The following is a 55,913-nucleotide window of genomic DNA, read 5'->3' as shown; positions in this document are numbered from 1 at the left end:
CATGTCCATGCGGTTGTCCATGCACAGGCTGAAGGCGGTCGAGTCGACCACCTTGAGCCCGCGCTGCAGGGCGTCCATGTACGTGATGCGCTGGATCAGGGTCGCGTCCGGGTCCTTGTTCGGGTCCGCGGTGTAAACGCCGTCCACGCCGTTCTTGGCGACCAGCACTTCGGATGCGCCGATCTCGAGGGCGCGCTGGGCGGCGACGGTGTCCGTGGAGAAATACGGGAGTCCGGCGCCGGCGCCGAAGATGACCACGCGGCCCTTCTCCATGTGCCGCTCGGCCCGGCGCGGGATGTACGGCTCGGCGACCTGGGTCATCGAGATCGCGGACTGCACGCGGGTGGCCGCACCGGCCTGCTCGAGGAAGTCCTGCAGCGCGAGCGCGTTCATGACCGTCCCGAGCATGCCCATGTAGTCGGCGCGGCCGCGGTCCATGCCGCGTTGGCTCAGTTCCGCGCCGCGGAAGAAGTTCCCGCCGCCGACGACGACGGCGATCTCCACGCGGTCCACCGCGGCGGCGATCTCGCGGGCCATCTGACTGACGACATCCGGGTTCACGCCCAGCTGTCCGCCTCCGAATGCCTCGCCGGAGAGCTTCAGCAGGACCCGCCGGGTTCCGGTCGCTTCATCGATCACGTGTCATCCTCTCATCGCCTGCAACCATCTGTCGCTGCACGTCTACCGGGCGCCGCGGGCGCTGACGCGCTCACGGCATGAAAAAGACCCGCATCGATGTGATGCGGGCCTCTTCACGGTGCTAAGCCCCGACCTTGAACCGGGCGAAGCCCGTCAGGGTCAGTCCGGCGTCCTTGGCCACCTGCGCGACGGACTGCTTGTTGTCCTTCGCGTAGTCCTGGTCCAGGAGCGAGACCTGCTTGAAGAACGCGTTGACGCGGCCCTCGACGATCTTCGGGAGGGCGGCCTCCGGCTTGCCCTCGTTGCGGGAGATCTCGGTGACGATCTCACGCTCCTTCTCGACGTCGGCCGCGGGGACCTCGTCGCGGGAAAGGTAGGACGGGTTGGCGAAGGAGATGTGCTGCGCGATGCTGCGAGCCGTCTCGGCGTCATCGCCCGTGTACGCCAGCACCACACCGACCTGCGGGGGCAGGTCCTTGCTGGTCTTGTGCAGGTACACCTCGAACTTGTCGCCGGAGAGGGTGCGGACGCGTCGGAGTTCGACCTTCTCGCCGATGATGGCGGCCTCGTCGGCGATGAGCTGCTCGACGGTCTGGTTGCCGGCGGGGGCTGCCAGAGCAGCCTCGACGGAGTCGGCGCCGACAGCGGCCGCGGCATCCGCCACCTTGTCCGCGAGCGAGATGAAGCGCTCGTTCTTGGCGACGAAGTCGGTCTCGCACGCCAGTTCGACGAGGGTGACCTTGCCGTCCTGCTCGCGAGCGACCACGAGGCCTTCGCTGGTGGACCGGTCCGCACGCTTGGCGTTGCCCTTCGCGCCCTTCAGACGCAGGATCTCGACGGCCTTCTCGACGTCGCCGTCGGCCTCTTCGAGCGCCTTCTTGGTGTCGACCATGCCGGTCCCGAGCTGCTCGCGCAGCGCCTTGATGTCGGCGATCGTGAAGTTTGCCATGGGTAGTGGCTCCTTGATTGTGATGAGTTCGTGTGAGTGCGTGGGCGGGCCGTGCGAACGAGGTCCGCCGAGAGTGCTGCAGACCGGGGCGAGCGTGTGCTCACCGCCGGCCTGCAGCGCAGTGCTGACGGGTCAGCGCCTACTTGGCGGCTTCGGCTTCGGCTTCGGCGACCTCGGCGACCGGCTCGCCTGCGGCGATGGCCTCGTCGTGAGCCTCGGCACCGGCGACGTCATCGGCGGACTCGGTGGTCGCCTCGATCACGGCTGCCTGCTCGTCGGCGACCAGCTCGGACGCCTCGGCTTCGGCCAGTGCGACGTCGGCGACCTTCTCGGTCTCGGCGGAGGACTGCTCAGGCGTGCCCTGCTCGAGCAGCTCGCGCTCCCAGTCGGTGAGCGGCTCGGCCGCCTCAGCGGTGTCGGAGGGCTGGTGACGCTGGATGAGACCCTCGGCGGCGGCGTCGGCGATGATGCGCGTGAGCAGGCCCACCGAGCGGATCGCGTCGTCGTTGCCGGGGATCGGGTACTGGAGCTCGTCCGGGTCCGCGTTCGTGTCCAGGATGCCGATGATCGGGATGCCGAGCTTCGTGGCCTCGTTGACTGCGAGGTGCTCGCGCTTGGCGTCGACGACCCAGATGGCCGACGGCGTCTTGGACATGTTCCGGATGCCGCCGAGCGACTTGTGCAGCTTGGTGAGCTCGCGCTTCTTCAGCAGCAGCTCCTTCTTGGTGAAGCCGCTGTCAGCAGGGTTGTCGTAGTCCAGCTCCTCGAGCTCCTTCATGCGCGCGAGACGCTTGGAGACCGTCTGGAAGTTGGTGAGGAGGCCACCGAGCCAGCGCTGGTTCACGTAGGGCTGGCCGACGCGGGTCGCCTGCTCGGCGATGATCTCCTGTGCCTGCTTCTTGGTTCCGACGAACAGGACCGTGCCGCCGTGGGCGACCGTCTCCTTGACGAACTCGTAGGCCTTGTCGATGTAGGTCAGCGACTGCTGCAGATCGATGATGTGGATGCCGCTGCGCTCGGTGAGGATGAAGCGCTTGACTTTCGGGTTCCACCGGCGGGTCTGGTGTCCGAAGTGAACGCCGCTGTCCAGCAGCTGGCGGATTGTTACGACGGCCATAGCCGTTCTCCTGTTCTCGACGCGGGGAAAGCGCCGCTTGCGGTTGTGTGTTCCGCCGGACCGGACTGGTCGGCGCGCCTGGTGCCCGGCACACTCCCGCTCCTGCGCGGACCCTCTGTCGAGAGCCGCGCCATGAGACCGGTGGGAATGGATGCCGCGCTCCCACGAACTGCGTTCGCGGTCGCGCTGTGGGCACGCGTATTCACCCCGACAAACGAGGTGTCCGTCCAGTGTACCAGGCGGGCCTCCTCCCCAGCCGCGTCGGAACGGCCCCTCTCCCCCCTTCCCGCCCACCCCGGCACACGAGCGCGCCCAGGTCGTCACCCTGGATGAATGGCTCCCGCTCGCCCATCCGGTGCTCGCGGCCCCGGTCGAGCGACCGTGGCGTGGGGAATCGGCGCGGCGCTGATCCTGTCGGCGACCGTCGTCGTGAGCACGCCGGCCGCGGACGCGGCGGTGACCCCGGTCGCACCCGCCGCGGATCTGTCCGGGCTGGGCTGGGTGTGGCCGTCAGAGCGGTTCCGGCTGGTGCGGCCGTTCGTCGCTCCCGCGCACGAATACGCTCCCGGTCACCGTGGGATCGATCTGGATCCGGCGAGCGGCGCGGTGGTGCGCGCACCGGCCGACGGCGTGGTCGCGTTCTCCGGCGCGGTCGCCGGGCGCGGCATCCTGACCATCGATCACGGCGCGGGCCTGGTGACGACCCTGGAGCCGGTGGATTCGGCGCTCGCACCCGGTACGGCGGTGCGCGGGGGCGAGGAGGTGGCGATGCTCGCGGCAGGCGGTCACGCGTCGCCGGGGACCCTGCACTTCGGGGTCAGGCTGGATGGCGAGTACATCAATCCGCTGCTGCTGCTGGGCGGGGTGCCGCGTGCGGTACTGCTCCCCTGCTGCGCCTGACGGCGGCGCATCCGCTCGCTGCCCGCCAGGCTCAGGCACGCGGATGCGCGAGGCGATAGGTGGCGGCGAGCCGTTCCGAGGACACGTGCGTGTAGACCTGGGTGGTGCCGAGGCTGGCATGGCCGAGCATCTCCTGCACCGCCCGCAGATCCGCGCCGCCGTCCAGCAGATGAGTGGCAGCGGAGTGCCGCAGCGCGTGGGGGCCGACCGTCGAGGTCCCCAGGACGCAGCCGAGTTCGCGGGCGACGACGTCGTAGACGGCACGGGGCGTGATCCGTCCGCCGCGGACGCCCCGGAACAGCGCCGGCCCCGCCTCCGCTGCACGGCCGGCGTTCACCAGCGCCGGGCGTGCGCGGGCGAGGTAGGCCTCCACGGCCCTGCGCGCAGGCACCCCGAACGGGACCACCCGTTCCTTGGCGCCTTTGCCGAGCACGCGCACGGTCGCCCGCTCCAGGTCGACGTCGTCGACATCGAGTCCGGTCAGCTCCGACACGCGCAGCGCCGATCCGTACAGCACCTCGAGCATCGCGTGATCTCGCAGCTGGGTGGGCATGCCGTGGGCCGCCCGCTCGGCGAGTTCGTCGAGCATGCCCCGCACGCCGTCGGCGGTCGCGACCCGCGGCAGGGTGCGTCCGCGCTTGGGTGCGACCAGTCGCAGGCTCGGGTCGGACGCGATCAGTCCCTCTTCGGTCGCCCATCCGAAGAATCCGCGCGCCGCCGCGGTGCGGCGCGCCAGCGTGGAGCGCGCATCCCCGCGCTGCGTCGCCTTCCACAGCCACTCCCGCAGCGACTCCAGGTCGACGGCGGCGAGGTCGACGCCCGGCACGGTGCCGGACAGATCCCGCAGATCCGCGCGGTACGCCCGAACGGTCGCGGGCGAAAGCCGACGCACGCGGGCAAGGTGATCCGCGTACCCGTCCGCCGCCGTGTCCAACTCCATGCCACCAGCATGCCCTCGCCGGGCGACGGTCGCCCGACGACGCACGGGACTCAGCCGGTCTGCGCAACCGGACGGGTCCGCCGCCACCCGCCGTTGCCGTTGACGACGGCGCCCTCCAGCGACAGCAGCCCGAGGATAGCGGTGACCTCTGTCGGCGCGAGCCCGGAACGACGCGCGATCTCGGTGGTCTCCCGCCACGTCCGGAAGCTCATGGCGTCGGTGATCCGCGTCCGGTCGTCGGTGCGCCCACCACCGCCGGACGGGGACGGGAGATCGAACAGCGTCGGCTCCAGGTCGCCGAGCAGTTCGATGATCTCAGCGGCGTTCGTCACGCATCGTCCGTCGAACTCGCGAAGCACGCGGTGACAGCCCGCCGAGGACGCGCTCGTGACCGGTCCGGGGACGGCGCCGAGCGGACGCCCGAGCGCGGCGGCGTGTGCCGCGGTGTTCAGCGAGCCGCTCCGCCAGCCCGCTTCGACGACGACGGTCGCACCCGCCAGTGCGGCGATCAGGCGGTTCCGCTGCAGAAACCGCCATTTGGTCGGCGGTGACCCGCACGGCACTTCGCTGAGCACGGCACCCGACTGGGCGATCTGCCGGATCAACTCCGAATGCCCGCGGGGGTACGGCTGATCTGCGCCACCGGCCAGCAGTGCGACTGTGCGGCCGCCGGCAGCCAGCGCCGCCCGGTGCGCAGCGCCGTCGATCCCGTACGCCGCGCCGGACACGACCGTCACACCGCGGCCGGCGAGGTCGGCGGACAGCTCCGCCGCCACGTGCTCGCCGTACCCGCTCGCGGCTCGGGCACCCACCAGCGCCACCGACGGAGTCAGGTGGACCAGGGCGCCGGGGTCGCCCCGCACCCACAACAGGAACGGTGCGTGCTGGCCGAGGTCCGTCAGGGCCGCCGGCCAGTGCCGATCTCCGGGGACGAGCATCGCGAGCTCGGAGTGCCGGGCGATCTCCAGCGCGTTTCGCACCTCCCGGGCGACCAGACGCGGCCGCCACCTGTCACGCGCCTGCTGCCATTGGGCCGCGGTGAGGTCGGTGGTCTCGAGGACGGTGTGCGGAAGACTCTCGGACGACAACGCGGCCAGCGCCGCTTCCGGGCCGAGGGCGGCGACCACCCTGCCCGCAACGCCGTCCCCCGGCTCGACGAGGCAGCTCCACGCGTGCAGCGCGAAGAGCCGACGCGCCGCCTCATCGTCCGGTTCGCCCGCCACCAGCCCGGTCAGCAGCGTCCTCGCCACCGCCGGCGAGGGCAGGAAGTCGATCATGTCGTGATGCCTTTCTTCATGAACAGGGCCCGGCCGATGTCCTGGACCGTCGGCCTGGGCCGGCCGGCCAGGTCAGCGAGGGTCCAGGCCACGCGGAGCACGCGGTCATAGCCGCGCAGCGTCAGCGAGCCGCGCGACAGGGCCGCATCGAGCGGGCGCCGGACCACGGGAGCCAGCGCGAGCGGCCCGTCGCGCAGCCACGGACCGGACACGCGCGCGTTCACGCGCCATGAGGTCTCGCGCAGCCGGTGTGCGGCGCGGGCGCGCGCCTCGGCGACACGGGCGGCCGCGGCATCCGTCGTCACGGTGTCGGCTGCGGGGGCGATCGTGTGCGCGACCGAGACGCGCGTCAGCGCGAGCTCGATGTCGACCCGGTCCAGCAGCGGTCCGGAGAGCCTGCCCAGGTAGCGGCGAACGGCCATCGGGGCACATACGCAGTTCGCCCCGCGCACACCGTGGTTCCCGCAGGGACACGGGTTGGTGGCGAGGATCAGCTGGAAGGACGCGGGGAAGGATGCCGCGATCCCGGCGCGATGGATCGTGATGGTCCCGGTCTCCAGTGGCTGGCGCAGCGCGTCGAGTGCGCTGGGGGCGAATTCGCCCGCCTCGTCCAAGAACAGCACCCCATGGGTGGCGCGCGCGATCGCGCCAGGCCGCACCACCCGGGACCCGCCCCCCACCAGCGCGGCGATGCTCGCACTGTGGTGCGGCGCCTCGAAAGGGGGGCGCCGCAGGAGGGTTCCCACGACGTCGCCGGACAGCGACCGGATCGCGGCCGCTTCGAGCGCCGCCGCGTCATCGAGCGGGGGGAGGATGCCGGGGAGCCGGCTGGCGAGCATCGTCTTGCCCGCCCCGGGCGGACCGCTCATCAGCAGGTGATGACCGCCGGCCGCGGCCGCGATCAGCGCTTCGACCGCCTCACGCTGACCGATGACCTCGGCAAGCTCCGCTGCACGGCGCGGCTCGCCTACGGCGGCTGGGGCGGGGACCGGCTCGAGCTGACGGTCTTCGACCTCGGCGCCGTGCCAGCGTGCCACGTCGGCGAGGGAGACGGCGCCGATGACTTCGATGCCGTCCACGAGCGAGGCTTCCGGCGCGTTCGCGTGCGGCACGACCACGCGCCGGATGCCCTCGCGGGCGGCGGTCAGCACGGCGGGCAGCACCCCCGGAACAGGTCGGAGGCGTCCGTCCAGCCCCAGCTCGCCGATGTGCACGGTGCGCGCAACGGAGGCGGCATCCATGCGGTCTTCGGTGGCGAGCGAGGCGATCGCGATCGCCACGTCGAAGGCGGACCCGTGTTTGGGCAGACTCGCCGGCGACAGGTTGACGGTCAGACGTCGGCGCGGCAGGTCGAGTCCGCAGTTCGCGCTGGCGTTGTGCACGCGCCGCACCGCTTCGCCGAGCGCCTTGTCCGGCAGGCCGATGATGCGGAAGTCCGGTGTCTGATTGGACAGGTCCGCCTCCACCTCGACCAGTGCTCCGTCGAGTCCGGTCAAGGCGACCGCCCAGGTGCGGGCAGTCGTCACCGGAGGTCCTGCAGATGCTCGAGCCTGCCGGTCCACGGATCGGATCCGGTGACGGCGATCGCATCCAGGCGCAGCCGCCGCCCCTGCGCGTGATCCGGATGGGCGGCGATCCACGCCACCGCGAGCCGCCAGAGGCGATGCTGCTTGCGGCCGTCGACCGCCTCGAACGGATGCCCGTAGCCGTCGCCGCTGCGGGTCTTCACCTCCACGACGACCAGTTCGCCCGGACGCGCGACGACCAGGTCGATCTCGCCGTCCGCGCTCCGCCAGTTGCGCTCCAGCACGGTGTAGCCGCACGTCTCCAGGTACTGCGCTGCGCGTGCCTCGCCGGCACGCCCCAGAACATCCTTTGCTGCCATGTACCCAGCGTGACGCGGGCGCCGACCGGCCAGACCGCAGTGAGGCTCGGTGCGGGACAACGTCCCGCGGGAGCGGCCTGGGGAGGAGGAGCGGGGCGAATCCGAGAGCCGCCGACCGCCACCTGCGCCCGCATCGAGCCGGCTCGACTCTAGGATGGGAAGCACCATGGATGACGAAGTCTTCGAAGACTATGACCGCGAACTGGAGCTCGCTCTGTATCGCGAGTACCGGGACGTCGTTTCACAGTTCCAGTACGTGATCGAGACCGAGCGCCGGTTCTACCTCGCCAACGAGGTCAATGTGGTGCGCCGCGACACGGAGCACGACTTCTACTTCGAGATCACCATGACCGACGTCTGGGTCTGGGACATCTACCGCGCCGATCGGTTCGTGAAGTCGGTTCGGGTGCTCACGTTCAAGGACGTCAACGTCGAGGAGCTCTCCCGGCGCGACTTCCACCTGCCCGAGGAGCTTTCGCTGGACACGTGAGGCACGCCCTCAGAACAGTGTCGGCTCCTCCAGCAGCGCCCATGAGGCGCGGTGGTGGTGGCTGATGCCGTGCTTCCTGATCGCCGAGCGGTGCTCGGGACTGGCGTACCCCTTGTTGCGCGCCCAGCTGTAGGCCGGCAGCTCGTCGTGCAGCTCCGTCATCAGCGCGTCGCGCGCCACCTTGGCGATGACGGATGCCGCCGCCGCACTCGCGCAGTCGCGATCGGCCTTGATCACCGGGCGGATGTTCAACCCGGTGCCGCCGGCCGGTGTGATGTAGTCGTGGTTGCCGTCCAGGACGACGATCGCCTCTTCCGGCACGACACCGTGGACGCGCAGGTCGGCAAGGGCTCTAATCGTGGCCAGGCCCAGCGCGCGGATGATGCCGATCTCGTCGATCTCGACGGAGCTCGCCCAGCCCACCGCGCTGGCCGCCACCCAGGTCGCCGCGCGCGCGGCCACCTCCGGGCGCCGGTGCTCGGGGACGAGCTTCGAGTCCCGAAGTCCCTGCGGGACCCGCTTCCGGGAGCGGGGCGCGTCGATCACCACCGCTCCGACGGCGACCGGGCCGGCCAGCGCTCCGCGGCCCACCTCGTCGCACGCGATCACGATCGCGTGCTCTCGCAGCAGACGACGCTCGAGGGTCAGACGGGGCTCGACCGGGCTCATGTCACGGCAGCGGGTTCTCGGCAGGAGCTTCGGGCGGGACGCCGGTGGGGGCATCGGTGGGGGCATCGGTGGGGTCTTCGACCGGCTCGTCCGAGGCCTCGGGGACGCCCCCGAACACGTCGCGGTGGAAGTCCAGCATCCCGAACCGGTCGAACGGCCAGGTGGTCAAGAAGGCCCTGCCGACCACGTTCTCGACCGGGACGAAGCCCTCGCCGGGCTGGTCCTGGTTGTATCGCGAGTCCTTGGACGAGTAGCGGTTGTCGCCGAGGACCCAGAGCCGGTTCTCCGGAACGGTCACATCGAACGGCTCGCCGGAGGCGGGACTGTCCGGGGTGGGCCGCTGCACGTAGTCGGTCTCGTCGATGGGGACGCCGTTGACCGTGACCTGTCCGATCGCGTTGCAGCACACGACGTGGTCCCCTGGCATGCCGATGATCCGCTTGACCAGATGGTCGTCGCTGTCCGGAGCGGCGAGGCCGACCAGGGAGAGCGTCCAGTCCACGCCCTCCAGCAGGAACGAACGCTCGGTCTCCGCACGCGGCGGCAGCCAGCCGCCGGGGTCGCGGAACACGACGATGTCGCCGCGTCCGTAGCCGCCGAAACGGGGAGTGATCTCATCGACGAGGATCCGGTCGTTCACCATGAGCGTGGATTCCATGGAGCCGGAGGGGATGTAGAACGAGCGGACCAGGAAGGTCTTGACCAGGAACGAGACGAGCACCGCCACGAGCACGATGATCAGCACGTCCCGCAGGAACGAGAGCCACCCTCGCCGTCGGTCGCGGGGCTGCGGCTGCGCGGCGCGGGAGGTGGGCGTCGGAGTGGCGGCCGCCGTCTGCTCGGTGGTCATAAGGGTCCTTCTTCGGGCGTGCCGCACGTCGGCGAGCCGCTGCATCAAGGGTCGCACACTCCGCGGCACGCGCAGCGACGTGGGGGCGTTTCCAGCGCCGGAAAGAAACGACAACGCCCCGGGCCGCGGCCCAGGGCGTTGTGCGGAACGGCGCGTCAGTTGTCGCGCTTCTCCTTGATCTTGGCCTTCTTGCCGCGCAGGTTGCGCAGGTAGTACAGCTTCGCGCGGCGGACGTCGCCGCGGGTCACGATCTCGATGTGATCGATGACCGGGCTGTGCACGGGGAACGTGCGCTCCACGCCGACCTGGAAGCTGATCTTGCGGACCGTGAAGGTCTCGCGCACGCCGTCGCCCTGTCGGCCGATGACGACGCCCTGGAAGACCTGCACACGAGAGCGGTTGCCCTCGGTGATGTTGACGTGCACCCGGACGGTGTCGCCAGCGCCGAAGGCGGGAATGTCGGATCGCAGCGAGGCTGCATCGACGGAGTCGAGGATCTGCATGACTTTGCTCTCTGCGGCCGCCACAGGTCGACCGCGGGTACTGGTGGGAAGGATGAGGCGTGTCCGAGGCCTCCGAGCTACGCCGGGACGGCCGGTCCCCCTGAGGCAGAACCTGTCAGGACACAACGGTCTATTCTGCCACGGATGCCGCGGCCGGCCAAAACGGCCCTCAGACGGGCGGCGGCTTCTCGGTGATCACGATGACGTCGCGCTCGGACGGCGCGGGCCGCGGCGTCTGTGCCGGGATGAACCCGATGCCCTCGGTCGTGCGCAGCAGGATGTTCGACGGCTTCGCCTCACGCCACAGCTGCGCCAGCTCCAGCCAGAACAGCGCCAGTCCGACGGCGATCGTCAGGACCATCACCGGCGCCCACCATGCCTGGTTGAAAAAGCCCAGAGCGATCGTCAGCCCGTGCCAGAGAGTGAAGCCCAGCACGTCCCACCACGACACCGCGCGTTCGGCGCGCACCGTCCCGCGTGCTCGAACCAGGAGCGTCAACAGCAACTGGCCCACGAACACCGACGGAATCGCCAGGAAGAGCACCCACAAGAACGCCCAGCCCCCGGCGTTGAACACGCCCCAGCCGACCAGCAGCCACAGGGGAAGAAGGAACGCGGCCGGGATCAACCAGCCGTAGAACGCGCGCCGAACCCACATACGCCGATGCTACGCCGGTCATCCGCACGGCGAGAGTGCGAGCGTGCAGAACGAGGCATCCTCACAGCATGTCGGGGCGACCGGGCCGCAGCGCTGACAGAATGGTTCCGACGGAAGGAAGCCGATGATCGAATTGCGCACGCCCGCCGAGATCGAGGCGATGCGGCCGGCCGGCCGGTTCGTGGCCGAGGTGCTCGCGACGCTGCGCGACGAGACGAAGGTGGGCACCAACCTGCTGGCCCTCGACCGCCGCGCACACGATCTGATCCGGCGTGCCGGCGCGGTGTCGTGCTACATCGACTACCACCCCTCGTTCGGCGCGAGCCCGTTCGGCAAGGTCATCTGCACCTCGGTCAACGACGCGGTCCTGCACGGGCTGCCGCACGACTACGCCATTCAGGACGGGGATCTGGTCTCACTGGACTTCGCCGCATCCGTCGACGGCTGGGTCGCCGATTCCGCCGTCTCCTTCGTCGTCGGCACCCCGCGCGACGAGGATCTCGCCATCATCGAGACCACCGAGCGCGCATTGGATGCCGCGATCCGGGCTGCGACGGTGGGACACCGGATCGGCGACATCTCGCACGCGATCGCAGAGGTCGCACACGCAGGCGGGTACTCGATCAACACGGACTTCGGCGGTCACGGGGTGGGGCGCATCATGCACGGGGACCCGCACATCCCCAATGACGGCAAGCCCAAGCGCGGCTATCCGCTGCGGGCCGGTCTGGTCGTCGCCCTGGAGCCGTGGCTGCTGGAGACCACCGACGAACTGGTCACCGATCCGGACGGGTGGACGCTCCGCAGCGCGGACGGCTCCCGCGGCTCGCACTCCGAGCACACGATCGCGATCACCGAGGACGGCCCTCTCGTGCTGACCGACCGGTCCTGGCTCGGGGTCCGCTGAGCGCCGCTTCCGGCGGTCCGGTTCAGATCGCCATCGCCATCGCGCCGTAGCCCAGCGCGATGAGCAGGCTCAGCACGGTGAGCACGATCGTCACCGGCACCATGACGTTGCGCTCGGAGGTGCTGCGCGAGATCGCGTTCATCACGATCCCGAGGCAGAAGTAGCCGAACACGATCCACATGCCCACGTCGCCGATGATCGCGGGAATGGCCGGCACCACGCCCACCTTCGTCCACGCCAGCAGGACGATGACCGCGTACACGATGATCGAGATCGCGCTGCCCACGCGCAGTCGTGTGGGCAGCACGCGATGCTGCCCGCCCCAGGCGAAGCGCCCCCACGGCGCCCCCAGCACCAATGCGGCTTGGAAGCCCGCCAGGGCGACGAGGACGATGGTCAATGCGAGGGCGAAGGGCATCACCGAATCTTAGGGGCCGAGCCGGGGCCACGACCGATGCTCCCCACGGACGCCCCTGCGCCATGCTCCGTTCGGCGACGGTCAGCGCGTTCGGGCGCCGTCGGCGCCCTCACCGCGCTGCCGTGGGTGCCGGTCGGCGGAGCGGAACACCGCGACGCTGTCCGGACGCAGCCGCGCCGCGCACACGAGCGCGATCACACCCAGGCCGAGCGTCCCCAGCAGGAACGCGACCATCCCGAGCATCGAGAGCACTCCGGCGAACAGCTGCACCTCGGCGGGGCCGAGCCCGAGGAAGAGCAGCTGCGCGAGCACGAACGCCGCCACGTGCGCCGCCAACGCCCACATCGGCGCCCACCGCCACGGCGACGGGACGACGCCGGTACGCGCGATCTGCACGGCCGCGATCAGGCCGGCGCCGACCGGAACCACGAGCGCGATGTAGCCGAAGGTCATCGACGCGGGACCGCTCTCCGGCTCCTGGGTGGCCAGCAGCTGCGCGACCAGCCGCGCCGCGAGGGGCCAGAGCGCGACCACGGCCATGGAGCACACCCCCAGCGGCCGCCGTGCCACGACGCTCGCCTCCCGGGCGAGACCCACGGCGAACAGCAGCACCGCGGCCGCGTAGATCAGCTCCCCGGGCGATGCCGAGCGCGGCGCCGACGCGTCAGCGCTGAGCGGTCGACAGGACCATGCCGGCGCGTGGCGGCAGGCCGGCGCCGTTCCGGTCCAGCCCGCAGCCGGCGTCCGTGGTGAGCAGCACCGCCGCGGTCTGCGGAAGCGGCACCGTGACCGGAGTCTGCGAGAAGTTCACCAGGATCAGGGTCTGTCCGCGCTGCAGCCGGAACACGCGTGCGTGCTCGTCCGCGTCGGCGTGCACGGCGCCGAAGGAGGGATCGGTCAGGTCCGGAACGTCGCGGCGCAGCGCGATGAGGTCGCGGTAGAGGGCGAGGATGCGCGCGTGCACGCCCTCGGTGCGCTCCTCCCAGCGCAGCGTGGAGCGACGGAAGGTCTCCGGGTCCTGCGGATCCGGGACGACCGAGGCGTCCCAGCCCATGGCGGCGAACTCGGCGATACGCCCCTCCGCGGTCGCCCGCCCCAGCTCCGGTTCCGGGTGCGAGGTGAAGAACTGCCAGGGGGTGGATGCCGCCCACTCCTCGCCCATGAAGAGCATGGGGGTGAACGGGGACAGCACGCTCAGCACGGCGGCGATCGCCAGGCCGCCCTCGTCGAGGGTCTGGGAGAGCCGGTCGCCGGCCGCGCGGTTGCCGATCTGGTCGTGGTCCTGGGCGAAGGTCACCAGCCGCGACGTCGGGATGCGGGGGTCGATCGCATGTCCGTGCGGGCGGCCGCGGAAGCTGGACCAGCTGCCGTCGTGGAAGAATCCCGCGGTGGCGGCTTTGGCCAGTGCCGCCAGTGGGGCGAAGTCGGCGTAGTACCCGCTGGTCTCGCCCGTCACGGCGACATGGAGGGCGTGGTGGTAGTCGTCGCTCCACTGCGCGGTCAGTCCGTAGCCGCCCGCCTCACGCGCGCTGATGAGGGTCGCGTCGTTCAGGTCGGATTCGGCGATCAGCGTGAGCGGGCGGTTCAGGTGCGCGCTGAGCGCGTCGGTGTGCTCGGCGAGCTCCTGGAGGATGTGCCGTCCCGAGGTGTCCCGCAGTGCGTGCACGGCGTCCAGGCGCAGTCCGTCCACGTGGTAGTCGCGCATCCACATCAGGGCGTTCTGCACGATGAAGTCGCGGACGGCGGGCTGGTCCAGATCCACGGAGGAGCCCCACGTGTTGCGCTCGGCATCGCGCAGGTACGGGCCGTACTCGGGCAGGTAGTTGCCGCTGGGCCCGAGGTGGTTGTAGACGACGTCCTGGATCACGCCGAGGCCGCGCTGGTGGCAGGCGTCCACGAAGCGCTGGTACGCGGCCGGGCCGCCGTACCCCTCGTGCACCGCGTACCAGAGCACCCCGTCGTAGCCCCAGTTGTGGGTTCCGTTGAAGGCGTTGACCGGCAGCAGCTCCACGAAGCCGATGCCCAGGTCGACCAGGTCGTCGAGGCGGCCGATGGCGGCGTCGAGGGTGCCCTCGGCGGTGAAGGTGCCCACGTGGAGCTCGTAGATCACCGAGCCGGCCAGCTGGCGTCCGGTCCACGCGCCGTCCTGCCATCGGTACGCATCGGCGGTGAACCACGCGGACGCCTGGTGCACGCCGCGCGGCTGGCGGCGGGAGCGCGGATCAGGTCGCAGGTCCTCGGCGTCCCCGAGCACGAATCCGTACTCGTCGCCGTCCTCCAGGACGACGGATGCCGCCTTCCACCACCCGTCGGCGCCGGGCACCAGCTCCACATCGGCGGTGCCGGGGCGGCGCAGGCGCACGCGGTCGGCGCGGGGTGCCCACACCTGGATGGTCATGACACTCCCTCCGGGACCAGCAGAGCCACCGGGTAGGTGGCCAGCACATCGGCCATCCGCAGGCGGGAGCCCTCGTGGCGGCGACCGGTGAGCGCGTCGACCGTCGGACCGGGATGCCGCAGCAGGAGAGTCTGCCCCCATCCCCCGCGGCGCTGCAGGCCCACGGGCAGCCGTGTGGCGACCGTCAGCGCACCCCCGCGGTCGAACGCGATGGCGTGGTCGGACGCCTCGCCCACGACGGTCATGGGGGTGTACCGGGTGAACAGCTCCGGTCGGTCCCGCCGCAGGCGCAGGGCGCGTGAGGTCACGAGCAGCTTCGCGAGTCCCGATGCGTCCACCGGCGGCAGATCGCCGCGCGCGAACCCGTCATCCAGCGCCGTCAGCAGCCGAGCCCGCTCGGCGAAGTCGACGGGCCGCCGGTTGTCGGGATCCACGAGCGAGGTCTCCCACAGTTCCGAGCCCTGATAGACGTCGGGCACGCCCGGCGCGGTCAGCTGCAGCAGCTTCGCCGAGAGGCCGTTGCACCACCCGGGTCGGGTGATCTCGGCCACGAAGCCGCCGATGAGGGCGTTCACCGCGGCGTCGTCGAACGCGGCGTCCACGACCGCGTGCATGCGCGCTTCGAACTCGGCGTCCGGATCCCACCAGCCCGTCGATTCGGCCGCTTCCCGTGCCGCCTTCTCGGCGTACGCGTGCAGCCGCTCCCTCGAGCCGGGCCAGGAGCCGATGATCGCCTGGTAGAGCAGGCTGTCGAAGGGCCGGTCACCGGTCGAGGCGCGCGCGCTGAGGTCGACCAGCACGTCCTGCCAGCGCTGCGGCAGCTCGGCGAGCACGTCCAGGCGGGCACGGACGTCTTCGCCGCGCTTGGTGTCGTGTGTGGACAGCGTCGTCATCGCGGCCGGCCAAGACGCCTGCCGTGCCGTCTGCGCACGGTGGAAGTCGGCGACGGTCAGCGAGAAGACCGACGGGTCGGCTCCCACCTCGGTGAGCGAGCCGAGCCGGGTGTACCGGTAGAAGGCGGTGTCCTCCACGCCCTTGGCCATCACCGGCCCGGTGGTCTGCTGGAAGCGGCGGGCGACGTCGGAGGAGGGGTCAGCGAGAACGGGCACCAGTCGGGCGATCGCCTCTGCCAGGTCGGGGCGGCGGGCCCGCGCTTCCGCGGCCGCCTGGTCCAGGTGCTCCCGGCCGGCCGGCAGGTATGAGCGGTACACCGGGAAGCACGCGAGCAGCTCGGCGATCGCGTCTGCGGCCTCGGCCGGATCTGTCGGCCGGTCGCTCGGCGCGTCCGACAGGTCGCGTACGAGCCGCGCGACTTCCGCGCGCTGGATCGTGTCCGCGATCGTCCGCTTCGTCTCGTGGATGAGGTCCGGGTAGCGCTGCGTGTCGCCTCCGCGCAACCGCGCATCAAGGGCGTCGAGGGGTCCTTCCCCGCGAGGGTCGATCAGCACGCGGTCGATCTGCGCGAGTGCGTCGTACCCGGTCGTGCCGTCCGTCTCCCACCAGGCGGGCAGCTCCTCGCCGTGCTCGAGGATCTTCTCCACCAGCACGTAGGCGTGGCCGGTGGCGGCGGCCAGCCGTTCCAGGTACCCGCCCGGATCGAGCAGTCCGTCCGGATGATCCACGCGCAGGCCGTCGGCCAGCCCCTCGCGCACCCACCGCAGGATTTCGGCGTGGCTCTCGTCGAACACCCAGGGGATCTCCACACGCACTCCGGCGAGGGTGGTCACCGCGAAGAAGCGCCGGTAGTTCAGCTCCCCCGCTTCACGCCGCCAGAACATCGCCTCCCAGTGCTGCCCGGCCAGGACCCGGCGGATCACGTCGGGGTCATCCAGCCTGGCGCTGCCGGCTCCGACGACCGGGAACGGAATCGAGTCGGGCGCGAGCGGAAGGACATGCTGACCGTAGAACCGCGCGACGCCGTGCGCGCCGCCCACCGTGTCGCCGGGCTCGATGGCCACCTCCCCCGCGGCGATCACCTCGTCCAGGCTCGCGCCCAGGATCGGCACGCGGATCCGGCCGGCGCCGTACTCCCAGTCGATATCGAACGCCTCGGCGTAGCGGGAGTCGCGGCCCCGGATCAGCACGTCCCACCACCACGGGTTCTGCTCGGGTCGTGAGATGCCCATGTGGTTGGGGACGATGTCGACGAGGATCCCCAGGCCGGCCGCTCGGGCGGCCGCGGCGAACCGCTCCAGTCCGGCCGGGCCGCCTCGGGCAGGGTCGATCGTCGAGGGGTCGACGACGTCGTAGCCGTGGTCGGAGCCCTCCGTCGCCCGCAGCAGCGGCGAGAGGTACGCCCACGACACGCCGAGGTCGTTCAGGTAGGCGGTCACCCCCGCCGCGGCATCCAGGTCGAAGTCCCGGCGGATCTGCAAGCGGTATGTCGAGTTCGGATGCGACGCCACGATCTAGCGCTCCAACTCCGCCTTGGGCGAGTGTCCGGGCATCGTGGCGTTGTCGGTCTGCGCCGCGAGCGATGCCGCAACCGAGTGATCGATCTCGACCTCGGGCAGTTCGTGCTCGCGGAGGACAATCAGCGCCTTGGGCGGCAGCCGCACGGACGATCCGGGGCTCAGCGGCTCGCTGTCCGCCTGCTGCCCTGCGGTGTCGACCAGGATGTCCCACCGGGGACTGAATGCGGTGTCCGGAATGTCGAAGTCCACGCTGTCATCGCCGGCGTTGAACAGGATGATGAAGTGCTTGTCGACGATCGGCTCGCCGCGGCGATCACGCTCGCGGATGCCGCGCCCGTTCAAGAACACACCCACCGCGCGGCCGAAGCCGGAGTCCCAATCCTCCGGCTGCATGACGCTGCCGTCCGGCCGCAGCCATGCGATGTCGGGGACCCCCTGTCCCAGCTCCATTTTGACCGGGCGGCCGTTGAAGAACCGACGGCGACGGAAGGTGGGATGGTCGCGTCGGAGTCGCGCGAGCGCCGCGGTGAACTCCACCAGCGGCTGATCGACGTTGTCCCAGTCGACCCAGGTCAGCTCGTTGTCCTGCGCATAGCCGTTGTTGTTGCCCTGCTGCGTGCGGCCCAGCTCGTCGCCGTGCAGCAGCATGGGCACGCCCTGCGAGAGCAGCAGCGTCGCGATGAAGTTGCGCTGCTGACGTGCGCGCATCGTGTTCACCTCGGGATCGTCGGTGGGACCTTCCACGCCGAAGTTCATCGAGCGGTTGTCGTCGGCGCCGTCTTTGCCGTCTTCGCCGTTGGCGTCGTTGTGCTTGTGCTCGTAGCTGACCAGGTCGCGCAGTGTGAAGCCGTCGTGCGCGGTGACGAAGTTGATCGATGCCACCGGACGGCGGCCGGAATGCTCGTAGAGGTCGGCGGAGCCGGTCAGGCGCGAGGCGAACTCGCCGAGTGCCTGCGGCTCACCGCGCCAGAAGTCGCGCACGGTGTCCCGGTACTGGCCGTTCCACTCGGTCCATTGCGGAGGGAAGTTGCCGACCTGGTAGCCGCCCGGCCCGACATCCCACGGTTCGGCGATCAGCTTGACTTGGGAGACCACAGGATCCTGCTGCACGAGCTCGAAGAAGGTGGCCAGCTTGTCGACGTCGTAAAACTCCCGCGCCAGGGTGGAGGCCAGGTCGAAGCGGAACCCGTCGACGTGCATCTCGAGCACCCAGTAGCGCAGCGAGTCCATGATCAGCTGCAGCGCGTGCGGGTTGCCCACGTTCAGGCTGTTGCCGGTGCCGGTGTAGTCGGTGTAGTACCGCTTGTCGTCGTCTTCGAGGCGGTAGTACGCGGCGTTGTCGATGCCGCGCATCGACAGCATCGGACCCAGATGGTTGCCCTCGGCGGTGTGGTTGTACACCACGTCCAGGATGACCTCGATGCCGGCGGCGTGCAGCGCGCGGACCATGCCCTTGAACTCCTCGACCTGCTGGCCCTGCTCGCCGGTGGCGGCGTAGGTGTTCTGCGGGGCCAGGAACGCGATCGTGTTGTAGCCCCAGTAGTTCGACAGTCCCTTCTCCTGCAGCGTGGAATCGTCCACGAACTGGTGCACGGGCATGAGCTCGATGGCGGTCACCCCGAGCTTTTTGAGATGCTCGATGATCGCCGGATGCGCGATCGCACTGTAGGTGCCGCGGATCTCCTCGGGGATGGCCGGATGCCGCTCGGTGAGGCCCTTCACGTGCGCTTCGTAGATGAAGGTCTCGGCGTACGGTGTCTTCGGCAGTCGGTCTCCCGCCCAGTCGAAGAACGGGTTGACCACCACGGCCTTCATCATGGATGCCGCGGAGTCCTCGTCATTGCGCGAGTCGGGGTCTCCGAAGTCGTAGCCGAAGACCGCCTGGCCCCACTGGACCTGGCCTTCCACCGCCTTCGCGTAAGGGTCCAGAAGCAGCTTGTTCGGGTTGAACCGTGCGCCGGTCGACGGGTCGTAATCCCCATGCACGCGATATCCGTAGCGCTGTCCGGGGCGCACCTGCGGCAGGTACGCGTGCCAGACGTACGCGTCGACATCGACCATCTCGACGCGGGTCTCCTTGCCGCGCTCACCGAACAGGCACAACTCGACCCGTTGGGCGCTCTCGCTGAAAAGCGCGAAGTTGGTGCCGTTGCCGTCGAAAGTCGCGCCGAGCGGATAGCTCGAACCGGGCCAGGTCTGCACATCGTCTCCGTCGTCCTGCGGCACAGGCGGATCCGGCACCGGCGGGGACTCCCACATTAGTGCTCGAGAATTTTCGGCACGGGGGGCTTGCGCGCGGGCCGGCGGAGCGTCACTCCCCGGCGGAGAGGAGGTCCGGTCGGCGTTCCCTCGTGCGGGCCAGCTGCTGCTGGCGGCGCCACTCGGCGATCGCGCCGTGGTTGCCGCTGAGCAGCACCGGCGGCACGTCCAAGCCGCGCCAGGAGGCCGGTTTCGTGTACGACGGGTACTCGAGCAGGCCGTCCTCGTGGGATTCCTCGACCAGGCTCGCGGGATTTCCGACGACCCCCGGGATGAGCCGGCCGACCGCCTCGATCATCGCCATCGCGGCGACCTCTCCGCCGTTCAGGACGTAGTCGCCCAGGCTGAGCAGACGCACCTCGCCGAGGGAGGCCGCGTGTGCGAAGACCCGCTCGTCGATCCCCTCATAGCGGCCGCAGCCGAAGACCAGGTGCGGGCGGCCGGCCAGTTCGCGGGCCGTCGCCTGGGTGAACAGTTCGCCCGCCGGCGAGGGGAAGACGAACACGGGACGGGAGTCGGGCGCGGCGGTGGCCGCCTCCGCCGCGATCGCGTCCAGCGCTTCGCCCCACGGCTCGGGCTTCATGACCATGCCGGCTCCGCCGCCGTAGGGCGTGTCGTCCACGGTGCGATGCCGGTCGTGCGTCCAGTCGCGCAGATCGTGGACGCGCACGTCCAGCAGGCCGTTGCCCCGCGCCCTGCCCAGCAGGGACACCTCGAGGACGTCGAAGAAGGCCGGGAAGATCGAGACGACGTCTATGCGCACGTCACGCCCCCGCGGAGTCGTCCTCGTCCGCCGGGGCGGCTGCGGAGCCGGACTCGGAAGCGACGGCCGGTGTCGCGTCGTCGTCATCGCCGGGAAGATCCTCGAACAGCCCGGGCGGGGGCGTCACGAGGACGCGGCCGCCCGCGATGTCGACCTCGGGGACGATGGCCTTGACGAACGGCACGAGCACTTCCTGATCGCCGCGGACGCGGACGGTCAGCAGGTCCTGCGCGGGGAAGTGATCGATGCGGACGACGCGGCCCACGACCTCGCCGTCGCGGACCACATCCAGTCCGATGAGCTGATGGTCGTACCACGCGTCGTCTTCGGTGGGGATGTCGGCGGGATCCTGATCGATCCAGAGGATCGCTCGAACCAGTTCCTCCGCACCGGCGCGGTCATCGACGCCCTCGAAGAAGGCGATGGCATGGCTGTTCATCCACCGGAACTCACGCACGGTGAGCACCTTGCCATGCCAGGGGGATGACTCGGGCACCTGGAGGGTGAACGTCGCACCGGGCGTGAAGCGGCCTTCGGGATCGTCGGTGTAGAGCTCGAGCTTGAGTGCGCCCTTGAGCCCGTGCGCCTTGACCAGGCGCCCGACCCGCAGCTGGGTCTTGGCCGCCTTGGGCGGACGGGCCTGAGTGGAGTCGTCGGGGTCGGCCACGTCAGTCGTCCGCGACGTCGACGCGAACGCGCCGGCCGTCTGCGAGTGCAGTGATCAGCGTGCGCAGGGCTTTCGCCGTGCGTCCGCCGCGCCCGATCACGCGGCCCCGATCGTCGGGGTGCACGTGCACCTCGAGGACGTCCCCGCGAGGGGACGTCGAGGAGCGGATGGCCACGTCGTCCGGGTGATCCACGATCCCCTTGACGACGTGCTCGAGCGCGGCGGCGAGCACCACGATTACTCTGCGTCGGTCGCGGCGTCGGCGACTGCCTCGGCGGCGGGCGTCTTGTCAGCCTTGGGCTTGATGACGACCTTCTTCGAGGAGTCGACCTCGAACGGGACCTTGGGCGCGGCGACCTTCACGGTCGAGACCGCGTTCTCGTCGCCCTTGAACCTGCCCCAGTCACCGGTCAGCTTCAGCAGCGCCGCGACCTGCTCGGTCGGCTGCGCGCCGACGCTGAGCCAGTACTGCGCACGGTCTGAGTCGACCTCGATGAACGAGGGCTCCTCGGTGGGGTGGTACTTGCCGATCTCTTCGATGACACGACCATCGCGCTTGGTGCGCGAGTCGGCGACGACGATGCGGTAATACGGCGCACGGATCTTGCCCAGGCGCTTGAGACGGATCTTGACAGCCACGATTCTCCAGAACTGTGTGAAAGAGGAAACGAACTGATCGCCCGGAGCGTGGGGTGCACACCCGGCGGAAGCTCTAAAGGAGGATCTCCGCGCTGGATAGAGGGTCGAGCGGGTGATCCGACCCTCCATTCTTCCACATCCCGGGCCCGCCCGCGAACAGGGGCGTCCGCCCTCGCGAATGCGTGGCATCGCGGCATCCCCATGTCAAACTGTGCGGATGACGGTGCCCTTCGCGACCTCCTCCCGCTCGTCGGTGGGCCTGGAGTGGGAGCTGATGCTGGCCGACGGTGAGAGCGGCGACCTGGTCCCCCGCGCGCCGGAGCTGATCGCCGCGCTCGAGGAGAGCACGGCGCTGGAGCGCTACACGGTGACCGGGGAGCTGCTGACCAACACGGTCGAGGTGACCAGCGGAATCGGAAGCACGGTCGCCGCGGCGGTGGACGACATCGCGGATGCGATCGCCGCGATCCGCACCGTGACCAATCCCATGGAGGTCGAGCTCCTGTGCGCGGGGAGTCACCCGTTCGCGCAGTGGTACGACCAGCAGGTCACCGACAAGACCCGGTACCACAAGCTCATCGAGCGCACCCAGTGGTGGGGGCGGAACATGATGATCTGGGGCATCCACGTCCACGTCGGCGTGGAGGACGTGAACAAGGTCTTCCCGATCATCAACGCCCTCGCGGTGTACCTGCCGCACCTCCAGGCGCTGTCCGCGTCCAGCCCGTTCTGGGCCGGCGAGCGCACCGGCTACGCGTCGAACCGGTCCCTGGTCTTCCAGCAGCTTCCCACCGCGGGACTGCCCTGGCCGCTGCAGGACTGGGCGCAGTTCGAGGCCTACCTGCACGACATGGTCACCACCGGCGTCATCGCCGATGCGACCGAGGTGCGCTGGGACATCCGCCCGGCTCCCCGCTGGGGGACGATCGAGGTGCGCGCGTGCGACGGCATGTCGACCCTTCCGGAACTGGCGGCGGTGGCCTCGCTGGTGCAGGTGCTGGTCGAGCACTTCTCGCGCGAGCTGGACGAAGGACGCGAGTTGCCGTCGATCCAGCCGTGGTTCGTGCGCGAGAACAAGTGGCGCGCCGCGCGCTACGGCCTGGATGCGCGGATCATCGTGGACAGCGCGGGGACGCAGCGTCCGGTCCTCGACCATCTGCGCGAGACGATGGCGGAGCTGGAGGACATCGCCGTCGAGCTCAAATGCGCACGGGAGTTCACCGGCCTGGAGGCGATCATGACGCAGGGCGCCAGCTACGCGCGCCAGGCTCTGGTGGCGGATGCCGCAGACGGAGACCTGCGGGAGGTCGTGCAGCATCTGATCCGCGAGTTCCGCGCCGGTCCCACGCTGCGCGAGCACCTGGCCTCGCTGCGCCGCTGAGCCCGCGGCTCGGTGAGGGCACGCGCAGGCGCGCGCTGGTACGACTGACTACCCGCGGCCGAGGAGCTTCTGCAGTTGGGCCAGCTCGGCTTCGCTCGGGGCGCCCTTGGCCCCGCCCAGCCCGAATCCCGAACCCGTGGGCTCGGCGGGGGTGGATGCCGCGATGCCGGCGTTCTCGGCGGCGCGCTTGGCCGGGTTTCCGGACCGGGAACCCTTCGCCTTCTGCTGCTTGCCGCGCTTGGCCGACGCGCCCGGGCGGGTGCCGGGGATGGGGCCCATGCCCGGGATGTTCGGGGTGCCGCCGCGTGCGACGGTCTTCATCATCTTGGCCGCCTGCTCGAACCGGTTCACCAGCGCGTTGACATCGGTCACGGTCATGCCCGAGCCGCGGGCGATGCGCAGCCGGCGCGACCCGTTGAGCACCTTGGGGTTGCGGCGTTCGATGGGCGTCATCGAGCGGATGATGGCTTCGGTGCGGCCGAGGTCCTTCTCGTCGAACTCATCGAGCTGCTGCTTCATGTTGCCCATGCCGGGGAGCATCCCCAGCATCTTCTTCATCGAGCCCATCTTCTTGAGCTGCTGCATCTGGTCGAGGAAGTCCTCGAGGGTGAAGCTGTCCGTGGCCAGCTTCTCGGCCATCTTCATGGCCTCTTCCTCGTCGAAGGCCTGCTGCGCCTGCTCGATGAGGGTCAGGATGTCGCCGAGGTCGAGGATCCGCGAGGCCATGCGGTCCGGGTGGAACGGCTCCAGGTCGTCCAGCCCCTCGCCGGTGGACGCGTAGATGATCGGGCGTCCGGTGACGGATGCCACGGACAGCGCCGCACCACCGCGCGAGTCGCCGTCCAGCTTGGACAGCACCACGCCGGTGAAGTCCACACCCGCCTGGAACGCCTTGGCCGTGTTGACCGCATCCTGACCGGTCAGCGCGTCGATGACGAACAGCACCTCGTCCGGGTCGGTCGCCTTGCGGATGTCGGAGGCCTGCTTCATCATCTCCGCGTCCACACCGAGTCGTCCGGCGGTGTCGATGATCACGACGTCGTGCTGTTGGCGCCGCGCCACCTCGACGCCGTCGCGAGCGACCTTGACCGGATCGCCGACGCCGTTGCCCGGCTCGGGTGCGTAGATCGCCGCGCCGGCCTGGCCGGCGACGACCTGCAGCTGGTTCACCGCGTTCGGACGCTGCAGGTCCGCGGCGATCAGCAGCGGAGTGTGGCCTTCCTTCTCCAGCATCTTGGCGAGCTTGCCGGCGAACGTGGTCTTGCCCGAGCCCTGCAGCCCGGCGAGCATGATGACCGTCGGCGGCGTCTTGGCGAACTGCAGTCGGCGCTGCTGTCCACCGAGGATCCCGACGAGCTCCTCGTTGACGATCTGCACGACCTGCTGGGCCGGGTTCAGCGCCTTGCTGACCTCGTCGCCCAGCGCCCGCTCGCGCACCTTGGCGGTGAAGTCCTTCACCACGGGCAGGGCCACGTCCGCATCCAGCAGGGCGCGGCGGATCTCCCGGACCGTTCCGTCCACGTCCGCGGGGCTCAGCTTGCCCTTCGTGCGGAGGTTCCGGAAGGTGTCGGTGAGGCGATCTGAGAGCGTGCCGAAGGTTGCCATAGTCCCTCGAGTTTACGCGAGGCGACCGGCGGTTCGATCTTCGCCGAGCTCCTGGAAGATCGTGATCTGCAGGTCGGCCGGGCCCCGCAGACGCGCGTTGACGGATCGCCACGGGGTCTCCCGCGCGGAGGCCTCCACCCGGGCCCCGGCCCGCACCAGCCGCTCGACCGTCGCGGCGGTGTCCTCGACCTCGAGCGCGAGGCGAACCCGGTCGCTGGAACCACCGTCGGTCTCGACCCGATCGATCAGGGACACCTGAGCGGCGTTGGCCAGCTCGAGGGTCGCCTCACCGGCACCCAGGATGACGACCCGGGCATCGCCGTCACCCTGGTACGCCTCCCGCTCGGGCATCCCCACCTCGTCGCGGTAGAACCGCAGGGCGGAATCGTAATCGGCGGCCTCGACGACGACGCGCAGTTGTCGCACCGTGCCGGGCGCGCCCGCGGTCACGCCGCGGACGGCATCCAGGGCCGCGGCGAGGATGCGGGGCAGGGGCGTGCGCCCGGCTCCGTCGTCCGCCCACACGTGCAGCGCCGCCAGCACGGCACCGCCGAACGCGGCGCCGAGCACCTCGGCGTGCAGGCGGTCCGCGCCGGAGCGCCGCAGCCGGTCCGACACGGTCCGGGCGATCCGTGACCGGCGCAGCGACGCCTCGCGCTCCAGCTCGTCGGCCAGTCCCATGGCATCGGCGTTGACCAGTGCCAGCGCAAGACTGTCCGGCGCGAAATCCGCGGCGATCGCAGCCGTGGCCGCGCGCGCATCGGCCGCGGCGTCGGCGGTCTGATCCTCCGCGAGGCGCACCTGCAGCTGCGCGACGCGCTCGTCCAGACCGGACCAGAGGATGTCGCCCTTGGAGGCGAAGTAGTTGAAGAAGCTGGATCTGCTGACACCTGCCCGCTGCGCGATGTCCGCGATCGATGTCGCGTCGTACCCCTGCTCGAGGAAGAGCTCGCAGGCGGCTTCGGCGAGGGTCTCGCGCGAAGAGGCGCGCGGCCGGCCGGTCCGCGAATCGGCGTTCATCATCCCACTGTACGGTTTACCTGAGCGTAGTATTTGTACCGAGTGCAACAACGCTCTGCGAAGGGATCCACATGCTCGATGTCATCACCGCCGGCCTGGCCCCCCACTACGTGCCCTACCACGAGGGCTGGGAGCTGCAGCGGCGCGTCCACGCCGAGGTGGTCTCCGGCGACCGACCCGACACGCTGCTGCTGCTCGAGCACGAGGCCGTCTTCACCGCCGGACGGCGCACGCAGGCGCACGAACGGCCCACCGACGGGACCCCGGTCATCGACGTGGACCGCGGCGGCAAGATCACCTGGCACGGACCCGGACAGCTCGTCGGATACCCGATCGTGCGGCTGCCCGAGCCCGTCGACGTCGTCGCCCACGTCCGACGGCTGGAGCGGCTGCTGATCGATGCGCTGCGCCTGCACGGTGTCGCGGGACACCGCGTCGAAGGCCGCAGCGGGGTGTGGGTGGGCCGACCGCTGTCCGAGGACAAGATCGCGGCGATCGGGGTGCGTGTGGAGAAGGGCGTCACGATGCACGGCTTCGCGGTCAACTGCGACAACACCCTTGCCGGATTCCGCGGCATCATCCCGTGCGGCATCACCGATGCCGGGGTCACCACCGTCAGAGAGGTGGTCGGCGGCGACGTCGCGCCGGCCGATATCGCGGACTCGATCGCGGCGGTCTTCGCTGCCGAGTACTCGGGGGTGCTCGCATGAGCGGGTGCGCGACGGGCGGCGCCGGCGCCGCCGCTCCCGCCTCCGCGCCGGGCGGCCGGAAGCTGCTGCGGCTGGAGGTGCGCAACGCGCAGACGCCGATCGAGCGGAAGCCGGAGTGGATCAAGACCCGGGCCAAGTTGGGCCCCGAGTACACCGCGCTGCACTCCCTGGTCAAGGACGAGGGTCTGCACACCGTGTGCCAGGAGGCCGGCTGCCCCAACATCTACGAGTGCTGGGAGGACCGGGAGGCGACCTTCCTGATCGGCGGGTCGCAGTGCACGCGCCGCTGCGACTTCTGCCAGATCGACACCGGCAAGCCCGCCGATTACGACAGGGACGAGCCGCGGCGGGTCGCCGAGAGCGTGCAGAAGATGCAGCTGCGCTACGCCACGGTGACCGGCGTGGCGCGCGATGATCTTCCGGATGAGGGCGCCTGGCTGCACGCCGAGACGGTGCGCCGCATCCACGCCGACAATCCGGGCACCGGCGTCGAGATCCTCGCCACGGACTTCTCCGGCGATCCCGAGCTGCTGCGCGTCGTGTTCGAGTCACGGCCCGAGGTGTTCGCGCACAACGTCGAGACGGTCCCGCGCATCTTCAAGCGCATCCGCCCGGCGTTCCGCTACGAGCGCTCGCTGGACGTGCTCACGCGGGCCCGCGATTTCGGCCTCATCACCAAGTCGAACCTGATCCTCGGGATGGGTGAGGAGCCCACCGAGGTGGTGCAGGCGCTGCAGGACCTGCACGATGCGGGCACGGACATCATCACCATCACGCAGTATCTGCGCCCGTCGCCGCGTCACCTGCCGGTGGACCGGTGGGTCAAGCCCCAGGAGTTCGTCCAGTTCAAGCAGGAGGCCGAGCGCATCGGCTTCCTCGGCGTCCTGGCCGGCCCGCTGGTGCGCTCGTCGTATCGGGCGGGGCGGCTGTGGGCGCAGTCGATGATCTCGAAGGGGCGGGACATTCCGCAGGAGCTGGCGCACCTGGCGCGGGACATCGCCGATGAGGGGCTGACGTTCGCCCAGGCGGTGTGAGGCCGCGCGCCACGGCAGCGGCGGGGCCGCCTCAGTCGGCGCTGGTGACCGACAGAACGGCGCCGTCCGAGTCCAGGTTGACCAGGATGACGTCGTCGGTGGCATCCGGGTCCAGTGCGTATTCGAGCACCGCGAACGGATCCGCACCGCCGTGCTCGTCGGCGAGGATCGTCATGCTCATCAGCTGCAGGGAGCGGATCACATCGACCTGGGTGTCGCCGGAGATGTCCACCAGCAGCTCTTCGAGGTCGTCGCCGAGGGTCTCCTGCTGATGGAGGATGTACTCGATCACCTCACTGGTGCGGTCATCAAGCTCGGACACCATCGCGTTGCGCGCCGTGTGGTCGATGGACTCTATCGATGAGATCAGGCTCGCCGCGACGTCCAGGGCGGCCTCGGACACGTCGTCCTGGTCGGGCGCGGTGAGATCGACGGTCACCGTCTGATCCCCGAGATCGACGTTCTCGGACCAGAAGATCGACCCGTCCGGGCCGGACTCCAGGAGTCCGAAGTAATCGTGCTCAATCGCCATATCCCCATGAAACCAGCACGCGGGCATCGGCGCTATCCCGCCGCGGCGAGCCGTGAGGTTCGCGGCCGATATCGGGCGTCCGGGTCAGTCCACGAGGGCAGCGGCGAACACGTGCGGCGTGAATCCGGTCAGATCGCCGATCCCCTCGCCCTGGCCGAGCAGCTTCACCGGGATGCCGGTGCGCTCCTGCACCGCGAGCACGAATCCGCCCCGCGCCGACCCGTCCAGCTTCGTCAGGACAAGCCCGGTGACGCCGGCGTGCTCCAGGAACGCCTGGGCCTGCAGGACACCGTTCTGCCCGGTGGTCGCATCCAGCACCAGGAGCACCTCGCTGATCGGCGCCTGCTTCTCGATGACGCGACGGATCTTGCCGAGCTCGTCCATCAGCCCACCCTTGGTGTGCAGCCGGCCCGCGGTGTCCACGAGCACGATCTCGGTTCCGGTGCGCTTGGCGTACTCGACGGTCTGGAAGGCGACGGAGGCCGGATCCTGGCCCTCGTGCTGCGGACGCACGATCGCCGCTCCCCCGCGCTCGGCCCACGTGGCCAGCTGGTCCACGGCCGCGGCGCGGAAGGTGTCGGCCGCACCGACGACGACGCTGCGGCCGTATCGCTGCAGGAACTTCGCGAACTTCCCGATCGTCGTGGTCTTCCCGACGCCGTTCACCCCCACCACGAGCACGACGGCGGGTCGTTCGGTCAGACGCAGGGTGGTGTCGAACTTCGCGAAGTGCTCCTCGAGCGTCTCCTTGAGCATCCGCTGCAGGTCGCGCGGGTCCGTCGTGCGGTAGCGCTCGACCTTCCCGCGCAGCTCCGCCACGATGCGCTCGGTGATATCAGGACCGAAATCCGCGGTCAGCAGCGCCGTCTCAAGGTCTTCCCACGTCGTCTCATCGATCGTCGGACGGACGAACATGCCGCGCAATGCGCCCCCGAGGGACCACTTCTCTGCCATGCGAACAGCCTACGAGCACGCCGCGGTGGTCCGGGGACCTCGCCCACTGCGGCGCGCGAACCGTGGCAGCCCGGTTCACCGGGACCGGGGCGAGTCGGCCTGGAGCCAGTCCGCCAGGCGCGTCTGGAACAGCTGCGCGCCCTCGACCGGAAGCAGCGTCCGCTCGTCGATCTTCGCGCCGTAGTACTGTGCGTCGTCGTCGCGCACGACGGTGCGCGGGTCCCCGCGGAACGCCAGTCCGCGGCGGATGAACTCGTCCAGACCGAACACCTCGGGACCGGCGATCTCGATGTCCGCGTTCAGCGGCTCGGCCACCGCAGTGCGCGCGACCGCGGTGGCGACATCCTCGGCCGCGATCGGCTGGATCAGGGCACCCGGAAGACGCACCGTTTCGCCGTCCGTCGAGACGTCGGCGATGCTCTGGAGGAATTCGAAGAACTGCGTCGCGTGCACGAGCGAGTAGGGCATCCCCGATTCCCGGATCAACTTCTCCTGTGCGACCTTGGCGCGGAAATACGGGATGACGTGCGGGCGGTTGGTGCCGACGATGGTCAGCGCGACGTGGTGACCGACGCCGGCGGCGCGCTCGGCGGCCAGCAGGTTGCCGGTCGAGGTGGTGAAGAACCGCAGGACCGCGTTCTCCTCGAACGAGGGCGAGTTGGACACGTCCACGACCACATCCGCCGCGGTCAGCGCTTCGGCCAGCCCCTCGCCGCTGATGGTGTCGACCCCCGTGTTGGGTGACGCCGCGACCGCCTCGTGGCCCTGCTCTGCCAGCTGGGCCACCACCTTCGACCCGATGAGCCCGGTCCCGCCTATCACAACGATCTTCGCCATGTCCGTCGTCCTCCGTTCGGTGGCGCCGACCTCCGGCGCTCACCAGGTATGACCGGGCGGGCTGTGCCGATGTGACACGCGTCAGGCGGGTGCGCTCGAGGATCCGGTCGTGCTGCGTCGGCTCAGCTCGCGGCGCGGTCGCCGACGCGCTGTCCGACGACCGCCGACACCCCGTCCTGACGCATGGAGACCCCGTACAGCGCGTCGGCGATCTCCATCGTGCGCTTCTGGTGCGTGATCACGATGAGCTGGCTGCTCTCGCGCAGTCGCTCGAACACGCCCAGCAGCCGGCCGAGGTTCGCGTCGTCCAGCGCGGCCTCGACCTCGTCGAGGATGTAGAACGGGCTGGGGCGGGCCATGAAGATCGCGACGAGCAGCGCGACGGCGGCCAACGACCGCTCCCCGCCGGACAGCAGCGACAGCCGCTCAATCTTCTTGCCCGCCGGGCGCACCGAGACCTCGATGCCCGTGGTCAGCGGATGCTCCGGGTCGGTCAGGCTGATGCTGCCGGTGCCACCGGGGAACAGGATGGGGAACACCTCGCCGAACGCGGCCCTCGTGTCCTCGAACGCCGCCAGGAAGATCGTCTGCATCCGCTCGTCCAGCTCGTCGATGATCGTGAGCAGATCCGAGCGGGTCTGCGCGAGGTCCGCCAATTGCTCGACCAGGAACTTGTGGCGCTGTTCCAGAGCGGCGTACTCCTCCAGCGCGAGCGGGTTCACCCGCCCCAGCTGTGCGAGCTTGCGCTCGGCATCCTGCAGCCGGCGGCGCTGCTGAGCACGATCGAACGGAACCGATGCCGGGTCCGGTCCAGTCGCGGCCTCCTCCCCGGGCGGCACCCGCGCTTCGGCGGGAACCGGCTGATCCGGACCATATTCCGAAAGAAGAATGTTCTCGTCCAAGCCGAGCTCGGAGGCCACGCGCTCCAGCAGGCTCGAGACGTGCAGGCGCTTCTCGTGGATCTGCAGCTCCAGACCGTGCACGCTCTCGGTCAGAGCGGCCAGCCGATCGCGGACCGTGGTCTCCTGCCGCCGCAGCTCGGCCAGTTCGGCGGTGACCGCGGTGCGCGCCGACTCGGCGGATGCGAGCTGGACGCGTGCCTGGCTGACGGAGCGGTCGACCGAATCCAGCACCGCGGGCAGCTGCGCCGCCACACCGGCGGCGACCTCGCGCTGCGCGCGCCGCAGGACCGCACGCCGCGCGGCCTCCGCGGCAGCCGCCCGCTCGCGCTCGCGCTGCCGTTCCAACTGCACGACCCGCGCTTCGCCCGCGCGCACCCGCTCCTTGAGCGTCTCGACGTCCAGACGGGCGCGCATCTCCGTGTTCCGGGCGGCCTCGAGCTCGGCGAGCATGCCTTCGCGGGCGGAGGCATCCAGTATCGGTCGTGGTGCCTCCCGGGCGCGCATCAGATGCTCCTCGGCCGCGTCCGCCGCACGCTCGGCCTCCTCGACGGCGGCCGCGGCCTGCGCGAGGCCGGCGGCGAGGCGGTCGCAGTCGGCGATGGCAGCCTCGTGCCGGACGGTGGCGCGGTTGACCTTCTCCGCGTGCGCCGCCAGAGCGGCATCGTGCGCCCGGAGCGAGGCCAGGGCAGACTTGGTGCGCCGCCGGGAATCCTCCAGCCCTCGCACGTCGTCAGCGAGGGCCTCGCGCAGGGAGTCCGCCACGACCACCATCTCGCTGAGGCGTTCGGCGGCGGCATCGCGCTCGGCCGCCAGCTCGAGCCGTGAGCGGCCCTGTCCCGAACCTGCCCGCAGGGTGTACTCGGTGTAGACCTCACCGGCCCGCGTCACGACCGTGACCGGTGCGCCCAGATCTGTCGCGGCGAGGGCGTCCCGGGCTGCGGCGGCAGCCTCCAGGTCGTCCGCGACGACGACGTGGGACAGGATGCCGAGCACCCCGTCGGGTGCCGTCACCACATCCCGCGCCGGAACGACGCCGGCCACCGCCGGGAAGACCGGCGACGGGGAGTCCGCGTCGGCGATGGCGATGTCCACCACGCCGAGGTCTGCGCCGCGGACGGTGCGGGCGATCGTGAACGCGTCTTCGCGGGTGTCCACGAGCACGCCCTCCGCCAACGGGCCCAGCGCCGCGGCGATCGCCGTCTCGTAGCCGGGCGTGACCTTGACGGAGTCGCCGAGCAGTCCCCGGATCCCCGCGCCGCCGCGCGCGACGAGCTCCGCCGCCGCGTTGCGCACGTCCAGGGCGCGCCCCAGGGCCGTGGTCTGGGCAGCGAGGGATTCGCTCTCCCGCTCGGCGGCGTGCAGTCGCTCGCGCAGCAGGCCGACGGCGGCCTCCGCGTCGGTCGCCTCGCGCTGGGCCCGCTCGTACGCGGTGGCGTACTCCGCGGCGGAGCCTTCCGGCACCAGGTCGGGATCCACGCCGGCCAGTTCCGCTTCCGCCTCGGCACGGCGGGCCAGAGCGGCATCCAGCGCTCGCTGCTGCCGTTCCACTCCGGCGCGCACCGCGGTCAGCGCCGAGGCGGCGGCCTCGGCGGAACCGCGCAGCTTGGTCAGTCGCATGTCGTGCTCCGAGACCAAGGCACTCTGGGCCGCGATGTCCGCGTCCAGCGCGTCCAGTTCGCCGCGCGAGCGCACCACCTCCCGGGATGCCTGTACCGCGGCATCCTGGGCATCGCCCAGCCCGGCCGCGATGTCCTCGATCTCTGCCCGGACGTCGTCGATCATGGCCTGCGAGACGGTGGTCAGCTCCAGGCCCTGATCGTCCGCGGCCTCTCCGAGAAGCGCCAGCCGCTGCCCGGTCAGGGCGTAGAGGCTGCGCAGCCGCTCCTGGACGCGCTCCAGACTGTGAGCGACGCTGCGCGCCTCGTCCACCCCTTCGGAGCGCTGCTGCTCCTCGAGCGCCGCGATGCGCGTGCGCAGACTCTCCGCCTGATCCTGCAGGACCAGCCGCTCGGTGTGCCGCTCCTGCTCGCTGCGCGCATGGGCGGACAGCTCCGACCGGAGCCCGGCGAGCTCGTCGGCGAGCAGCCGCGCTCGCGCGTCGCGCACGACCGCAGCGATCGTCGCGGCCTCGCGAGCGATCTCCGCCTGCCGGCCGAGCGGTTTCAGTTGCCGGCGCAGCTCGCCGGCCAGGTCGCTGAGCCGGGTCAGGTTCGCCTGCATCGCCTCGAGCTTGCGGAGGGTCTTCTCTTTGCGGCGGCGGTGTTTGAGGATGCCGGCGGCCTCTTCGACGAAGCCGCGGCGTTCTTCCGGGGATGCCTGCAGCACGTTGTCGAGGCGGCCCTGTCCGACGATGACGTGCATCTCCCGACCCAGGCCCGAGTCGCTCAGCAGCTCCTGGACATCCAGCAGCCGGCAGACGCCCCCGTTGATGGCGTACTCACTTGCTCCGTTGCGGAACAGAGTGCGGCTGATCGTGACCTCGGAGTAATCGATCGGCAGTGCACCGTCGCCGTTGTCGATCGTCAGCTGGACCTCGGCCCTGCCGAGCGGCCCTCGCGTCGCCGTGCCGGCGAAGATGACGTCCTCCATCTTTCCGCCGCGGAGCGTCTTGGCACCCTGCTCGCCCATCACCCACGCGAGGGCGTCGACGACGTTCGACTTGCCGGAGCCGTTGGGCCCCACGATGCAGGTCACGCCCTGTTCGAAAGCGAAGGTGGTCGGCTGGGCGAACGACTTGAACCCTTTGAGCGTCAAGCTCTTCAGGTGCATGGAAACGTCCTCCGGCCCGGTCGATTCACGGGTTCACGCTACCCGAGGACCACTGTGATTCCGCGCAGGCGAGCCGGGAGCCGGGGCCGTGCGCCGGCGCTCGATGCGCTGTCGCGACACGCCCGTCGTCCGCCGAATCTGCGAATTCGCCTTGACGTGGCCGCTGGCCCGCGCTATCGTCTCTCTTCGCGTCCCACACGCGAAAGGAGGTCACCGATGATGCACATGATGAACCCAGGCTCCGCCCCGGCTCGCCGTTCCCCGTTCTGCGGAATCGCTCCGGTGACCTCGTCGTTCGGCGCCACTGCTCCCACCGCCGGCTGACCGCCGCGGGGAGGACTCTGCCCTCGGGCGTCACTCCCACGCCGCGCCTATCAGCGCCCGCCGTCGCGGCTCCTCTGACCGGAGCCGCATCCGGCCGCCTCCGCGCCCGATCTCTCGGGCCATCTTCGTCATCTCCACTCCGAAAGAGACCATCATGAACGACACGTTGGCGCCCGTCCGGTCTCCCGGCTCGGAAAGCCTGACGCTTCCCACCCCGGCGACGCAGGGGGCTCCCCTGGGCCTCGCCGACCGACTACAGCTGCGGGTCGGCCTGTGGTTGCTGCTGCGCGGCGCCCGCCGTCTCGACGGCGCGCGCGACCACGACACCCACGCCCGCCGACTCGTGCATCTCCGGTCCCGCAACGACCGGCAGCACGACGCCCTTCGCGCACACGCCCTGCTGAGCGTGCGCACCTGATCTCTCCGGGGGGCCGCCGCCCGCGCGGCGCCCCGGAGAGCCGCCATCACCAGAACGGATCTGTCATGATCACCGCCCCTGTGGACCTGGAACTGGTCCCGCTGACTATCCCGACGAGCATCGACGCGCCCGACGCGGCGGACTTCCTCGAGATGGTCCGGCTGCGCAATCGCATCCTCCGCGAGGTCGCCGGGCACGACGACCATCGCATCGCCCCCGACGAGCTGCTGCCGCACTATCAGCCGGATCCCGACACCGACCGGCTCGCCTGGCTGGTGCGGGCGGACGGACGGTTCGTCGGCCGCATGGGAGTCGATTTCCCCCGCGAGCCCGGGTCCCGGACGGCGACGTGGCTGATCGAGCTGATCACCGAGGTCTGGGGTCGCGGCATCGGCTCTGCGGCCTACCAGCACCTGGAGGGCGTCGTCCGCGATCACGGACGCCGCGTCCTGCAGTCGTGGGCCGAGCATCCGCAGGCGGCCGGCGCGCGTCTGGAGCCGCCCACCGGCTTCGGAACGATTCCGCGCGACCACATCGCCCGGTTCTACCTGCGTCACGGGTACACGCTCGAGCAGGTGGACCGCTGCAGCGCCTTCGACCTGCGCGGGCCGTTCGCTCACGTCGAGCAGCTTCTGGCCGAGGCGACGGCCGCGGCATCCGGTTATCGCGTGGTGCAGTGGTTCGCGCCGACGCCGGCGGAGTTCGTCGACGGGTACGCCTGGATGAAGTCCCGCATGATCACCGACGCACCGGCGGCGGATCTGGAGTTCGACGAGGAGACGTGGGATGCCGCCCGTGTCGCCCGCCACGACTCGCTCTACACCGCGGCGGGGCGGACGCTGCAGGTGACGGCCGCACAGCACATCGCGACAGGCGAGCTGTGCGCGTTCAATGAACTGGTCATCGGCAAGGACCGCACCGAGGCATCCAGCCAGGAGGACACGCTGGTGCTCAAGGAGCATCGCGGGCACCGGCTGGGACTGCTCGTCAAGTGCGCCGGCCTGCTGTCCTGGCGCGAGATCGCGCCCGCATCGCCGCGGGTGATCACCTACAACGCGGAGGAGAACCGCCCCATGCTGGACATCAATGAGGAGATCGGCTTCGTGCCGATCTCCTACGACGGCGCCTGGAAGAAGGTGCTGGATGACTGACCTGACCCAGCGCAGCGCACTGCGGGTTTCGCCTCTGGTCGTGCCGGCAGGCCTGGATGCCGCGGACGCCGGCCCGTTCCTGGAGATGGTCCGCCTGGCCAACGCCGTCTGCCTCGCCGACGCCGGCCACGACGACCTGCGGGAAGAGGCGCAAGAAGTCCTCGGCCTCTGGCAGGACCAGACGGATTGGACCCAGCTCGGCTTCATCGCCGCGCGCGACGGAGGAATCGTCGGGGCGGTGAAGATCATGATCTCCACCCAGGAGGACACCACGTCGCTCGAGTTCGACCTGATGGTCGATCCGGAGCGTCGCGGGCAGGGCGCCGAGGAGGCGCTGCTGGCTGCGGTGGAGGCTGAAGCCCGGGCACGCGGCATCCGGACCACTCAGACCTGGACTCTGCATCGCCCGGACCGGCCCGGTCCGCGTCTGTCTCCGCCTAGCGGATTCGGAACCGTGCCCGCGGACGACAGCCAGACCGTCGCCATGCGCGAGAACGGGTTCACCCTCCAGCAGGTGGAGCGCAACAGCGTGTTCGACCTGCGCGGTCCCGCCGAGCCCCTGGAACGCATGCTCGCCGAGGCGCGGGCGGCGGCCGGCGAAGACTATCGTCTCCTGACATGGACCTCACCGACGCCGCCCGAGCACCTCGACGGGTTCGCCTATGCGATCTCGCGGATGTCCACGGATGCGCCCACCGGCGGCCTGGTCATCGAGGAGCAGCACTGGGACGCTGCCCGCGTGCAGCGCCGTGATGCCCGGCTGAAGGCTCAGGGGCTGACGGTGTCCGTCGCGGCGGCGCAGCATGTGCCGACCGGCACGATCGCGGCCTACAACGAGCTGGTGATCGCCGAGGACCGCACCGGGGCCACCCAGCAGTACGGCACCCTGGTCGTGAAAGGCCACCGCGGACGCCGGCTCGGCACCGTCGTCAAATGCGCGAACCTGCTGCGGTGGCGTGAGCTGGTCCCCGAATCACCCCGGGTCTCGACGTTCAACGCCGAGGAGAACCGGCACATGCTGGACATCAACGAGGCGATCGGCTTCGTGCCGGCCTCCTACGCCGGCGCGTGGCAGAAGGTGCTCAGCTGACCCGGACGATCGGGCGCGGGGGTTTCTGGCAGTGCGGGCAGTAGTGGCTGGAACGGTTCATGAACGACACCCGGACGATCGGCCTGCCGCAGCGCGGACACGGCTGCCCGGTGCGTCCGTACGCATTCAGGGAGTGCGCGAAATACCCCGCCTGACCGTTGACGTTCACGTACTGCGCATCGAAGCTCGTCCCTCCCTCAGCCAGCGCGCGCTCCAGCACGGTGCGCACGTCGGCAAGGAGCCGGTTCACCGCCCGGGTGGAGAGCGCGCGGGCGGGAGTCTCCGGGTGGATGCGGGAGCGCCACAGTGCCTCGTCGGCGTAGATGTTGCCCACCCCGCTGAGGACCGTCTGATCCAGCAGCACGCGTTTGATCGCCGAGTCCCTGCGCGTCAGCGCCACTCGGAACTCCCGGTCGCCGAACGCGGGGTCCAGCGGGTCGCGAGCGATGTGGGCCACCTGGCTGGGCACCGTCGGCTCGCTCGTTCCGAGGCCACCCGGTGCGCCATCCGGCGTCGGGACCAGCGGATCCAGCGTCAATGAACCGAACGTGCGCTGGTCGGCGAACACGACGACCAGCTCACCGTGGTCCGGATGCTGGATGTCCAGCCGCACCCGCTCGTGCCGCTCGGCCCCCGCCCCCGGCGCTCGCAGGAGGAGCTGCCCGCTCATGCCGAGATGCGCCACCAGCGCCTCAGCGGCAGGAGCACCGTCGTCGCCGGAGTCCAGAGGCATCCAGAGGAACTTGCCACGACGGGCGGCACTGCGCAGGACGGCCCCGGTCAGGGCGGCTTCGAACTGCGCGCCGGAGCCGGAGTACCGGGTGAGCGCGCGCTCGTCCACGACGGTGACGCCCCGCACGGTGGCGCCGCTGACGGCGGGGTCCAGCCCCGCGCGCACGACCTCGACCTCAGGCAGCTCAGGCATGCCGCCCGATCCCGGTCATGCCCGGGCGCTGAGTTCGCGCCATGCCATCAGCGCGGCGGCCATCTCGGCCTGCTTCTTGCTGGATCCCGTACCGGCCGCCGAATGTTCGGCGACCCGGACGGTGGCAGCGAAGACCCGGCTGTGGTCGGGACCGGTCGAGGTGACCTCGTACACGGGCGGCGGCGCGCCGAGGTGGGAGGCGAGCTCCTGGAGCGTGGTCTTGGGGTCGACCGACGCACCGTCGCGGCCGGGGTCATCCAGCAGCGGGTCGATCAGGCGCAGGACCAGAGCGGTCGCGGCATCCGGACCGGCCGACAGGTAGGTGGCGCCGATCACGGCTTCCATGGTGTCGGCCAGGATGGAGTCCTTGTTGCGACCACCGGTCTGCTCCTCGCCGCGACCGAGTTGGACGTACTCGCCGAGTCCGATGCCGCGAGCGACCTCAGCCAGGGCGACCGTGGACACCACGCTCGCGCGGCGTTTGGCCAGCGCTCCCTCGTCCAGCTCGGGGTGGGAGGTGAACAGTCGCACTGTCACGGCCTGTCCGAGCACGGAATCGCCGAGGAACTCCAGTCGCTCGTTGTGCGGGCCCTGACCGTGTTCGTACGCCCATGAGCGGTGGGTCAGCGCCAGCGACAGAAGCTCGGCGTCGATCTCGACGCCGAGCTTCTCGGTGAGCTGGATGCGCTGTGCTGACACGTCACTCACGGCGGCAGCGAGCTTCTTAGACGTCAGCGACCTTGCGGCCCTTGTACTCGAGGAACAGCTCGGTGCCCTGCGAATCGGTGACGACCTTCGCCTGGTGCGGACGGCTGTAGACGACCTTGCCGTTCTCCACCGTGGTGGTCAGCGTGATGGGCGCCGCCTTCCACTGGGCACGACGCGAACGGGTGTTGGAGCGGGAGACCTTCCGCTTCGGGGGGTTACCTGCCATGGCTTGCTCTCTTCTGTGTTCTCGGCGTCGGATTCCGCTAGTTGCGCGGCTCTTCGTCGTCGTGGTCTGGGGTGAATTGCTGGAGCGCAGCCCAGCGAGAATCGAGGGGCGTACGCTGCTCTGTCCCGGTGCTCACGGCCAGCCGCTCGCCCGTAGCCGGATCGAGGCCGGGGCAATCCGGCTGACACACCGGTTGAAACGGAAGCGCCAATACAGTCGCGTCCCTGACGAGAGTTTCAAGATCCACGTGGTCGTCTTGAACCTCGAAGTCAGTTGCTTCCATCTCAGGATACGCGAAAAGCTCCTGGAACTCGACTTCGACGGGCTCGACGATGTCGGTCAGGCATCGCCCGCACACTCCGACGTACTCGGTGTCGATGCGACCGGTCGCGAGAATGCCCTCGTGGACCGACTCGAGGCGCACATCGACGAGGACGGATTCGCCTTCGGGGACGCTCACCAGACCCTCGCCCCACTTCTGCGGGGCGGGCACGTCGAGAGTGAACTCGCGCATCTCGCCGGGGTGATGGACGATGTCGCGCGCGGGGACGACGAAGGGGCCGGAACGGTGCTTTCTCACGGTCGTCAATGCTACCGGGGTACGGGTGGGCGACGGCTGAATGCGAGGCACCGGCCGGATGCGGCTCAGATGTCCCGTGCGCCGGTGTCCAGGAATCGGGCCACCGCGGGCGGAACGAACGGCGAAACGTCGCCCCCGAGAGCGGCGACCTGACGCACCAGCGAGCTCGAGACCAGGGCATGCGCGGGATCGGGGAGCAGGAACACGGTCTCCACATGCGCGAGATGGCGGTTCACGATCGCCATCGGCGTCTCGTAGGCGACATCGATCTGCGACCGGATGCCCTTCACCAGCACCCCGGCGCCCACGTCGGTCGCGTAATCCACCAGCAGCCCCATGCTCCACGATGCGACGGTCACCTCGCCCTGGACGTCATCCTCCGCGATGGACTGCTCGAGCAGGCTCAGACGCTGGGCGATCGGAAGCATCGCCTCTTTGCCCGGGTTGTGCACGACCAGCACGTGCAGCTGGTCGTAGAGCGCCGCGGCGCGGCGGATGACATCCAGGTGACCCAGCGTCGGCGGGTCGAAGGATCCGGGGACGACGGCGATCCGACTGCTCATGGGACGAGCCTATCGGCGGGCGGGGAGAGTGCTCGGCCACGACGGGCCCGGACCGGCGCCGCGTCAGTTCTTCGCCAGCGCCGCGCGCTCCTCCATGCCCAGTCGACGCTCCAGCGCCCCCGTAAGACCGGGGTGCGCTTTCAGTGCCGGATCCTCCTCGAGCACGAGCTCGGCGGCCACACGAGCCTCCGCGATGAGGTCGGCATCCGTCACCACCCGCAGCAGCCGCAGCGACGAGCGTGCACCGGACTGCGCGTCGCCGAGCACGTCGCCCTCCCCGCGGAGGTCCAGGTCGACCTCGGCCAGGGCGAAGCCGTCGAGGGTGCTCGCCACCGCTTCCACGCGCTCGCGCGCCGGTGTGCCGGTGGGTGCCTCGGTCACGAGCAGACACAGTCCTGCGATCGCGCCGCGGCCCACCCGGCCGCGCAGCTGATGCAGCTGGGACACGCCGAACCGGTCGGCCTCCAGGATCACCATGGTGGACGCGTTCGCGACGTCCACCCCGACCTCGACGACGGTCGTGGCCACCAGCACGTCGATCTCGCCGCGGGCGAACGCCTGCATGATCGCGTCCTTCTCATCCGCGGGCAGCTTGCCGTGCAGCGCGGCGACCCGCAGCTGCGCGAACGCCGGATGCCGGGACAGCAGGTCCACGACCTGCGCCACGCCCCACCGGGTCCGGGGCGCCTCGCCGGCGACCACGGCGACCGGCTCATCGGCCGTGTCGTCCTTGACCGATGTCTCCGCGTCGATGGCCGCGCACACCACGAACGTCTGATGCCCCTGCGAGACCTCCTCGGCGATGCGATCCCACACCCGGGCGAACCAGCCCGGCTTCTCGGCGAGCGGTGCCACGAACGTCTGGATGCCGGCGCGGCCCTCCGGCATGGTGCGGATGGTGGAGACGTCCAGGTCCCCGAAGACGGTCATCGCCACGGTGCGGGGAATGGGCGTGGCCGTCAGCACGAGCGCGTGCGGGGCAGCGCCCTTCGCGCGCAGCGACTCGCGCTGCTCGACGCCGAAGCGGTGCTGCTCGTCCACGACGACCAGACCCAGGTCGGCGAAGGTGGTGGACTCGCTCAGCAGCGCATGGGTCCCGATGACGATGCGCGCCTGACCCGACGCGGTCCGCAGTGCGGCCCTGCGGCGTTCGGCAGCGGGCATCTGGCCGGTCAGCAGCGTCGGCATGAGCTCCGGCGCGAGCTTCGGACCCAGCATCCGCGCGATGGAGCGCAGATGCTGGCCGGCGAGGACCTCCGTCGGCGCGATCAGTGCCGACTGCCCTCCGCTTTCGGCGACCTGGAGCATCGCCCGCAGCGCGACGAGCGTCTTGCCGGATCCGACCTCGCCCTGCACCAGGCGGTTCATCGGCCAGGCGCCGACCAGGTCTGAGGCGATCTGATCGCCGACGGACACCTGGTCGGGCGTGCGGAGGAAGGGCAGCGACGCGTCGAATTCCGCCAGCAGTCTGCCCGGCGGGCGGCGGGTCGCCGACAGGGCGCGCACGGACTGCCGCTGCTGCAGGAGCGCGACCTGCAGGACGAAGGCCTCGTGCATGCGCAGGGTGCTGCGGGCCCGATCGACCTGCTCTTCGGATTCCGGGCGGTGGATGCGCTCCAGCGCCGTGCGCGCATCCAGCAGGCCGTCCCGCCGCCGCAGGTCATCGGGCAGCGGATCGGGGACGGGTCCGAGACCGTCCAGGACGAGATCGATGATCTTCCTCAGCTGCCAGCTCGCGATACTGCCGGTGGCAGGGTAGATCGGGATGGGGAGGTTCGCGTTGGCCTCGGCGGTGAGCCGTGCGGTCTCCTCGTCGTCGAACAGCTCGTAGTCCGGGTGTGCGAGCTGCTTGGCACCGCGGTACTCCCCCACCTTCCCGGCGAAGACGCCCCGGCGTCCGGGCTGCAGGTCCTTCAGCCGCCAGGACTGGTTGAAGAAGGTCAGGGACAGCTCGCCCTGGCCGTCGCTGATGACGACCTCCAGCAGGGAGCCCTTGCGGTTCTGCATCCGTCGTTCGCCGGCCCGACGCACCTCCGCCACGATGGTGACCGGCTCCCCGACCGGAAGCGAGGAGATCGGGGTCAGCTCGCCGCGCCGCGCATAGCGTCGCGGGTAGTGCGCGAGCAGGTCCCCGACGGTGTGCATCCCGAACGCCTTGGCCAGCGCGGTCGCCGTCTTGCCGCCCACGGCGCCGTCCAGGCGCGATTCCAGGGCGAAGGCGGGCATCCTCCGAGTCTAGGCAGGAGGACCGACCACGCGTCGCGCGGGCTGCTGGGCGCCGCGTCCTCAGCCCCAGATCTGCGACGCGATGTCGGAGAGGAAGGCGTTGCCGTCGCGCTGGTAGGTCTCCAGGTACACCCACACGTCGTCGCGGGCGACCACCGTCTGCTGCACGCCGGCCTTGTCGGCCGGTTCGATGTAGCAGTACGCGGCACCGAAGTCATCCGCCACTCCGCACGTCCAGCCTTCGGCGGGCAGCGCATCCGCCGCGGCGGAGACGGCGGCCGCGTCGGCGGTGCTGATCAGCAGCAGGACGCCGGCGACCTCGTCGAGGATCCAGTCGCAGCCCAGCGCGAGCTGAGCGTTCTGCGGCGCCTCGCGCTCGAAGCCGGTGCCGTCGCTCTGCAGGGTCATGTCGCCCACCGTGTCCTGGCGGGACATGTCCGTGCCGAGGGTGGTGCAGTCGGTGGGGAGGTTCGCCGGTGCGACGGTCGGGGCAGCCGGCTCGGTGGGGGTCGGCTCGGGCTCGGCGGTCTGCGTCGGCGTCGGTGCGGACGTCGGCGAGGCGGTGGGTGTGGCCGACCCGCCCGCGCAGGCGCTCAGCGTCAAGGCGAGGACGCCCGCGAGCACGAAGGTGGACAGGGCAAGCGGGCTCGTTCGGCGCATCGTCGGATTCCGAATCTTTCAGGTGGGCTGGTGAACCTGAGCATAGGGGTCGCTCGCGCGTGCGCCCGGCCGGCGCGGCTATCGTGTTCGTGTGACACGGATCATCGCGGGACGCGCTGGGTCGATTCCGCTCGATGTTCCCGATGCGGGCACCCGCCCGACCAGCGACCGCGTCCGCGAGTCGCTGTTCGGCGCGTTGGAGTCGGCGGACGCGCTGCGCGGCGCGGCGGTGCTGGACCTGTACGCGGGCTCCGGAGCGCTGGGCCTGGAGGCGATCAGCCGGGGCGCGGCATCCGCAGATCTGGTCGAGAAGTCGCCGCGCGCCGCCGTGATCGTGGAGCGCAACGCGGCCAAGGTCGCCCGCTCGGTGGGACGGGATGCCGCGATCCGCGTGCATCGCGGCACCGTGTCCGCGTTTCTGGGCGGCCGGCGTGGTCCGTTCGACCTGGTGTTCATCGATCCGCCTTACGACCTCCGCGAGAGCGAGTTGACCGAGTCCCTCGCGCTGCTGGTCCCCGCACTGGCCGAGGACGCATGGGTCATCGTCGAGCGGGCCGCTCGTTCGCCCCGGCCGACGCTGCCGGCCGGGCTTCAGCACGTCCGCGACAAGAGGTACGGAGACACCGTGCTGTGGTGGATCGGCTCGGCGAACGGCTAGCGCTCACCCTCCGTGCGCGTCCCAATCCCGGTACGGATCCCATCCGCCCGGCCCGGCGTAGGCGGAGCCGTCGATGAGCAGCGGCGCAGCGGAGGCGTCTGGGACGGGCTCCAGTACGCGGCCGATGGGGCGGAACGGCCCCAGGTCGGCGCCGGCCGGGAACGTCGCGAGCAGGGCGTGGTCCTCGCCGCCCTCCAGCGCTCCGGCCACGTCCGCACCGAGCGCGGAGCTGCGGATCTCCAGGACGACGCCGGAGGCCCTCGCCATCCGCGTCGCATCCAGGGCCAGACCGTCGGAGACGTCCATCATCGCGGTCGCCCCTGCCGCGGCGGCCAGGACGCCGTCTGCGATGGGCGGGCGCGGCTGCAGCTGGCGGGCCACGGCCTCCGCGTCGGAGGCCGACAACGCCGCGGCATCCACGGCGATCGGGTCCCCGAGGCCGTCGGTGAACCGGCGGAACAGGACATCCAGACCGCGCCTGGCGACTCCGAGATCGCCGCGGACGGCGATGACGTCCCCGGGACGTGCACCGGAGCGGAGCACCGGTGGCCGGTTCTCCAGCGCGCCGAGCGCGGTGACGGCGATCAGCAGCGTCGGGGACACCGTGAGGTCGCCGCCGACGATTTCGCAGCCCGGCGCGAGAGCCTCGCACGCGGCACGCAGGCCGTCCGCGAACTGCTCCACGAACGACAGCCGGGTATCGCCGGGCATGGCCAGCGCAACCAGCAGCGCGGTCGGCCGCGCACCCATCGCGGCGATGTCGGCGAGGTTGACCGCCGCGGCCTTCCAGCCGAGGTCGTAGCCGGTGGACCAGGCCAGCCGGAAGTCGGGTCCGTGCACCAGCGTGTCGGTGGTCGCGACCACCCGGCCGTCCGGGGCGGCGAGCACGGCCGCATCGTCACCGGGTCCGACCAGCACCGAGGTGGGACCGAGCCGCGCCAGGATGGCACGGAGGATGTCGCCTTCGGACAGGTCTCGCACGGTCGGTTCGGCGGAAGGCGCGGTCACCCTCCCACGGTAGCGCTGGGTAGCCTGGAGTGATGTCCCGCCGACCCGCCGCCGCTTCCGCCGTCCTGCTCATCGCGGGCGTCCTGGCGCTGTCCGGGTGCACCTCGACGGTGTCGCTGCAGCCCGCCGCGGACGCGGACGAACCGGCCTGCGCAGACGTCACCGTGCGGCTTCCTGCACTGGTGGACGGCGAAGAGCGGCGCTGGACCGACGCCCAGGCGACCGGGGCCTGGGGGGATCCGGCATCCGTCATCCTGACCTGCGGCGTGACCCCGCCCGGTCCGACGACACTGCCCTGCCAGAGCGTGAACGGCGTCGACTGGATCATCGATGAATCCGAGGCACCGCGTTATCGGGTCACCACGTTCGGCCGCACGCCCGCCGTCGAGGTGTATCTGGACAACGACCTGGTCTCCAGTGCCGCGGTGCTGGACACGCTCTCGCGTGTCGTCTCGGTCCTGCCCGCCGACGGTTCGGCCTGCACGGATGCCGGGACCACGCCCTAGCAGCCGGTTCCCCGGGATTCGGGGTTACTGCGCAGGACGATCCAGGGCCGTGTCGATCAGCTCGGAGATCAGCTCCGCATAGGTCATGCCCGAGGCGATCCAGCACTTCGGGAACATCGAGATGGGCGTGAACCCGGGCATCGTGTTCAGCTCGTTGACGTAGAGGGCGTCGGCGGTGAGGAAGAAGTCCACGCGCGCCAGCCCGCGGCCGTCCACGGCGTGGAACGCGCGGATGCCGAGATCCTGCACCGCGGCGATCTCGGCGTCGCTGAGATCGGCCGGGCACACCACATCGGCCCCATCGCCCCCGAGGTATTTGCCCTCGAAGTCGTAGAACTCCCGCGTCGTCAGCACGATCTCGCCGGGCAGGGACGCGCGTGCGCCCGCTCCCCCGCGGCCCTCCAGGATGGCCACCTCGACCTCGCGTCCGACGATGGCCGCCTCGATCAGCACCTTCTCGTCCTCGGCGAAGGCCAGCACCAGCGCCGCCTCGAGCTCTCCGGCGTCGGACACCTTCGACACGCCGACGCTCGATCCGCCGCGCGCGGGCTTGACGAACACCGGCAGGCCCAGCGCCGCGGCATCCGCGCGCACACGCGTCTCGTCGCGTTCCCAGCCGGCCCGCGTGACCGTGACCCACGGCGCGACCGGCACGCCGGCGGCCTGCAGGACGACCTTCATGAAGTGCTTGTCCATGCACAGCGCTGAATCCAGGACACCGCCGCCCGCGTACGGGATGCCGAGCATGTCGAGGAATCCCTGCACGGTGCCGTCCTCGCCGTGCACGCCGTGCAGGATCGGCAGCACCACATCCACGGCGCCGAGCTCGTCCACGGCGCCGTCCGCACGCCGCACCCGCAGCGATCGGTCGCCGCCGCCCTCCGGCCACAGGATGCGGGTGCCGTTGTCGACCACTTCGGGAAGCCGGTCGGCGTCCAGCGCGAACTTGTCGGGGTCGTCGTCCTCAAGGACGAACACGCCCTCGCGGGTGATCCCCACCGGGATCACCCGGTAGAGGTCACGACTGATCGCGTGAAGGACGCCGCCCGCTGTTGCGGAACTGATCGAGTGTTCGCTGGAGCGACCTCCAAAGAGCACCACCACCGCCGGCCTGTCCATTCTGCGTCCTCTCGCCCTGGGGCTGATCCTCGTCCGTCGTGAGATGCGGTGCGATCTCACGGGGATTCATCGTTCCATCCAGCACCCTCTTGACCTGCTCCGCGATCGGCATCTGGATGCCGGACTCGCGGGCCAGCTGGAGTATGGGTGCGACCGAAGCGAGCCCTTCGGCAGTCTGGTCCATCTGCTTGACGACGTCCTGGAAGCTGTAGCCCTGCCCCAGCAGCCGCCCGGCGGTGTTGTTGCGGCTGAGCGGCGACTGGCACGTCGCGATCAGGTCGCCCAGGCCGGCGAGGCCCTGCAGCGTCTCCACCTGGGCCCCCTGAGCGACCGCGAAGTCGGTCATCTCCACCAGTCCGCGCGTGATGATCGAGGCCTTGGTGTTCTCGCCGTACCCCACGCCGTCCACGATGCCGATCGCCACCGCGATCAGGTTCTTCAGCACGCCGCCGAACTCCGTGCCGATGACGTCGGTGTTCACGAAGGTGCGGAAGTAGCGGTTACGGGCGCGGCGGGCCACAGCATCCGCGGTCTCCTGGCTGGTCGAGGAGATGACCGCCGCGGTGGGCTGTTCACGCGCGATCTCGAGCGCCAGGTTGGGCCCGGAGGCCACCGCGATGCGCGCGGGGTCGCAGTGCAGCTCCTGCTCGATGACCTGGCTCATCCGCAGTCCGCTGCGCCGCTCCACGCCCTTCATGAGCGACACGATCGGCGCATCCGTGCTGGTCACCAGCGCGCGTACGGCTTTCAGATTCTGCCGCAGTGCCTGGCTGGGTATGGACAGATACACCTGCGTGGCGCCCTCGAGCGCCTCGGACAGGTGGTGCGTGGCGGACATCTCGCGCGGAAGGTTGATTCCGGGCAGGTACTGGCTGTTGCGCTTGGCCTCGTTGATCTCGTGCGCCAACTCCGGACGACGCGCCCACATCGTCACGTGGGCACCGCCGTCGGCGAGTACTTTGCCGAACGTCGTGCCCCAGCTGCCGGCGCCGATCACTGCGACGCGGGGCAGCCCGGCATCCTGCCTACGACTCAAGGCGACCCGTCTCCCTCTGCCCGTGCTCGGCAGGATTCCAGCGCTTGGCCGGCGCGGGCTCGCCGCGCAGCTGTGACTGCAGCGCGGCGATGGCGTTCATCAGCCGGTCGGTCGCGGCGGTCAGCACAGCAGGCTGGGCCGGCGCCGCGGCCAAGTCGGACAGGTCGACGGGGTCGCCGATGATCACGCGGACCCGGCGGCGCAGTGGCCAGAGGCTGAGCTTCCCGTAGCGCGGCAGGATCTCCTGCGCTCCCCAGTGGGCCATCGGGATCAGCGGGATGCCGTCGGCCAGGGCCAGGCGGGCCGCGCCGGTCTTGCCGCGCATGGGCCACAGGTCCGGGTCGCGCGTGAGGGTGCCTTCGGGGTAGACGATGACGCCTGCGCCGTTGCCCACCAGCTGCTCGGAGGCCGCGATGGTCGCACGTGCGGCCGCCGCCGACGAGGAGCGTGCCACCGGGACCATGCCCGTGGCACGCAAAGCCCACCCGAGGACGGGAACCTTGAACAGGCTCTCCTTGACCATGAAGCGGGGACCGCGACCCAGCCGCCAGACCGCGACCGCGACGATCAGCGGGTCGAACTCCGTCGAATGACTCGGGGCGAGCACGTAAGGGCCCTGGCGCGGCAGTTTGTGGCCGTCGATGATCTCGATCCGCGCCAGAAGGCTGACCAGCGGAACCACGATGGCCGACAGCGGCCAGAACACGCTGGGTCGCGACGCCTCCGTGGACGTGCGCGACCTGGGCGAGGAGGGTGTCACGCGCTATCCGATGACGTCGAAGTCAGCGCCGAGGGCGTCGAGCTTGAGGAACAGCTTCTCGTACCCGCGGCGGATGATCCCGACGTTGCGCACCACCGACTCGCCCTCCGCGGCCAGCGCCGCGATCAGATAGCTGTATCCGCCGCGCAGATCCGGCACGATCACGTCTGCGCCGTGCAGCGGCGTGGGACCGGTGATGACGGCGGCCTGCTCGAGTGCTCGACGGGGCACGCGCCGGTCGGGGCTGTCGATCCCCTCCGGATGCACCACGATGTCGGCGCCCATCTGCACCAGCGCCTCGGTGAAGCCGAGGCGGTTCTCGTACACGGTCTCGTGGACCACAGAGCGTCCCTCGGCCTGGGTGAGGGCGACGATCAGCGGCTGCTGCCAGTCCGTCATGAACCCGGGGTGCACGTCCGTCTCGACCATGACGGGCTTGAGCGGTCCGCCGCGGCGGAAGCGGATCCCGTCCTCGTGGACGTCGAACTCGCCACCGGCCTTGCGGTAGACGTTCAGGAACGTGAGCATCTCCTGCTGCTTGGCTCCGCCGACGAAGATGTCGCCGTCGGTGGCCAGCGCCGCGCAGGCCCACGAGGCGGCTTCGTTCCGGTCGAAGATGCAGCGGTGGTCGTACCCGCGCAGCGTATCGACCCCTTCGATCAGGATGACGCGGTTGGGCTCATACGAGATGATCGCGCCCATCTTCTGCAGCACGGCGATGAGGTCCATGATCTCGGGCTCGATCGCCGCACCGCGCAGTTCGGTCACGCCTTTGGCCTTCACCGCGGTCAACAGGACCTGCTCGGTGGCACCGACGCTCGGATACGGCAGCGAGATCTTCGCTCCGGTCAGCCCGTTCGGTGCCGTGATGCGGATGCCCTCGTACGTCTTGTCGACGATGGCGCCGAACGCGCGCAGCGCGTCCATGTGGAAGTTGATGGGCCGATCCCCGATGCGGCAGCCGCCCAGGTCCGGGATCAGCGCTTCGCCGAGCAGGTGCAGCAGCGGCCCGCAGAACAGGATCGGGATCCGGGATGCTCCGGCGTGAGCGTCGATCTCCTCGAAGTGTGCAGACACGGCGCCGCTCGGGTCGAAGACCAGCGAGCCCTCCTCGTCACCGTCCACGACGGTCACGCCGTGCACTTCGAGAAGGGATCGGACGACCTGAACGTCGCTGATGTCGGGGACGTCACGCAGCACGCTCGTGGTCTCACCGAGTAGGGCTGCCACCATCGCCTTGGTCGCCAGGTTCTTCGCGCCCTTCACCTCCACACGTCCGCTGAGTGGGCGGCCGCCGCGGATGGCGAGCGTCTCACCGGGCAACTCCTGCTCCCCCGCCTTCGATTCTGCTGCGTCGCCTAGGAGCGTCTTCATCCGGTGGAACCTCACTTGTGTCTTCGAGGGAACAGCTGCCGACGATCCACCCTTGTGGGGCGGGCCGTCCAAGCCTTCGGGACCGTCTGAACTCAAGGAACAGGCAGTGTCCTGGGGCGCCACGCCTCTCGGCGAGCCTCGAACTGCGCGATCTTGTCTTCATTGCGCAGCGTGAGCCCGATGTCGTCGAGCCCTTCGAGAAGCCGCCACCTAGTGTAATCATCGATGTCGAAAGGAACCCGGAGATCACCGATCGACGCCTCGCGCGCCTGCAGGTCGACGGTCATCCGGATGCCGGGCTCGGCGTCGATCGCCGCCCAGATCCGCTCGAGGTCAGGCTCGGTGATGACCCCGGTCAGCAGGCCCTGCTTGCCCGCGTTGCCGCGGAAGATGTCGGCGAACTTGGGGCTCAGCACGACGTGGAAGCCGAAGTCGCGCAGCGCCCAGACCGCGTGCTCGCGGCTGGATCCGGTGCCGAAGTCGGGACCGGCCACCAGCACGCTGGCGCCCTGGAAAACCGGCTGGTTGAGCACGAAGTCGGGGTCCTGTCGCCAGGCCGCGAACAGCGCATCCTCGAAGCCGGTCTTGGTCACGCGCTTCAGGTACACCGCGGGGATGATCTGGTCCGTGTCGACGTTCGCGCGCTTCAGCGGCGCGGCGATGCCGGTGTGGGTGATGAACTTCTCCATGTCAGGCCTCTCCACCCGTCCGGTCGAGAACTCCGCCGGCGGCGGTCAGCGCCGGTTCGACGCTGTCGTAGATCGGGGTCTCCTCCAGATCGCTGGGGCTGGAGAGCGTTCCGCGCACGGCGGTAGCGGCGGCGACCAGCGGGGACACGAGGTGGGTGCGCCCACCCTTGCCCTGGCGGCCCTCGAAGTTGCGGTTGCTTGTGGACGCGCAGCGCTCGCCCGGGGCCAGCTGATCGGGGTTCATGCCCAGACACATGGAGCATCCCGCGAACCGCCACTCGGCCCCGAACTCGGTGAAGACCTTGTCCAGGCCCTCGGCTTCGGCCTCCAGTCGCACGCGCGCAGAACCCGGGACGACCATCACCCGCACGCCCTCCGCCTTCGTACGGCCGCGGATGATCGAGGCGAACGCGCGCAGGTCTTCGATGCGGCTGTTGGTGCAGGAGCCCATGAAGACCGCGTCGACCGGGACGTCCTTCAGCCGGGTGCCGGGGGTGAGCGCCATGTACTCGAGCGCGCGCTCTGCGGAGGCCCGGTCGTTGGGGTCGTCGTAGTCGGCGGGGTCGGGGACCACATCGCTCAGCGAGACGCCCTGACCGGGGTTGGTCCCCCACGTCACGAACGGCTCCAGCTCGTCGGCGTCCAGGTACACCTCGGCGTCGAAGACCGCGCCCTCGTCGGTGGGCAGGGTGCGCCAGTAGGCCACGGCATCCTCCCAGTCCTTGCCCTTCGGCGCGTGCGGACGACCTTCGAGATACGCGAACGTGGTCTCGTCAGGCGCGATCATGCCGGCGCGGGCGCCCGCCTCGATGGACATGTTGCAGATCGTCATCCGCCCCTCCATGGAGAGGGCGCGGATCGCGCTGCCGCGGTATTCCAGCACGTAGCCCTGGCCCCCGCCGGTGCCGATCTTGGCGATCACGGCCAAGATGATGTCCTTCGCGGTGACCCCCGTCTTGAGCGTGCCCTCGACGGTGATGGCCATGGTCTTGAAGGGCTTCAGCGGCAGGGTCTGGGTCGCCATGACGTGTTCGACTTCGCTCGTGCCGATGCCCAGCGCCATCGCACCGAACGCGCCGTGCGTGGAAGTGTGCGAGTCGCCGCAGACGACCGTGATGCCGGGCATCGTCAGTCCGAGCTGCGGGCCGACGACGTGCACGATGCCCTGTTCCTTGTCGCCCAGCGAGTGCAGGCGCACGCCGAATTCCTCGGCGTTGCGGCGCAGCGTCTCGATCTGGGTGCGGCTGGTCAGGTCGGCGATCGGCTTGTCGATGTCCAGCGTGGGGGTGTTGTGGTCCTCGGTCGCGATGGTCAGGTCCAGCCGTCGCAGCGGCCGCCCTTCCGCACGCAGGCCATCGAAGGCCTGCGGACTGGTGACCTCGTGCACCAGGTGCAGGTCGATGTAGATCAGATCGGGTTCGCCGTTCTCGCCCTTGACCACCAGGTGGTCGTCCCACACCTTCTCGGCGAGGGTACGCGGCGAATCGGGTATGGCGGACTCGTCGGTCGAAGCAAAGCTCATGGTCTGTCGTTCTCCAAAGAAGGCGGGTCGAGGCCGTGACGAACTCCGCGGCGAGGAAGGCCCGAGAACTAGGACTCGCCGCGGCTGCTAAGGAGAAGAAGTGCCAGCCGCATCGAGCCAGAATACCACCGGCCCCGAAGCACCCGACGCCGTGGCGTGCAGACGCGCGGTCAGATCGCCCGGCGCTGCTCGATCAGCGGGCACGCGAACGGGTCCCGCTCTCCCAGTCCGACCCGGTTGATGTACCGGATCACGATCCCGTAGGACTCCAGCAGCCCGGTGACGGTGTAGGGCACCCCCTGACGGGCGCAGTACTCGCGGACGATCGGGGCGACGCGGCGCAGGTGCGGACGCGGCATCGAGGGGAACAGATGGTGTTCGATCTGGTAGTTCAGGCCCCCCATGGCCACATCCAGCGCCCAGGTGCCGCGGACGTTCCGGCTCATCAGCACCTGCCGGGTGAGGAAGTCCAGTTTCGCGTCCTTCGGCACGAGCGGCATGCCCTTGTGGTTGGGCGCGAACACCATCCCCATGTACACCCCGAACAGACCGAGCTGGACCCCGAGGAAGGCGAACGCGATGCCGGGCGAGAGCACCAGGAAGACAAGGGTCACGAACCCCACCAGGCGCAGGGTGATGAACGAGATCTCCACCCAACGCCGCTCCAGCTTCTCCTTGGAGAGGATGCGGCGCACTCCGGAGGCGTGCAGGGACAGACCCTCCAGCAGGAGGATCGGGAAGAAGAACAGCCCCTGGTGCGCCACCAGCCACTGCGCGACCGGTGGTCGAGGGGCGCGCGCCTGCTCCGAAGTGAACGCGATCACGGGCAGGTCGATATCCGGGTCGACGTCGATCTTGTTGGGGTTGGCGTGGTGGCGGTTGTGCTTGTGTCTCCACCAGCCATAGCTCATTCCGACGAAGAAGTCGCCGAGGATGAGGCTGGTCCAGTCGTTCCACTTCCCCGAGACGAAGATCTGTCGATGCGCGGCGTCGTGGCCGAGCATGGCGACCTGCGTGAACAGCACCGCGAACCCAGCGGCGGTGAACAGCTGCCACCACGTGTCGCCGATCAGGATGAAGGCGAGCACGGCGGCGGCCGTCACGAGCGGGACGGCGAGCAGCTTCGTCCAGTAGTAGCCGTAGCGGCGTCTCATCAGACCCGACGCGCGCACGGTCGCGGCGAGCTCGGTGAAGTCACTGCCTGTGGAAGCCGGGGTCCGGGGCTTGGTGGAGATTATGCCTGGGGACATAACGACCTCCTTAGGTCGTTGCTCGGCGGACACAGACTCGCCCGCTCTGCCCCGAAGCTACGCGCCGAAGCTGAACGACTCCCAGCTTGGGCTAGAGCTGGCCCTCGCCCGGGGCGGGCTGATCGACCGTCGGGGGCGTGCCCTTCTCCTCGGCGACCACCGCGGCCGCAGCGTCCCGCCCCGTAGCCCTCTTGTCCCGCGAGGAGGCGATCAGGCTCGCGATGGTCGCCACCGCCATCGAGAGCACGATCACGCCGAGCGACATCCAGGTGGAGATCTCCGGCGCCCACTCGATGTGCTCACCGCCGTTGATGAACGGCAGCTCGTTCACGTGCATGGCGTGGAAGACCAGCTTCAGGCCGATGAAGGCGAGGATGAACGCGATGCCGTAGTGCAGGTAGCGCAGCCGGTCCAGCAGGTCGCCGAGCAGGAAGTAGAGCTGTCGCAGGCCCATCAGGGCGAAGATGTTCGCGGTGAAGACGATGAACGGGCTGGTCGTGATGCCGAAGATCGCCGGGATCGAGTCGATGGCGAAGAGGAGATCGGTCACGCCGATCGCGACGAAGACGATCAGCATCGGCGTGAACATCTTCTTGCCGTCTACGACGGTGCGCAGCTTCGCGCCGTCGTAGTGGTCGCTGATGTCGATCGTGCGGCGCAGCAGGCGGACGATGAAGTTCTCCTGCTTGACGTCCGAGTCGTGATCCCCCCCGGGAAACGCCTGCCGCCACGCCGTCCACACCAGGAAGGCGCCGAAGATGTAGAAGATCGGGCTGAAGTTCTCGATCACCGCCGCCCCGACCAGGATGAAGGCCCCCCGCAGGACCAGGGCGATGATGATGCCGACCATCAGGACTTCCTGCTGGTACCGCCGCGGAACGGCGAACTGGCCCATGATCAGCACGAACACGAACAGGTTGTCGATGGAGAGGCTGTACTCGGTGAGCCATCCCGCGACGAACTGCCCGGCGAACTCGCCCCCCGCGAACAACCACATCAGGCAGGCGAAGATGAGGGCGAGCACGACGTAGAACACGACCCACAGGGTGGACTCCCTGGTGGAGGGGATGTGCGGTCGCTTGAGGATCAGCAGCAGGTCGGCAGCGAGGATCAGCGTCAGCACGATCAGCGAGCCGACTTCGAACCAGACGGGGAGAACGAGGTCCAATGCAGGGCCTTTCCAGAGCAGGGGGCGGGGTCGGTCGAATCCCGAAAGTCTCTCCCCCGCGGCATCCGGTACGGAATGGCTGCGGTGCGTGCCCGGGGATGACCTCGACGGCTCCCGTGATGACGGACACGCGATGACGGGATACTCCCTCTCGCTCCGGCAACGATACAGCGTGGCGGATTCCTCCGAGGCATCTGAGACGATCCGTGCCCCCGCGACACTGTCCAGGTGAGAGACAATGAGGCTCCGCCGACGCGGGGCCGCCGGAGAAGGGATGAGGGATGCCGCAGCCGGCAGTCACGGATGACGCGGCCCTCGTGGCGCAGGCTGCGGGCGGAAGCGAGTACGCCTTCCGCGCGCTGTACCGCGCCTACGTCAGGCCGGTCTATTGGCTGGCCCATCGGCTGGTCGGCACCGCCACGGATGCCGAGGACGTCACGCAGGAGACGTTCCTGGTGGCGTGGCGCAAGCTGCCGGGACTGGAGCTGGCCGGCGACTCCCTGCTGCCGTGGCTGGTGACGGTGTGCCGCTTCCAGGCGGCGAACCGGATCCGCACGCTCACGCGCGACCGGGAGAACACCGCGGGCGCCGCCGATGACGCCATCGCGTCGCCGGTGAACATCGAGCAGCAGATCGTCGACCGGGAGTTCGCGGAGCGGATCCTGCGCGAGGTCGACTCGCTCGGCCTCCTCGACCGCGAGATCTTCCGCCTCTGCGCCACCGAGGGCTACGCGTACCAGGCGGCCGCCGAGCAGCTCGGCGTCGAACACGGCGTGGTCCGCAACCGTCTCTCCCGCATCCGCACGCGCCTGCGGACCGTCGCCAAGGAGAGCACATGAACACCGATCAGCGTTCCGTAGCGTCCGCACCGCCGCCCGAGCTGCCCGCCCTCGCCGAGGACCGCATCGACGAGATGGAGGATGCGCTGTTCGCCGACATCGCTCGCGAGCGGTCCGCTCGCCGGGCGGGCCGCAGCCGGGGATGGCTCATCGCCGCGGCCGCCGCGGCGGTCATCGTCGTGGCTGCGGTGATCGCTCCGAGCGTCGGCACGCTCGTGGGCGGTGCCGCCACGTACGAGTCCGCCGATGCGCCGGCGCCGCAGGTCCAGCCCGACCGGGGGGCGGCCGGGGTCGAGGCGGGTGAGGTGTCGGAGAGCACGAGCCTGAGCGACCTGGACGCCACGAAGCAGGCCGACGCCGCCGGCGGTCGCGACATCATCACCACGGCATCCGCCTCCGTCGAGGTGGAAGACATCGGCCGGGCCGCCGCGGCGATCGCGGATGCCGCGGAATCGCGCGACGGATACGTCGAGTCGATGAGCATCGGCCGGTCCGGACAGGTCCTCCCCGTCGAGCCCGGCGTCGTCTACGACTCGACCATGCCGTACCCGTACCCGTACCCGTCCGAGGGCGGATGGGTGACCGTGCGGGTTCCCGCGGAAGCGCTGCAGTCGCTGCTCGATCAGCTCTCCGGGGTGGGCGAGGTCACCGCGTCCACGGTCAACCGGCAGGACGTCACCGAGGCAACCCTCGACCTGGAGGCTCGCGTGGACGCGGCGCAGGCATCCGTGGACCGCCTCACCCAGCTGATGGCGCAGGCCGGCAACCTCACGGATCTGATCGCGGCCGAGTCCGCGCTGGCCGAGCGACAGGCGACGCTGGAGTCCTACCAGCAGCAGCTGAAGTACTACGACGACCAGGTCGCGCTCTCGACGCTGACCGTGACGCTGACCGAGCCCGCCGAGGCGGTCTCGGCCGATCCGGCAGGTTTCGGCGACGGCATCGCAGCCGGCTGGAACGGCCTGGTCGCCACGCTGAACGGCATCGTCCTGGCTCTGGGGTTCCTGATCCCCTGGATCGGGGTCCTCGTGGTCGCGGGGCTGATCGCGTGGGCGATCGTGGCGCTGGTGCGCCGCCGCCGGAGCCGTCGCGCCGTCGCGGCGAGCGCGGGCACCCCTGCGGAGCCGGCGGAGTCGGGGCGGTCGGCCGCGGAGCACGGCACGCCGGAATGACGCATCGCCCGACCCTCGTCGTGGGAGTCCGGCCGCTCCTACACTGAGGCCATGGCGGCATCGGCATCGGCCTCGGCCTCGGCACAGCATCCCTTTCCGCACGATCCGATCGTCACGGCGACGCCGAATCCGGCGCTCGATGTCAGCACGTCGGTGGACCGCGTGGTTGCCGAGCACAAGTTGAGGTGCGGCCCGACGCGGCTCGATCCCGGCGGTGGCGGCGTGAACGTCTCTCGCGTCGTGCGCAATCTGGGCGGCCGCTCGGTCGCGGTGTATGCGATCGGAGGTCCCGCCGGGCAGGCGTACCGCGACCTTCTGGAGCGTGAGGGCGTCGTGGGCCGAGCCGTGCGCATCGCCGCCGGCACGCGCGAGAGCTTCACCGTGGATGAGACCGCAACCGGTCAGCAGTTCCGGTTCGTGCTGCAGGGACCCCGGATGCGCGAGCCCGAGTGGCGTGCGTTCCTGACGGCCGTCGCCGACGACATGCCCGTGGGCGGGTACATCGTGCCCAGCGGGAGCCTGCCACCCGGTGCGCCCGAGGACCTCTACGCCCGGATCGCCCGTTTGGCCGGCGAGCGCGGCACCCGGTGCATCGTGGACAGCTCGGGAGCCGCGCTGCGCGCCGCTCTGGACGAGGGCGTGTACCTGATCAAGCCCAGTCGAGGCGAGCTCGGCGAGCTCGTCGGCGCGCAGCTCGAGGACGAGCAGAGCCTCCTGGGTGCCGCGCAGGAGCTCGTGGACGCCGGCGCGTGCGAGGTGGTCGCCCTCACTCTGGGAGCGGACGGCGCCCTGCTCGTCACGGCGGACGGGGCGCTGCGGCTGCCCACGCCGAAGGTGCGCGTGCAGAGCACGGTC

56 protein-coding genes (2 of these 56 cut by a window edge) are annotated in these 55,913 nt (G+C 70.1%); 14 read left to right on the top strand and 42 right to left on the bottom strand.

All coding sequences use genetic code 11. The features are described 5' to 3' along the window. The 3 genes from pyrH to rpsB form a co-directional block, all read right to left on the bottom strand. Positions 1-639 carry the 5' portion of a UMP kinase gene (gene pyrH, locus QNO12_RS07065; protein ID WP_257502070.1) on the bottom strand. It extends 81 nt beyond the left edge of the window, so only the first 639 of its 720 coding nucleotides appear in the window; it begins with the start codon at positions 637-639; the stop codon falls past the left edge of the window. A 121-nt stretch (positions 640-760) separates the two neighbouring features. Further along, positions 761-1,588, bottom strand: coding sequence for a translation elongation factor Ts (tsf, locus tag QNO12_RS07060; RefSeq protein ID WP_257502069.1), 828 nt, complete (start codon positions 1,586-1,588; stop codon positions 761-763). Between the two features lie 139 nt (positions 1,589-1,727). After that, a complete protein-coding gene (gene rpsB / locus QNO12_RS07055; RefSeq protein WP_257502068.1) occupies positions 1,728-2,705 on the bottom strand; it encodes a 30S ribosomal protein S2 in 978 nt (325 codons plus the stop codon). Positions 2,706-3,038: 333 nt separating this feature from the next. Between rpsB and QNO12_RS07050 the strand changes: the two genes are divergently transcribed. Beyond that, positions 3,039-3,605, top strand: coding sequence for a murein hydrolase activator EnvC family protein (locus QNO12_RS07050; protein ID WP_257502067.1), 567 nt, complete (start codon positions 3,039-3,041; stop codon positions 3,603-3,605). Positions 3,606-3,636: 31 nt separating this feature from the next. On the opposite strand, the gene QNO12_RS07045 is transcribed toward QNO12_RS07050, so the two are convergent. The 4 genes from QNO12_RS07045 to QNO12_RS07030 are packed head-to-tail and all read right to left on the bottom strand — an operon-like array spanning position 3,637 to position 7,707. Continuing rightward, positions 3,637-4,545, bottom strand: a complete 909-nt coding sequence (locus tag QNO12_RS07045) for a tyrosine recombinase XerC (RefSeq protein WP_257502066.1) — start codon at positions 4,543-4,545, stop codon at positions 3,637-3,639. A 50-nt stretch (positions 4,546-4,595) separates the two neighbouring features. Then, positions 4,596-5,822 carry a DNA-processing protein DprA gene (dprA, locus tag QNO12_RS07040; RefSeq protein WP_257502065.1) on the bottom strand — a complete coding sequence of 409 codons (1,227 nt, stop codon included), beginning with the start codon at positions 5,820-5,822 and terminating at the stop codon, positions 4,596-4,598. Further along, positions 5,819-7,348: a YifB family Mg chelatase-like AAA ATPase gene (locus QNO12_RS07035; RefSeq protein WP_257502064.1), complete on the bottom strand. Its 1,530-nt coding sequence runs from the start codon at positions 7,346-7,348 to the stop codon at positions 5,819-5,821. Before QNO12_RS07035 ends, dprA begins: the two co-directional genes overlap by 4 nt. Next, entirely contained in the window at positions 7,345-7,707 is a 363-nt protein-coding gene (locus tag QNO12_RS07030) for a YraN family protein (protein ID WP_257502063.1), read from the bottom strand. Before QNO12_RS07030 ends, QNO12_RS07035 begins: the two co-directional genes overlap by 4 nt. A 166-nt stretch (positions 7,708-7,873) precedes the next feature. Between QNO12_RS07030 and QNO12_RS07025 the strand changes: the two genes are divergently transcribed. Further along, complete coding sequence (locus tag QNO12_RS07025; protein WP_257502062.1) at positions 7,874-8,197, top strand: DUF2469 family protein; 324 nt, start codon at positions 7,874-7,876, stop codon at positions 8,195-8,197. A 9-nt stretch (positions 8,198-8,206) separates the two neighbouring features. On the opposite strand, the gene rnhB is transcribed toward QNO12_RS07025, so the two are convergent. The 4 genes from rnhB to QNO12_RS07005 form a co-directional block, all read right to left on the bottom strand. After that, the gene (rnhB, locus tag QNO12_RS07020) at positions 8,207-8,866 is read right to left on the bottom strand and encodes a ribonuclease HII (protein WP_257502061.1); all 660 of its coding nucleotides are present in this window, start codon (positions 8,864-8,866) and stop codon (positions 8,207-8,209) included. A gap of 1 nt (position 8,867) precedes the next feature. Then, a complete protein-coding gene (gene lepB / locus QNO12_RS07015) occupies positions 8,868-9,716 on the bottom strand; it encodes a signal peptidase I (RefSeq protein ID WP_257502060.1) in 849 nt (282 codons plus the stop codon). Between the two features lie 155 nt (positions 9,717-9,871). Further along, entirely contained in the window at positions 9,872-10,219 is a 348-nt protein-coding gene (gene rplS, locus QNO12_RS07010; RefSeq protein ID WP_257502059.1) for a 50S ribosomal protein L19, read from the bottom strand. A 169-nt stretch (positions 10,220-10,388) separates the two neighbouring features. Further along, positions 10,389-10,877 (bottom strand): MFS transporter permease, encoded by a 489-nt coding sequence (locus QNO12_RS07005; RefSeq protein WP_257502058.1) that lies wholly within the window; start codon positions 10,875-10,877, stop codon positions 10,389-10,391. Positions 10,878-11,001: 124 nt separating this feature from the next. Between QNO12_RS07005 and map the strand changes: the two genes are divergently transcribed. After that, positions 11,002-11,784 carry a type I methionyl aminopeptidase gene (map, locus tag QNO12_RS07000; protein WP_257502057.1) on the top strand — a complete coding sequence of 261 codons (783 nt, stop codon included), beginning with the start codon at positions 11,002-11,004 and terminating at the stop codon, positions 11,782-11,784. Positions 11,785-11,806: 22 nt separating this feature from the next. On the opposite strand, the gene QNO12_RS06995 is transcribed toward map, so the two are convergent. The 9 genes from QNO12_RS06995 to rpsP all read right to left on the bottom strand — a co-directional run bounded on the left by QNO12_RS06995 (position 11,807) and on the right by rpsP (position 21,342). Beyond that, positions 11,807-12,202, bottom strand: coding sequence for a hypothetical protein (locus QNO12_RS06995; RefSeq protein ID WP_257502056.1), 396 nt, complete (start codon positions 12,200-12,202; stop codon positions 11,807-11,809). An 81-nt stretch (positions 12,203-12,283) separates the two neighbouring features. After that, on the bottom strand, positions 12,284-12,814 hold the full coding sequence (locus tag QNO12_RS06990) for a hypothetical protein (RefSeq protein WP_257502055.1): 531 nt from the start codon (positions 12,812-12,814) through the stop codon (positions 12,284-12,286). 52 nt (positions 12,815-12,866) lie between these two features. Then, positions 12,867-14,600, bottom strand: coding sequence for a malto-oligosyltrehalose trehalohydrolase (gene treZ / locus QNO12_RS06985; RefSeq protein WP_257502054.1), 1,734 nt, complete (start codon positions 14,598-14,600; stop codon positions 12,867-12,869). Beyond that, the gene (gene treY / locus QNO12_RS06980; RefSeq protein ID WP_374761021.1) at positions 14,597-16,975 is read right to left on the bottom strand and encodes a malto-oligosyltrehalose synthase; all 2,379 of its coding nucleotides are present in this window, start codon (positions 16,973-16,975) and stop codon (positions 14,597-14,599) included. The genes treZ and treY overlap by 4 nt, the downstream gene beginning before the upstream one ends. 33 nt (positions 16,976-17,008) lie before the next feature. Further along, complete coding sequence (gene glgX, locus QNO12_RS06975; RefSeq protein ID WP_257502228.1) at positions 17,009-19,216, bottom strand: glycogen debranching protein GlgX; 2,208 nt, start codon at positions 19,214-19,216, stop codon at positions 17,009-17,011. Positions 19,217-19,325: 109 nt separating this feature from the next. Continuing rightward, positions 19,326-20,036: a tRNA (guanosine(37)-N1)-methyltransferase TrmD gene (trmD, locus tag QNO12_RS06970; RefSeq protein ID WP_257502052.1), complete on the bottom strand. Its 711-nt coding sequence runs from the start codon at positions 20,034-20,036 to the stop codon at positions 19,326-19,328. 1 nt (position 20,037) lies between these two features. After that, entirely contained in the window at positions 20,038-20,703 is a 666-nt protein-coding gene (gene rimM, locus QNO12_RS06965; RefSeq protein ID WP_257502051.1) for a ribosome maturation factor RimM, read from the bottom strand. Position 20,704: 1 nt separating this feature from the next. Further along, positions 20,705-20,935: an RNA-binding protein gene (locus QNO12_RS06960; protein ID WP_257502050.1), complete on the bottom strand. Its 231-nt coding sequence runs from the start codon at positions 20,933-20,935 to the stop codon at positions 20,705-20,707. A gap of 5 nt (positions 20,936-20,940) precedes the next feature. Further along, complete coding sequence (gene rpsP, locus QNO12_RS06955; RefSeq protein WP_257502049.1) at positions 20,941-21,342, bottom strand: 30S ribosomal protein S16; 402 nt, start codon at positions 21,340-21,342, stop codon at positions 20,941-20,943. 217 nt (positions 21,343-21,559) lie between these two features. Here rpsP and QNO12_RS06950 point away from each other — a divergent pair, with 217 nt between their 5' ends. Then, positions 21,560-22,723 carry a glutamate--cysteine ligase gene (locus QNO12_RS06950; protein ID WP_257502048.1) on the top strand — a complete coding sequence of 388 codons (1,164 nt, stop codon included), beginning with the start codon at positions 21,560-21,562 and terminating at the stop codon, positions 22,721-22,723. Between the two features lie 48 nt (positions 22,724-22,771). Here the strand turns inward: QNO12_RS06950 and ffh are convergent, their stop codons facing one another. Further along, positions 22,772-24,328, bottom strand: a complete 1,557-nt coding sequence (gene ffh / locus QNO12_RS06945; protein WP_257502047.1) for a signal recognition particle protein — start codon at positions 24,326-24,328, stop codon at positions 22,772-22,774. A 12-nt stretch (positions 24,329-24,340) separates the two neighbouring features. Further along, positions 24,341-25,348: a TetR family transcriptional regulator gene (locus QNO12_RS06940; RefSeq protein ID WP_257502046.1), complete on the bottom strand. Its 1,008-nt coding sequence runs from the start codon at positions 25,346-25,348 to the stop codon at positions 24,341-24,343. A gap of 71 nt (positions 25,349-25,419) precedes the next feature. Here QNO12_RS06940 and lipB point away from each other — a divergent pair, with 71 nt between their 5' ends. Both lipB and lipA read left to right on the top strand, forming a co-directional pair. Further along, positions 25,420-26,058 carry a lipoyl(octanoyl) transferase LipB gene (gene lipB, locus QNO12_RS06935; RefSeq protein ID WP_257502045.1) on the top strand — a complete coding sequence of 213 codons (639 nt, stop codon included), beginning with the start codon at positions 25,420-25,422 and terminating at the stop codon, positions 26,056-26,058. Continuing rightward, positions 26,055-27,092 carry a lipoyl synthase gene (gene lipA, locus QNO12_RS06930; RefSeq protein ID WP_257502043.1) on the top strand — a complete coding sequence of 346 codons (1,038 nt, stop codon included), beginning with the start codon at positions 26,055-26,057 and terminating at the stop codon, positions 27,090-27,092. The genes lipB and lipA overlap by 4 nt, the downstream gene beginning before the upstream one ends. Positions 27,093-27,123: 31 nt before the next feature. On the opposite strand, the gene QNO12_RS06925 is transcribed toward lipA, so the two are convergent. From QNO12_RS06925 to smc, 4 genes are all read right to left on the bottom strand, one after another. Further along, positions 27,124-27,624, bottom strand: a complete 501-nt coding sequence (locus tag QNO12_RS06925; protein ID WP_257502041.1) for a DUF2004 domain-containing protein — start codon at positions 27,622-27,624, stop codon at positions 27,124-27,126. An 84-nt stretch (positions 27,625-27,708) separates the two neighbouring features. Then, the gene (gene ftsY, locus QNO12_RS06920) at positions 27,709-28,578 is read right to left on the bottom strand and encodes a signal recognition particle-docking protein FtsY (RefSeq protein WP_257502040.1); all 870 of its coding nucleotides are present in this window, start codon (positions 28,576-28,578) and stop codon (positions 27,709-27,711) included. A gap of 75 nt (positions 28,579-28,653) precedes the next feature. After that, positions 28,654-29,415 carry an SDR family oxidoreductase gene (locus QNO12_RS06915; protein WP_257502039.1) on the bottom strand — a complete coding sequence of 254 codons (762 nt, stop codon included), beginning with the start codon at positions 29,413-29,415 and terminating at the stop codon, positions 28,654-28,656. 122 nt (positions 29,416-29,537) lie between these two features. Further along, positions 29,538-33,086 (bottom strand): chromosome segregation protein SMC, encoded by a 3,549-nt coding sequence (smc, locus tag QNO12_RS06910; RefSeq protein ID WP_257502038.1) that lies wholly within the window; start codon positions 33,084-33,086, stop codon positions 29,538-29,540. Between the two features lie 478 nt (positions 33,087-33,564). Between smc and QNO12_RS06905 the strand changes: the two genes are divergently transcribed. The 3 genes from QNO12_RS06905 (at position 33,565) to QNO12_RS06895 (ending at position 36,069) form a co-directional block, all read left to right on the top strand. Further along, complete coding sequence (locus QNO12_RS06905; protein ID WP_257502037.1) at positions 33,565-33,828, top strand: hypothetical protein; 264 nt, start codon at positions 33,565-33,567, stop codon at positions 33,826-33,828. Positions 33,829-33,893: 65 nt separating this feature from the next. Further along, positions 33,894-34,979 carry a GNAT family N-acetyltransferase gene (locus QNO12_RS06900; RefSeq protein ID WP_257502036.1) on the top strand — a complete coding sequence of 362 codons (1,086 nt, stop codon included), beginning with the start codon at positions 33,894-33,896 and terminating at the stop codon, positions 34,977-34,979. Beyond that, positions 34,972-36,069 carry a GNAT family N-acetyltransferase gene (locus QNO12_RS06895; protein WP_257502035.1) on the top strand — a complete coding sequence of 366 codons (1,098 nt, stop codon included), beginning with the start codon at positions 34,972-34,974 and terminating at the stop codon, positions 36,067-36,069. The genes QNO12_RS06900 and QNO12_RS06895 overlap by 8 nt, the downstream gene beginning before the upstream one ends. Here the strand turns inward: QNO12_RS06895 and mutM are convergent. From mutM to QNO12_RS06860, 7 genes are all read right to left on the bottom strand, one after another. Then, a complete protein-coding gene (gene mutM, locus QNO12_RS06890) occupies positions 36,062-36,994 on the bottom strand; it encodes a bifunctional DNA-formamidopyrimidine glycosylase/DNA-(apurinic or apyrimidinic site) lyase (protein ID WP_257502034.1) in 933 nt (310 codons plus the stop codon). The two genes, QNO12_RS06895 and mutM, sit on opposite strands and share 8 nt — an antisense overlap. Before the next feature lie 15 nt (positions 36,995-37,009). After that, positions 37,010-37,702, bottom strand: coding sequence for a ribonuclease III (rnc, locus tag QNO12_RS06885; protein WP_257502033.1), 693 nt, complete (start codon positions 37,700-37,702; stop codon positions 37,010-37,012). A gap of 16 nt (positions 37,703-37,718) precedes the next feature. Beyond that, positions 37,719-37,928 (bottom strand): 50S ribosomal protein L32, encoded by a 210-nt coding sequence (rpmF, locus tag QNO12_RS06880; protein ID WP_028495421.1) that lies wholly within the window; start codon positions 37,926-37,928, stop codon positions 37,719-37,721. Positions 37,929-37,965: 37 nt separating this feature from the next. Then, on the bottom strand, positions 37,966-38,442 hold the full coding sequence (locus QNO12_RS06875) for a YceD family protein (protein ID WP_257502227.1): 477 nt from the start codon (positions 38,440-38,442) through the stop codon (positions 37,966-37,968). 131 nt (positions 38,443-38,573) lie between these two features. Beyond that, positions 38,574-39,071, bottom strand: coding sequence for a pantetheine-phosphate adenylyltransferase (gene coaD / locus QNO12_RS06870; RefSeq protein WP_257502032.1), 498 nt, complete (start codon positions 39,069-39,071; stop codon positions 38,574-38,576). A gap of 63 nt (positions 39,072-39,134) precedes the next feature. Further along, positions 39,135-41,297 (bottom strand): ATP-dependent DNA helicase RecG, encoded by a 2,163-nt coding sequence (locus QNO12_RS06865; protein WP_257502031.1) that lies wholly within the window; start codon positions 41,295-41,297, stop codon positions 39,135-39,137. Positions 41,298-41,357: 60 nt separating this feature from the next. Beyond that, complete coding sequence (locus QNO12_RS06860) at positions 41,358-41,957, bottom strand: hypothetical protein (RefSeq protein ID WP_257502030.1); 600 nt, start codon at positions 41,955-41,957, stop codon at positions 41,358-41,360. A gap of 91 nt (positions 41,958-42,048) precedes the next feature. Between QNO12_RS06860 and rsmD the strand changes: the two genes are divergently transcribed. Next, positions 42,049-42,615, top strand: coding sequence for a 16S rRNA (guanine(966)-N(2))-methyltransferase RsmD (gene rsmD / locus QNO12_RS06855; protein ID WP_257502029.1), 567 nt, complete (start codon positions 42,049-42,051; stop codon positions 42,613-42,615). A gap of 3 nt (positions 42,616-42,618) precedes the next feature. On the opposite strand, the gene thiL is transcribed toward rsmD, so the two are convergent. Next, entirely contained in the window at positions 42,619-43,623 is a 1,005-nt protein-coding gene (gene thiL / locus QNO12_RS06850; RefSeq protein WP_257502028.1) for a thiamine-phosphate kinase, read from the bottom strand. Between the two features lie 32 nt (positions 43,624-43,655). On the opposite strand from thiL, the gene QNO12_RS06845 reads away from it, so the two are divergent. Then, positions 43,656-44,129 (top strand): DUF3515 family protein, encoded by a 474-nt coding sequence (locus tag QNO12_RS06845; RefSeq protein WP_257502027.1) that lies wholly within the window; start codon positions 43,656-43,658, stop codon positions 44,127-44,129. A gap of 24 nt (positions 44,130-44,153) precedes the next feature. Here the strand turns inward: QNO12_RS06845 and QNO12_RS06840 are convergent, their stop codons facing one another. The 8 genes from QNO12_RS06840 to QNO12_RS06805 form a co-directional block, all read right to left on the bottom strand. Next, positions 44,154-45,248 carry a D-alanine--D-alanine ligase family protein gene (locus QNO12_RS06840; RefSeq protein ID WP_257502026.1) on the bottom strand — a complete coding sequence of 365 codons (1,095 nt, stop codon included), beginning with the start codon at positions 45,246-45,248 and terminating at the stop codon, positions 44,154-44,156. Then, the gene (locus QNO12_RS06835) at positions 45,148-46,284 is read right to left on the bottom strand and encodes an NAD(P)H-dependent glycerol-3-phosphate dehydrogenase (protein WP_257502025.1); all 1,137 of its coding nucleotides are present in this window, start codon (positions 46,282-46,284) and stop codon (positions 45,148-45,150) included. The genes QNO12_RS06840 and QNO12_RS06835 overlap by 101 nt, the downstream gene beginning before the upstream one ends. After that, a complete protein-coding gene (locus tag QNO12_RS06830) occupies positions 46,274-47,044 on the bottom strand; it encodes a lysophospholipid acyltransferase family protein (protein WP_257502024.1) in 771 nt (256 codons plus the stop codon). The genes QNO12_RS06835 and QNO12_RS06830 overlap by 11 nt, the downstream gene beginning before the upstream one ends. A gap of 3 nt (positions 47,045-47,047) precedes the next feature. After that, positions 47,048-48,418, bottom strand: a complete 1,371-nt coding sequence (gene murA, locus QNO12_RS06825; RefSeq protein WP_257502023.1) for a UDP-N-acetylglucosamine 1-carboxyvinyltransferase — start codon at positions 48,416-48,418, stop codon at positions 47,048-47,050. Between the two features lie 92 nt (positions 48,419-48,510). Further along, the gene (gene leuD, locus QNO12_RS06820; protein ID WP_257502022.1) at positions 48,511-49,107 is read right to left on the bottom strand and encodes a 3-isopropylmalate dehydratase small subunit; all 597 of its coding nucleotides are present in this window, start codon (positions 49,105-49,107) and stop codon (positions 48,511-48,513) included. Between the two features lies 1 nt (position 49,108). Next, positions 49,109-50,629 (bottom strand): 3-isopropylmalate dehydratase large subunit, encoded by a 1,521-nt coding sequence (gene leuC / locus QNO12_RS06815; RefSeq protein WP_257502021.1) that lies wholly within the window; start codon positions 50,627-50,629, stop codon positions 49,109-49,111. Between the two features lie 170 nt (positions 50,630-50,799). Beyond that, positions 50,800-51,879 carry a fatty acid desaturase family protein gene (locus QNO12_RS06810; RefSeq protein ID WP_257502020.1) on the bottom strand — a complete coding sequence of 360 codons (1,080 nt, stop codon included), beginning with the start codon at positions 51,877-51,879 and terminating at the stop codon, positions 50,800-50,802. A gap of 91 nt (positions 51,880-51,970) precedes the next feature. Next, on the bottom strand, positions 51,971-53,047 hold the full coding sequence (locus tag QNO12_RS06805) for a TerC family protein (RefSeq protein ID WP_257502019.1): 1,077 nt from the start codon (positions 53,045-53,047) through the stop codon (positions 51,971-51,973). 281 nt (positions 53,048-53,328) lie between these two features. Between QNO12_RS06805 and QNO12_RS06800 the strand changes: the two genes are divergently transcribed. The 3 genes in view from QNO12_RS06800 to QNO12_RS06790 are tightly spaced (at most 51 nt apart) and all read left to right on the top strand, a layout consistent with a single transcriptional unit that may run on beyond the window. Next, the gene (locus QNO12_RS06800) at positions 53,329-53,886 is read left to right on the top strand and encodes an RNA polymerase sigma factor (protein WP_257502018.1); all 558 of its coding nucleotides are present in this window, start codon (positions 53,329-53,331) and stop codon (positions 53,884-53,886) included. After that, the gene (locus QNO12_RS06795) at positions 53,883-55,058 is read left to right on the top strand and encodes a DUF4349 domain-containing protein (protein ID WP_257502017.1); all 1,176 of its coding nucleotides are present in this window, start codon (positions 53,883-53,885) and stop codon (positions 55,056-55,058) included. Before QNO12_RS06800 ends, QNO12_RS06795 begins: the two co-directional genes overlap by 4 nt. A 51-nt stretch (positions 55,059-55,109) precedes the next feature. Continuing rightward, a protein-coding gene (locus QNO12_RS06790; RefSeq protein WP_257502016.1) for a 1-phosphofructokinase family hexose kinase crosses the window boundary here: on the top strand, positions 55,110-55,913 show its 5' portion. Its footprint extends 192 nt past the window's final position; only the first 804 of its 996 coding nucleotides appear in the window; it begins with the start codon at positions 55,110-55,112; the stop codon falls past the right edge of the window.

The sequence above is a fragment of the Microbacterium sp. zg-B185 genome (assembly GCF_030246885.1).
Lineage (GTDB): Bacteria > Actinomycetota > Actinomycetes > Actinomycetales > Microbacteriaceae > Microbacterium.
The sequence above is the reverse complement of the archived record's forward strand: the minus strand, read 5'-3'. Positions and strand labels throughout refer to the sequence as shown.

Bases quoted from the DNA above. Each gene is read 5' to 3' on its own strand.
- tsf (WP_257502069.1), bottom strand. From the start codon at position 1,588: ATGGCAAACTTCACGATCGCCGACATCAAGGCGCTGCGCGAGCAGCTC.
- rpsB (WP_257502068.1), bottom strand. From the start codon at position 2,705: ATGGCCGTCGTAACAATCCGCCAGCTGCTGGACAGCGGCGTTCACTTC.
- QNO12_RS07050 (WP_257502067.1), top strand. From the start codon at position 3,039: ATGGCTCCCGCTCGCCCATCCGGTGCTCGCGGCCCCGGTCGAGCGACC.
- QNO12_RS07045 (WP_257502066.1), bottom strand. From the start codon at position 4,545: ATGGAGTTGGACACGGCGGCGGACGGGTACGCGGATCACCTTGCCCGC.
- dprA (WP_257502065.1), bottom strand. From the start codon at position 5,822: ATGATCGACTTCCTGCCCTCGCCGGCGGTGGCGAGGACGCTGCTGACC.
- QNO12_RS07030 (WP_257502063.1), bottom strand. From the start codon at position 7,707: ATGGCAGCAAAGGATGTTCTGGGGCGTGCCGGCGAGGCACGCGCAGCG.
- QNO12_RS07025 (WP_257502062.1), top strand. From the start codon at position 7,874: ATGGATGACGAAGTCTTCGAAGACTATGACCGCGAACTGGAGCTCGCT.
- rnhB (WP_257502061.1), bottom strand. From the start codon at position 8,866: ATGAGCCCGGTCGAGCCCCGTCTGACCCTCGAGCGTCGTCTGCTGCGA.
- lepB (WP_257502060.1), bottom strand. From the start codon at position 9,716: ATGACCACCGAGCAGACGGCGGCCGCCACTCCGACGCCCACCTCCCGC.
- rplS (WP_257502059.1), bottom strand. From the start codon at position 10,219: ATGCAGATCCTCGACTCCGTCGATGCAGCCTCGCTGCGATCCGACATT.
- QNO12_RS07005 (WP_257502058.1), bottom strand. From the start codon at position 10,877: ATGTGGGTTCGGCGCGCGTTCTACGGCTGGTTGATCCCGGCCGCGTTC.
- map (WP_257502057.1), top strand. From the start codon at position 11,002: ATGATCGAATTGCGCACGCCCGCCGAGATCGAGGCGATGCGGCCGGCC.
- QNO12_RS06995 (WP_257502056.1), bottom strand. From the start codon at position 12,202: ATGCCCTTCGCCCTCGCATTGACCATCGTCCTCGTCGCCCTGGCGGGC.
- treZ (WP_257502054.1), bottom strand. From the start codon at position 14,600: ATGACCATCCAGGTGTGGGCACCCCGCGCCGACCGCGTGCGCCTGCGC.
- QNO12_RS06950 (WP_257502048.1), top strand. From the start codon at position 21,560: ATGACGGTGCCCTTCGCGACCTCCTCCCGCTCGTCGGTGGGCCTGGAG.
- ffh (WP_257502047.1), bottom strand. From the start codon at position 24,328: ATGGCAACCTTCGGCACGCTCTCAGATCGCCTCACCGACACCTTCCGG.
- QNO12_RS06940 (WP_257502046.1), bottom strand. From the start codon at position 25,348: ATGAACGCCGATTCGCGGACCGGCCGGCCGCGCGCCTCTTCGCGCGAG.
- lipB (WP_257502045.1), top strand. From the start codon at position 25,420: ATGCTCGATGTCATCACCGCCGGCCTGGCCCCCCACTACGTGCCCTAC.
- lipA (WP_257502043.1), top strand. From the start codon at position 26,055: ATGAGCGGGTGCGCGACGGGCGGCGCCGGCGCCGCCGCTCCCGCCTCC.
- QNO12_RS06925 (WP_257502041.1), bottom strand. From the start codon at position 27,624: ATGGCGATTGAGCACGATTACTTCGGACTCCTGGAGTCCGGCCCGGAC.
- ftsY (WP_257502040.1), bottom strand. From the start codon at position 28,578: ATGGCAGAGAAGTGGTCCCTCGGGGGCGCATTGCGCGGCATGTTCGTC.
- QNO12_RS06915 (WP_257502039.1), bottom strand. From the start codon at position 29,415: ATGGCGAAGATCGTTGTGATAGGCGGGACCGGGCTCATCGGGTCGAAG.
- smc (WP_257502038.1), bottom strand. From the start codon at position 33,086: ATGCACCTGAAGAGCTTGACGCTCAAAGGGTTCAAGTCGTTCGCCCAG.
- QNO12_RS06905 (WP_257502037.1), top strand. From the start codon at position 33,565: ATGAACGACACGTTGGCGCCCGTCCGGTCTCCCGGCTCGGAAAGCCTG.
- QNO12_RS06900 (WP_257502036.1), top strand. From the start codon at position 33,894: ATGATCACCGCCCCTGTGGACCTGGAACTGGTCCCGCTGACTATCCCG.
- QNO12_RS06895 (WP_257502035.1), top strand. From the start codon at position 34,972: ATGACTGACCTGACCCAGCGCAGCGCACTGCGGGTTTCGCCTCTGGTC.
- mutM (WP_257502034.1), bottom strand. From the start codon at position 36,994: ATGCCTGAGCTGCCTGAGGTCGAGGTCGTGCGCGCGGGGCTGGACCCC.
- rpmF (WP_028495421.1), bottom strand. From the start codon at position 37,928: ATGGCAGGTAACCCCCCGAAGCGGAAGGTCTCCCGCTCCAACACCCGT.
- QNO12_RS06875 (WP_257502227.1), bottom strand. From the start codon at position 38,442: ATGCGCGAGTTCACTCTCGACGTGCCCGCCCCGCAGAAGTGGGGCGAG.
- coaD (WP_257502032.1), bottom strand. From the start codon at position 39,071: ATGAGCAGTCGGATCGCCGTCGTCCCCGGATCCTTCGACCCGCCGACG.
- QNO12_RS06865 (WP_257502031.1), bottom strand. From the start codon at position 41,297: ATGCCCGCCTTCGCCCTGGAATCGCGCCTGGACGGCGCCGTGGGCGGC.
- QNO12_RS06860 (WP_257502030.1), bottom strand. From the start codon at position 41,957: ATGCGCCGAACGAGCCCGCTTGCCCTGTCCACCTTCGTGCTCGCGGGC.
- QNO12_RS06845 (WP_257502027.1), top strand. From the start codon at position 43,656: ATGTCCCGCCGACCCGCCGCCGCTTCCGCCGTCCTGCTCATCGCGGGC.
- QNO12_RS06840 (WP_257502026.1), bottom strand. From the start codon at position 45,248: ATGGACAGGCCGGCGGTGGTGGTGCTCTTTGGAGGTCGCTCCAGCGAA.
- murA (WP_257502023.1), bottom strand. From the start codon at position 48,418: ATGAAGACGCTCCTAGGCGACGCAGCAGAATCGAAGGCGGGGGAGCAG.
- leuD (WP_257502022.1), bottom strand. From the start codon at position 49,107: ATGGAGAAGTTCATCACCCACACCGGCATCGCCGCGCCGCTGAAGCGC.
- leuC (WP_257502021.1), bottom strand. From the start codon at position 50,629: ATGAGCTTTGCTTCGACCGACGAGTCCGCCATACCCGATTCGCCGCGT.
- QNO12_RS06810 (WP_257502020.1), bottom strand. From the start codon at position 51,879: ATGTCCCCAGGCATAATCTCCACCAAGCCCCGGACCCCGGCTTCCACA.
- QNO12_RS06800 (WP_257502018.1), top strand. From the start codon at position 53,329: ATGCCGCAGCCGGCAGTCACGGATGACGCGGCCCTCGTGGCGCAGGCT.
- QNO12_RS06795 (WP_257502017.1), top strand. From the start codon at position 53,883: ATGAACACCGATCAGCGTTCCGTAGCGTCCGCACCGCCGCCCGAGCTG.